The organism is Providencia burhodogranariea DSM 19968 (assembly GCF_000314855.2).
Taxonomy (GTDB): domain Bacteria; phylum Pseudomonadota; class Gammaproteobacteria; order Enterobacterales; family Enterobacteriaceae; genus Providencia; species Providencia burhodogranariea.
This window is the reverse complement of the sequence record NZ_KB233222.1, coordinates 2,440,530-2,492,932: the sequence shown is the minus strand read 5'-3', so window position 1 is coordinate 2,492,932 and position 52,403 is coordinate 2,440,530. Positions and strand designations below refer to the sequence as shown.

48 protein-coding genes and 1 pseudogene are annotated in these 52,403 nt (G+C 39.5%); 11 read left to right on the top strand and 38 right to left on the bottom strand.

The window, feature by feature from the left end; translation table 11 throughout:
- A partial coding sequence (locus OOA_RS10650; protein WP_008910447.1) for an IS3 family transposase occupies positions 1–190 on the bottom strand: 190 nt, incomplete at its 3' end.
- 144 nt (positions 191–334) lie between these two features.
- Entirely contained in the window at positions 335–871 is a 537-nt protein-coding gene (locus tag OOA_RS10645; RefSeq protein ID WP_008912158.1) for an HPP family protein, read from the bottom strand.
- Between the two features lie 83 nt (positions 872–954).
- Here OOA_RS10645 and OOA_RS10640 point away from each other — a divergent pair, with 83 nt between their 5' ends.
- Positions 955–1,497 carry a TetR/AcrR family transcriptional regulator gene (locus OOA_RS10640; RefSeq protein ID WP_008912157.1) on the top strand — a complete coding sequence of 181 codons (543 nt, stop codon included), beginning with the start codon at positions 955–957 and terminating at the stop codon, positions 1,495–1,497.
- Positions 1,498–1,688: 191 nt separating this feature from the next.
- Here OOA_RS10640 and emrB read toward each other — a convergent pair whose 3' ends face one another.
- The 11 genes from emrB to nrdH form a co-directional block, all read right to left on the bottom strand.
- The gene (gene emrB / locus OOA_RS10635) at positions 1,689–3,227 is read right to left on the bottom strand and encodes a multidrug efflux MFS transporter permease subunit EmrB (RefSeq protein ID WP_008912156.1); all 1,539 of its coding nucleotides are present in this window, start codon (positions 3,225–3,227) and stop codon (positions 1,689–1,691) included.
- Positions 3,228–3,241: 14 nt separating this feature from the next.
- Positions 3,242–4,423, bottom strand: a complete 1,182-nt coding sequence (gene emrA / locus OOA_RS10630; protein ID WP_008912155.1) for a multidrug efflux MFS transporter periplasmic adaptor subunit EmrA — start codon at positions 4,421–4,423, stop codon at positions 3,242–3,244.
- 220 nt (positions 4,424–4,643) lie between these two features.
- Positions 4,644–5,168, bottom strand: coding sequence for a transcriptional repressor MprA (gene mprA / locus OOA_RS10625; RefSeq protein ID WP_008912154.1), 525 nt, complete (start codon positions 5,166–5,168; stop codon positions 4,644–4,646).
- Positions 5,169–5,785: 617 nt separating this feature from the next.
- Positions 5,786–6,985, bottom strand: a complete 1,200-nt coding sequence (locus OOA_RS10620; protein WP_008912153.1) for an MFS transporter — start codon at positions 6,983–6,985, stop codon at positions 5,786–5,788.
- Between the two features lie 959 nt (positions 6,986–7,944).
- On the bottom strand, positions 7,945–8,943 hold the full coding sequence (proX, locus tag OOA_RS10615) for a glycine betaine/L-proline ABC transporter substrate-binding protein ProX (RefSeq protein ID WP_008912152.1): 999 nt from the start codon (positions 8,941–8,943) through the stop codon (positions 7,945–7,947).
- Between the two features lie 432 nt (positions 8,944–9,375).
- Positions 9,376–10,554, bottom strand: coding sequence for a glycine betaine/L-proline ABC transporter permease ProW (proW, locus tag OOA_RS10610; protein ID WP_008912151.1), 1,179 nt, complete (start codon positions 10,552–10,554; stop codon positions 9,376–9,378).
- Entirely contained in the window at positions 10,544–11,746 is a 1,203-nt protein-coding gene (gene proV / locus OOA_RS10605; RefSeq protein ID WP_008912150.1) for a glycine betaine/L-proline ABC transporter ATP-binding protein ProV, read from the bottom strand. The genes proW and proV overlap by 11 nt, the downstream gene beginning before the upstream one ends.
- A gap of 715 nt (positions 11,747–12,461) precedes the next feature.
- A complete protein-coding gene (gene nrdF, locus OOA_RS10600) occupies positions 12,462–13,433 on the bottom strand; it encodes a class 1b ribonucleoside-diphosphate reductase subunit beta (protein ID WP_008912149.1) in 972 nt (323 codons plus the stop codon).
- Positions 13,434–13,446: 13 nt separating this feature from the next.
- On the bottom strand, positions 13,447–15,579 hold the full coding sequence (gene nrdE / locus OOA_RS10595) for a class 1b ribonucleoside-diphosphate reductase subunit alpha (RefSeq protein WP_071524221.1): 2,133 nt from the start codon (positions 15,577–15,579) through the stop codon (positions 13,447–13,449).
- A gap of 10 nt (positions 15,580–15,589) precedes the next feature.
- Complete coding sequence (gene nrdI / locus OOA_RS10590) at positions 15,590–16,003, bottom strand: class Ib ribonucleoside-diphosphate reductase assembly flavoprotein NrdI (protein WP_008912147.1); 414 nt, start codon at positions 16,001–16,003, stop codon at positions 15,590–15,592.
- Between the two features lie 9 nt (positions 16,004–16,012).
- On the bottom strand, positions 16,013–16,240 hold the full coding sequence (gene nrdH / locus OOA_RS10585; protein WP_008912146.1) for a glutaredoxin-like protein NrdH: 228 nt from the start codon (positions 16,238–16,240) through the stop codon (positions 16,013–16,015).
- Between the two features lie 291 nt (positions 16,241–16,531).
- Here nrdH and OOA_RS10580 point away from each other — a divergent pair, with 291 nt between their 5' ends.
- Positions 16,532–16,990, top strand: coding sequence for a methylated-DNA--[protein]-cysteine S-methyltransferase (locus OOA_RS10580; RefSeq protein WP_008912145.1), 459 nt, complete (start codon positions 16,532–16,534; stop codon positions 16,988–16,990).
- Between the two features lie 216 nt (positions 16,991–17,206).
- On the top strand, positions 17,207–17,416 hold the full coding sequence (gene cspE, locus OOA_RS10575) for a transcription antiterminator/RNA stability regulator CspE (RefSeq protein WP_008912144.1): 210 nt from the start codon (positions 17,207–17,209) through the stop codon (positions 17,414–17,416).
- Between the two features lie 220 nt (positions 17,417–17,636).
- Here cspE and lipA read toward each other — a convergent pair whose 3' ends face one another.
- The 10 genes from lipA to rsfS all read right to left on the bottom strand — a co-directional run bounded on the left by lipA (position 17,637) and on the right by rsfS (position 27,080).
- Entirely contained in the window at positions 17,637–18,602 is a 966-nt protein-coding gene (gene lipA / locus OOA_RS10570; RefSeq protein ID WP_008912143.1) for a lipoyl synthase, read from the bottom strand.
- Between the two features lie 124 nt (positions 18,603–18,726).
- Positions 18,727–19,356, bottom strand: a complete 630-nt coding sequence (gene lipB / locus OOA_RS10565; protein ID WP_236611184.1) for a lipoyl(octanoyl) transferase LipB — start codon at positions 19,354–19,356, stop codon at positions 18,727–18,729.
- Between the two features lie 210 nt (positions 19,357–19,566).
- Positions 19,567–19,803: a hypothetical protein gene (locus tag OOA_RS10560; RefSeq protein WP_008912141.1), complete on the bottom strand. Its 237-nt coding sequence runs from the start codon at positions 19,801–19,803 to the stop codon at positions 19,567–19,569.
- Positions 19,804–20,542: 739 nt separating this feature from the next.
- Complete coding sequence (gene ybeD, locus OOA_RS10555; RefSeq protein WP_008912140.1) at positions 20,543–20,806, bottom strand: DUF493 family protein YbeD; 264 nt, start codon at positions 20,804–20,806, stop codon at positions 20,543–20,545.
- Positions 20,807–20,909: 103 nt separating this feature from the next.
- Positions 20,910–22,121, bottom strand: coding sequence for a D-alanyl-D-alanine carboxypeptidase DacA (dacA, locus tag OOA_RS10550; RefSeq protein ID WP_008912139.1), 1,212 nt, complete (start codon positions 22,119–22,121; stop codon positions 20,910–20,912).
- A 124-nt stretch (positions 22,122–22,245) separates the two neighbouring features.
- Positions 22,246–23,229 carry an endolytic peptidoglycan transglycosylase RlpA gene (gene rlpA, locus OOA_RS10545; protein ID WP_008912138.1) on the bottom strand — a complete coding sequence of 328 codons (984 nt, stop codon included), beginning with the start codon at positions 23,227–23,229 and terminating at the stop codon, positions 22,246–22,248.
- Between the two features lie 12 nt (positions 23,230–23,241).
- The gene (mrdB, locus tag OOA_RS10540; RefSeq protein WP_008912137.1) at positions 23,242–24,354 is read right to left on the bottom strand and encodes a peptidoglycan glycosyltransferase MrdB; all 1,113 of its coding nucleotides are present in this window, start codon (positions 24,352–24,354) and stop codon (positions 23,242–23,244) included.
- 4 nt (positions 24,355–24,358) lie between these two features.
- Entirely contained in the window at positions 24,359–26,248 is a 1,890-nt protein-coding gene (gene mrdA, locus OOA_RS10535) for a peptidoglycan DD-transpeptidase MrdA (protein ID WP_008912136.1), read from the bottom strand.
- 32 nt (positions 26,249–26,280) lie between these two features.
- Entirely contained in the window at positions 26,281–26,751 is a 471-nt protein-coding gene (gene rlmH, locus OOA_RS10530) for a 23S rRNA (pseudouridine(1915)-N(3))-methyltransferase RlmH (RefSeq protein WP_008912135.1), read from the bottom strand.
- Positions 26,752–26,753: 2 nt separating this feature from the next.
- Positions 26,754–27,080 carry a ribosome silencing factor gene (rsfS, locus tag OOA_RS10525; protein WP_083880274.1) on the bottom strand — a complete coding sequence of 109 codons (327 nt, stop codon included), beginning with the start codon at positions 27,078–27,080 and terminating at the stop codon, positions 26,754–26,756.
- A gap of 378 nt (positions 27,081–27,458) precedes the next feature.
- Between rsfS and OOA_RS10520 the strand changes: the two genes are divergently transcribed.
- Positions 27,459–28,175, top strand: coding sequence for a YbgA family protein (locus tag OOA_RS10520; protein WP_008912133.1), 717 nt, complete (start codon positions 27,459–27,461; stop codon positions 28,173–28,175).
- Here the strand turns inward: OOA_RS10520 and nadD are convergent.
- From nadD to OOA_RS10480, 8 genes are all read right to left on the bottom strand, one after another.
- On the bottom strand, positions 28,172–28,828 hold the full coding sequence (gene nadD, locus OOA_RS10515; protein ID WP_008912132.1) for a nicotinate-nucleotide adenylyltransferase: 657 nt from the start codon (positions 28,826–28,828) through the stop codon (positions 28,172–28,174). The genes OOA_RS10520 and nadD overlap by 4 nt on opposite strands.
- A complete protein-coding gene (gene holA, locus OOA_RS10510) occupies positions 28,818–29,852 on the bottom strand; it encodes a DNA polymerase III subunit delta (protein ID WP_008912131.1) in 1,035 nt (344 codons plus the stop codon). The genes nadD and holA overlap by 11 nt, the downstream gene beginning before the upstream one ends.
- Positions 29,852–30,391: an LPS assembly lipoprotein LptE gene (gene lptE, locus OOA_RS10505; protein WP_008912130.1), complete on the bottom strand. Its 540-nt coding sequence runs from the start codon at positions 30,389–30,391 to the stop codon at positions 29,852–29,854. Before lptE ends, holA begins: the two co-directional genes overlap by 1 nt.
- Before the next feature lie 12 nt (positions 30,392–30,403).
- The gene (gene leuS, locus OOA_RS10500) at positions 30,404–32,986 is read right to left on the bottom strand and encodes a leucine--tRNA ligase (protein ID WP_008912129.1); all 2,583 of its coding nucleotides are present in this window, start codon (positions 32,984–32,986) and stop codon (positions 30,404–30,406) included.
- 557 nt (positions 32,987–33,543) lie between these two features.
- Positions 33,544–34,269 (bottom strand): amino acid ABC transporter ATP-binding protein, encoded by a 726-nt coding sequence (locus tag OOA_RS10495; protein WP_008912128.1) that lies wholly within the window; start codon positions 34,267–34,269, stop codon positions 33,544–33,546.
- On the bottom strand, positions 34,266–34,946 hold the full coding sequence (gene gltK, locus OOA_RS10490; protein ID WP_008912127.1) for a glutamate/aspartate ABC transporter permease GltK: 681 nt from the start codon (positions 34,944–34,946) through the stop codon (positions 34,266–34,268). The genes OOA_RS10495 and gltK overlap by 4 nt, the downstream gene beginning before the upstream one ends.
- Position 34,947: 1 nt before the next feature.
- Positions 34,948–35,688 carry an amino acid ABC transporter permease gene (locus OOA_RS10485; protein ID WP_008912126.1) on the bottom strand — a complete coding sequence of 247 codons (741 nt, stop codon included), beginning with the start codon at positions 35,686–35,688 and terminating at the stop codon, positions 34,948–34,950.
- Between the two features lie 113 nt (positions 35,689–35,801).
- Positions 35,802–36,695, bottom strand: coding sequence for an amino acid ABC transporter substrate-binding protein (locus OOA_RS10480; protein WP_008912125.1), 894 nt, complete (start codon positions 36,693–36,695; stop codon positions 35,802–35,804).
- A gap of 487 nt (positions 36,696–37,182) precedes the next feature.
- Here OOA_RS10480 and OOA_RS10475 point away from each other — a divergent pair, with 487 nt between their 5' ends.
- From OOA_RS10475 to OOA_RS10460, 4 genes are read left to right on the top strand one after another with little or no spacing between them, the layout of a single operon-like run.
- Entirely contained in the window at positions 37,183–37,578 is a 396-nt protein-coding gene (locus OOA_RS10475; RefSeq protein ID WP_040690947.1) for a hypothetical protein, read from the top strand.
- Between the two features lie 47 nt (positions 37,579–37,625).
- The gene (locus OOA_RS10470) at positions 37,626–39,683 is read left to right on the top strand and encodes a protein-disulfide reductase DsbD family protein (RefSeq protein WP_008912123.1); all 2,058 of its coding nucleotides are present in this window, start codon (positions 37,626–37,628) and stop codon (positions 39,681–39,683) included.
- Positions 39,680–40,408 (top strand): DsbA family protein, encoded by a 729-nt coding sequence (locus OOA_RS10465; protein WP_008912122.1) that lies wholly within the window; start codon positions 39,680–39,682, stop codon positions 40,406–40,408. The genes OOA_RS10470 and OOA_RS10465 overlap by 4 nt, the downstream gene beginning before the upstream one ends.
- Positions 40,409–40,415: 7 nt before the next feature.
- Positions 40,416–40,916 carry a protein disulfide oxidoreductase gene (locus OOA_RS10460; RefSeq protein ID WP_008912121.1) on the top strand — a complete coding sequence of 167 codons (501 nt, stop codon included), beginning with the start codon at positions 40,416–40,418 and terminating at the stop codon, positions 40,914–40,916.
- Positions 40,917–40,988: 72 nt separating this feature from the next.
- Here the strand turns inward: OOA_RS10460 and OOA_RS10455 are convergent, their stop codons facing one another.
- On the bottom strand, positions 40,989–41,702 hold the full coding sequence (locus OOA_RS10455; protein WP_040691284.1) for an NUDIX hydrolase: 714 nt from the start codon (positions 41,700–41,702) through the stop codon (positions 40,989–40,991).
- 150 nt (positions 41,703–41,852) lie between these two features.
- Between OOA_RS10455 and OOA_RS10450 the strand changes: the two genes are divergently transcribed.
- Both OOA_RS10450 and OOA_RS10445 read left to right on the top strand, forming a co-directional pair.
- Positions 41,853–42,875 (top strand): SPFH domain-containing protein, encoded by a 1,023-nt coding sequence (locus OOA_RS10450; protein ID WP_008912119.1) that lies wholly within the window; start codon positions 41,853–41,855, stop codon positions 42,873–42,875.
- The gene (locus OOA_RS10445; RefSeq protein ID WP_008912118.1) at positions 42,872–43,798 is read left to right on the top strand and encodes a diacylglycerol kinase catalytic domain-containing protein; all 927 of its coding nucleotides are present in this window, start codon (positions 42,872–42,874) and stop codon (positions 43,796–43,798) included. Before OOA_RS10450 ends, OOA_RS10445 begins: the two co-directional genes overlap by 4 nt.
- A 95-nt stretch (positions 43,799–43,893) precedes the next feature.
- Here the strand turns inward: OOA_RS10445 and OOA_RS10440 are convergent.
- The 6 genes and pseudogenes from OOA_RS10440 to miaB form a co-directional block, all read right to left on the bottom strand.
- Positions 43,894–44,658 (bottom strand): annotated as a pseudogene (locus tag OOA_RS10440) (IS5 family transposase).
- 588 nt (positions 44,659–45,246) lie between these two features.
- Complete coding sequence (lnt, locus tag OOA_RS10435; RefSeq protein WP_008912115.1) at positions 45,247–46,788, bottom strand: apolipoprotein N-acyltransferase; 1,542 nt, start codon at positions 46,786–46,788, stop codon at positions 45,247–45,249.
- Entirely contained in the window at positions 46,788–47,672 is an 885-nt protein-coding gene (corC, locus tag OOA_RS10430) for a CNNM family magnesium/cobalt transport protein CorC (RefSeq protein WP_008912114.1), read from the bottom strand. The genes lnt and corC overlap by 1 nt, the downstream gene beginning before the upstream one ends.
- A 70-nt stretch (positions 47,673–47,742) precedes the next feature.
- Entirely contained in the window at positions 47,743–48,210 is a 468-nt protein-coding gene (gene ybeY, locus OOA_RS10425; RefSeq protein ID WP_008912113.1) for an rRNA maturation RNase YbeY, read from the bottom strand.
- Entirely contained in the window at positions 48,211–49,263 is a 1,053-nt protein-coding gene (locus OOA_RS10420) for a PhoH family protein (protein WP_008912112.1), read from the bottom strand.
- A gap of 32 nt (positions 49,264–49,295) precedes the next feature.
- Positions 49,296–50,726 carry a tRNA (N6-isopentenyl adenosine(37)-C2)-methylthiotransferase MiaB gene (miaB, locus tag OOA_RS10415; RefSeq protein ID WP_008912111.1) on the bottom strand — a complete coding sequence of 477 codons (1,431 nt, stop codon included), beginning with the start codon at positions 50,724–50,726 and terminating at the stop codon, positions 49,296–49,298.
- A gap of 392 nt (positions 50,727–51,118) precedes the next feature.
- Between miaB and ubiF the strand changes: the two genes are divergently transcribed.
- Positions 51,119–52,306 (top strand): 3-demethoxyubiquinol 3-hydroxylase, encoded by a 1,188-nt coding sequence (gene ubiF / locus OOA_RS10410; RefSeq protein WP_008912110.1) that lies wholly within the window; start codon positions 51,119–51,121, stop codon positions 52,304–52,306.
- Positions 52,307–52,403 lie beyond the last annotated feature (97 nt).

Below are 52,403 nucleotides of genomic sequence, written 5' to 3'. Positions count from 1 at the left end.
CATTTTCTTCTTCAAGCTCTTTTAATCGTTTAACATCATTGGCTTCCATGCCACCGTACTTTGATTTCCAGTTATAATAAGTCGCACTACTGATCCCATTTTGCCGACAAATATCATCGACTTTCATACCTGAATCAGTGAGTTTTAAAATATTGACGATTTGAGTCTCAGTAAAACGTACTTTTTTCATCACGACCTCTGCAACTTTTAGGGCAGAAAATCTAATTATAGCGGTCTCATTTTAGGGAAGTGGACAATTAACACCGCGGAGGCAATATTTACAATCGTAGGGAAGGGAGAATGATGATAGCTAAAACGCCTATCGGTAGTTTTGTTATTTGTCTTTTTTATTAAATGTAACACCATGCCAATAAACAGGCCAATGGCTTTTTTTCCCTAGGTTATTCATAATAAAGGCAATCATAACTAATAGCACGCTCCCGCTGAGTATTGGATTAAGCAAATAATCCCAATTCACTAAACTTTGTTGCCCTGTCAGCATAATAACTAAAGGATTTGCCCCAGCTGGTGGATGAGTCACTCTGAAATATTGCATTAAAGATAACGCAATGCCTACACCTAAGGCGACAGAAACTAAGTTGTTACCAAATAAATAAAGCATTACTAGCCCAATGAATCCTGATAGAACATGGCCTCCGATCACATTCCTTGGCTGCGCAAAAGGCGCTTTAGAGGCAGCGTACAGGATGACACAACTTGCTCCAAAAGGTGCCATTAGCCATTCACTGTTGGAAATTTGGGTAAGATAGCCTAATAAAAGTATGCTAATGCTACCCCCAATAAAGCCTTTGATAATTTGTAACGAATGTTCTTTGGGAGGAAGGGATCCTCCTCCTTTTAAATATTTCATGTTACACTCCAGTGTGAACAGATCTGTACTAACTAATAATATGGTACAGATCTGTTCCATTTGCAAAGGGAAAGGTGAAATAAATGAGTGTCAAAGAACATATTATTGATATTTCAGAAAATTTATTTAATCGATATGGTTATGGTGCTGTAGGTGTTGACCAGATTAGAGATGAGGCTTGCATATCAAAGACATCGCTATATCGGTCTTTTGGTTCAAAAAACGGATTAATAAAAGCGATTCTGCAACAGCGGCACCTCAATTTTATTGAGTCACTTAGCGCATATATTCTGGAAAGAGAAACCCAAGAAAATAGAATAAAGGCTCTTCTAGATTGGCATTTTGCGTGGTTTAAATCTGATGATTTTAATGGATGTATGTTTATGCATGCATTATCGGAATTTAAATACAGTGATGATGAAATAATAGCAATCGCAATTGAGCATAAAACAGAAATTAAGCAGATTATTTTATCTAATATTTCTAAGGATGATCCTGAGCGTCTTGCCAAGTCGGAAAAGATATTCACGCTATTGGAAGGCATGATCGTTCGCGCGGAGTTTCAACAAACTATTGACTCAAAATGGTATGAAGAAATTGTTCAAACAATCATGAATAATCAATAAGTTATTTATGCTAAGTATGCGTATAAACTGAAAAATAGCAGTCTACACCATTAGGCTTTAAGTCATATGGGAATTTACTTCGATCAGCAACCCGAATCACAGTACTCCTTTCTGCTCATCGGGATAGCTTCATTTGTTACTTACATGAATCTCTATTTATTTTGGGGCATATGCAGAGCTTGAATATTATACTAATGAGCACCTCCGCTACTTTTTGATCCTGGGCTAAATGGGGGTTTTGCAAACCAAATAATGACTATCAATAGGATAAACACGCCACCCGATAACCAGAAAATTTCATTGGCAGAGATGATTAATCCTTGATCGGTAATACTTTTTGCAAGGTAAGCTGCACTTTGAATATCATTCATACCCATTCGAGCCAATTCACTGTACATGTGTTGTGAGTTGACGTTAAAAGGATTCACAAATTCGCTTAAATTGTCATGATGCATGGCTTCTCTTTGTGTCCACATTGTCGTGGTGATTGATGTACCAATCGCCCCAGCTAATGTTCGCGTAAAATTCGATAGACTTGACGCGGATGCCATTCTCTCTGGAGGTAAGCCAGACAATGTAATGGTAGTGAGAGGCATAAAGAAGCAGGCAATTGCCAAGCCTTGAACAAACTGAGGCCAAGCAGCAGCAGCGAAGCTCATACCAGGCTCGAAAGTATAGGCACGCCAGTAATAACAAGCAGCATAAACTATAAAGCTAAAGGTGACCAGATAGCGCATATCAATGCGATTACCAAATCGGCCAATAATCGGTGTGATCAATAATGGCAGTAACCCTACTGGGGCTGAGGCGAGTCCTGCCCAAGTTGCGGTGTAGCCATAAACTGTTTGTAGTAATTGGGGTATTAGAACAATGGTACCGAAATAGAGCATGTAAGCTAGGCTTAATGCAAGGCAGCCAATGGTGAAATTGCGTTCTTTAAATAGTGAAAGATCAACCACGGGGTGGTCATCAGTCAGCTCCCAAACAATCAAGAAAACAATAGCTACGACAGCAACTACAGTCAAGACGATGATCTCTGTCGAATTAAACCAATCCAGCTCTTTACCTTGGTCAAGCATGATCTGCAATGCCCCGATACCCACGACAAGCAGCACTAACCCAACAGTATCAATTGGATTAATTGATATCTTAGTTTCTCTGCCTTTAAGTGTGCGCATAATGGCAAAAATAATGGCGATACTGAGTGGTACGTTGATAAAGAATATCCACCCCCAATGGTAGTTATCACTAATATAACCACCAAGAATTGGCCCACAAATGGGGGCAACCACGATAGTCATCGACCATAGCGCCAAAGCCATATTCCGTTTTAGCGGCGGATAGTTATTCAATAATAAGCTTTGAGATAACGGGATCAGTGGCCCGGCAACCAGACCTTGTAAAACTCGAAAGAGGATCAGCATTTCCAAGCTGCCTGAAATACCGCATAACCATGATGTTAGTGCAAATAAACCGGTAGACCATAAAAATAACTTAACTTCACCAATTCGGCGGGCAAGCCACCCTGTGACAGGGATGGATATTGCATTGGCAACACCAAATGAAGTAATTACCCATATGCCTTGGGTGTTGGACGCTCCCAAGTTACCGGATATGGTTGGTATGGCAACGTTTGCGATTGTCGAGTCCAAAACTTGCATAAATGTCGCGAGTGAAAGGGCGATCGTCATCCATGCAAGTTTAGAGCCTGTTAATGGAGCATTTGTCACAGTTACGCCTCGGTTTATTTGTTGCCTGAGTTATTATTAATGATATCAGTAACTATTTTGTCCGCAGGTGTTAAATCAATCGCAAGTGCAGATGTGTGATAAGCGGGAGCATCACGTAAACCCTTTGAGAGTACTTTACCGTCTTTATTCGACGTATCGACTACGACTTCAGTGGATAAGCCAATACGTAAAGGATGCTCTTCAAGCTGATGAGTATTAAGCGCAATGCGGACAGGCAAACGCTGGACAACCTTAATCCAATTACCTGTGGCATTTTGTGCTGGGAGTAGTGAAAATGCGCTGCCTGTACCCATATCGAAACCGACAACAGTACCATCAAAAATAAGGTCTTTACCGTAGAAATCTGTTGTTACTTTTGTTGGTTGTCCAATGCGCATATCCACTAGCTGAGTTTCTTTAAAGTTTGCATCTACCCACATTCCTTCAGAAGGAACAATTGCCATCAGAGGCGTTGCTGTAGTGATTTGAGAGCCTACTTGCACACTACGACGTGAGACGTAGCCATCAACAGGACTAACAATTTTTGTTCTTTGCAAGGCTAACCATGTATTTCTGACCTCTGTCGCAGCTTCTTCAACGGCCGGTTGTTTATCGAGAGGAGTATCGAGAATGATGGCATTATTTGCATTTAATTGTTCTATGGCAACAGCAAGAGATGCTTTGGCGCTAACAACAGCTTCTCTTGCATGTTGAAGCTCTTCTTTACCAATAAGGTTACTACTTCCAAGAACTTCACGGCGTTTTAAGTCATTTTGTAAGCTGATTAATTCAGAGCGTTTCATATCAATATTTGCTTGATATTGACGGCTATTAACAATCTGCTGGTGGGACTGGCGAACGCTATTTGCCAAAGCTGTTTTTGCTTTATCTAACGCCAATTGAGCATCTTTGGGATCGAGTTCAACAAGAACGGTACCACTTTTCACAAAGTCAGTATTATCAACATTGACTGTCATGACACTGCCTGAGATTTGAGATTGAATTTGAACTTGGTTACCCGCTACATAGGCATTATCAGTAGATTCATAATGGCGTAAAACGAAAAACCAGTAAATTGCCCAACCAATGCCAATAGCAATAAAAAGGAATGTGAGAAACATCAATATATTTCTACGTTGTCTTTTTTTATCAGGTTGTGGTTTAGGTGTAGATTGCATTTCCTCATGGGAACTCATACTGGTGTTTCTCCGCTCATTTGCGCTTGGATCACGAATGTTTCCAGTAGTTAAAGTTAACCACTGGAAACAGAGACGATAATTAATATTTTTGCTCGATGAATATCGTAAGCATAAGTAGAAAGGATAACGAAATCGTGCAGACAGAAAAGTCTTTTTTCGTTTTTTAGCTTATAGATGGCTCAAATACATTATCCACAACATTATAATGGTCAATTATTTATTTACTACAATCTTTAATAGAATCAAGCTTTATTAATAATTTACGCATTAATTTATTCAATTGCTGTTGCTCGTCGGCGTCTAATACTGACCAAATATCTATCAAGGCATCATGTTGAGGTGGAAGTAACCCACTTAAAAATTCAGAGCCTTTTTCTGTGATATGGAGATGCAAACAACGGCGATCATTGTGGCTTTCTTTGCGTTCAATCCAACCATTCTTTTCAAGCTCATCGGCAATACGTGTTGCATTTGTACGTGAAGAACCCAGCGCAGCACTTAATTCTGAAGGTTGAATACTACGAGAATCTTTTGTATCTAAGATCATTAGCGCCATGAAAAGTGTTTCATTAATTCCTTGCGCTTTTAGCATATTGTTACGAGATTCAAGTAACTTGCCATGAACATGCATACACAGGCGTGTTAAGAGAATCTCCTGATAAGGGATAGGATTGTTATGCGAATCTTGTTGCGCGACACGAGCATTTAGCAGCTCTTCTGTCGGGGTAAATGAACTTTCCATTATTTGGATACCTTATTAGTTTCAGTTGGTAAGATTACAACTGTCATCAACCATCTAAATGGCATATCAAAAGCTAAAATTAGCAATTGTAGTTAATTGATGCTAACAAATTTATTTTGATAACGACATATAATTCATAAATTTTATGAATGTAATTTACTCGACTCAGTATAGCGGAATTATATTTTTCTGCCTTTTTAATTACTTTATGCTTGAAATATCATCATATTATTTTGTTTTTAATACTGACAATAACAAAGTAAATAAAATAAAATCATGTAATTATAGCCATTGACCACTCTTGTTATCATTGCATGGGAATATTTATAAATTTTTAATCTAAAAATAAGTGCAGGTAAATTTAAGTCAAACTATGATTTATCATGTACTACAGTAATAATTACTGATGTAAATTATATTATAATTTTTGCTTAAGGTATATTTTTTATTTAACTATGCCATGTGATGACTTTTGCTAGAGTAATTATTACATTATAAAATCATTAGTAAAAACTTGTGATTATTATATCCGTCATCTTTCTCACGGTAGCGTTACCGCATCGTTATCTTACAATGCGCAGAATGCCTACAGATTATTTTCTCACTAACGTAGCTGTTTATTCATCAGATGGGGATATCGATGGATCAAATCGAATACCTATTATCCAGACTATTAGGCTGATAACACACAATATGCCTCCAGAGATAGCAACACCTTCCCAACCAGCCTTTTCAAAGGCATAACCAGATAATAAAGACCCTAAAGCACCGCCAATAAAATAACTTGTCATATAGCCAGCAGTGAGGCGGTTACGAGCCTCAGGAAGGATACGATATAGAGTGCTTTGGTTGGTAACGTGGACAGCTTGGACAGCAATATCGAGGATTAATACACCAATAATAAATGCAATAAGTGAATCCTTTGCGAAACCAATTGGTATCCATGACATCAGCAGTAAAATCAATCCTAGCGTTGTGATTCTCTTACCTTTACCTTTATCAACTAAGTTGCCAGCTTGGGAAGCCATGAGTGCTCCGGCTGCACCGACTAACCCAAAAAGGCCAATGGTTCCTTCTGAATAATTAAAGGGAGGATTGGCGAGTAAAAAAGCCATTGCTGTCCAAAGTAAGGCAAAGTTAGCGAAAGTTAGCGCACCGAGTAATGCACGAATAGTGAAGACGGGGGTTGTATAAAATAAGCGACCAATCGAAAAAAGCAGCTGAAAATAGTTAAGGTTAGCTTTTTGATGATACCTTGGTAGCTTACGCGCCATTACAATAATGAGTAAGATCAGTATTCCAAAAGCCACCCAATAGATAGCACGCCATCCACCAATCATTGCGACTGCACCAGAAACCGTTCTGGCAAGTAGGATCCCAAGCAGCAGGCCACTCATGATAATGCCGACAGATTTACCTCGTTGACTTGGTTTAGCAAGTGATGCAGCCATCGGAATAAGTACTTGAGCGACCACTGAAAATAGTCCCGTTAGCGCGGTTCCAAGGAGAATTTGCCAAACATGGCTAGAGAGTGCAGTGATAAGCAAACCAACCGCTGATAATGATGTCATGACTAAAATAAGGCGCTTACGCTCAAATAGATCACCAAGTGGAACTAAGAATAGCAATCCTGCTGCATAACTTAATTGAGCGGAAGTGACAATAAAGCCAGCCATATTCGTCGTTAAATTGAATTGAGTTGCGATTGTATCAAGAAGGGGTTGAGCATAATAATTGCTAGCAACAATGAGTCCTGTTGCGACGGCCATTAAGATGACTAAACCTGTGGTGAGTTCTGTTTGAGGAGCTTTGTTCATTAATCATTCGCCAATAATAAGTATGGTGACTACTATATACTCTTCATATTTAAAATTGCATAGTAGATGTTGCCAATATGTATGATTAGAATGACCAATTATCTGTATTATTTACGTCTATTTTTTTTTTATCAAATTAGCATGTAATATCTCGCCTAATTGAGTGGGGAGTCGTCAAATGGGCGAAATTCTATTGTTGAGAGGCAATATCTAGTCACTAAGCTGAATATTCAATAAAAAAATTAATAATTAACATCAATGCTAAGATCTATTGTTCAAGAATGATTTATCACAATCAAATTGGTCATATACATCAAGTGAATAAATTATATGATTAATTAATTTTGTTATTCATTGAATAATTGAAATTATAATGATGTTATAATTATTTAATGGTGTTGCTCATTGTGTAAGAACTATGAATAAAGAATAACTCATTGAATTAATAGAGTTAATCTGACATTTTTTATAGTTAAAATAGCCATTTCTTGTTATGAAACGTGACATGTCACACTGTTCATGTATTTATAAAATTACGTTTTTATCATCATAATTCTAATACAAATAAGGATGATCTAAGTTAAAATTCAATTTGTTTCCTCTAGAATAAATTGACCTTTGCTATCTATTTTTACTGTACTAATTGATTGAAATAATAGCAATATAATGATGTGACATATTTTGACGGTTAAAAAATATTGCCGGAAATTCAAAATGCGAATAAAAAATAATCTTCGAGTTGATTAAAAGTAAATTTTCACTGTATTGCTAGGCTCTGACTTAATCGACTAAGTAGTTAACCATGTGCCTTACTTCTTTTTACCTCACTCAAGGACATTTTAATGCGAATAAAAATAGACCTTCAAAGATCAACAGCCCCTAAGAATGGAGAATATTAGCTTAAACAAAAAAAGCCACCTTACTTAAGGTGGCAATTGATTATAAAAAATAGAAAAATATTATTTATCGGCAGCTTTACGTGCTTGCTCAACCCAGCCATCGAAGGTTGATTGGTGAGCTTTAATCCAGGCATCAGTATGGCGACGAATATCAGCTTGTGAAGCTTCACCATTATGCATTCTCAAATTTTGCGCATTAATATCTGAAATAGGTAATTTCATGATTTCAAATAATTTTGCTGCTGCTGGATTATCTGCAGCCCATTTTTTATTGGCGGCAATGTGCATGGTATTTGGCGGGAAACCATAATTTTTACCATTAGGTAACTTAGTATCAGTTTTTTCACCGTTTGGCATTGAAGAGAAGGGGACTTCTAACCAAACAACATCTCGGCCGGGTTTTAATACATCACTGATCCAATAAGGTGTCCATGTGTAATAGAGAATTGGCTTACCTTCTTTGTATCGTGTCATGGTATCCGCCATCATTGCGGCATAGTTACCTTGATTATGGTCAACGGTTTTTTCTAATTCATAAGCTTTTAAATGGTTATTGATAGCCGCTTCGCAACCCCAACCTGGATTACAACCGGTTAAATCAGCTTTACCGTTACCATTAGCATCGAATAACTTGGCAATTTTAGGGTCTTTTAACTGCTCAATATTGGTTATATTATATTTTTCCGCAGTTTTCTTATCGATCAAGTAACCTTGTGCTGCATTGACAACATAGTTACCTTGGCGATAAAACGCTTTATCTCCTCCAGCGGCATCATATTGTGCATTATGTAGCGGTACCCAGCTAGTTGCTAAGTAAGTCGCATCTCCATTGGCAATAGAAGCATAGGCAACGTTATAGTCGACCTCTTGAATTGGAGCAACTTCATAGCCAAGTTTTTCTAACGCTTTTGCAACTAACAACGTTTGGAAAGTTTCCTCGCTGATAGTGCTTTGAACTGGGCTGACCTTTATTCCTTTGCCGGGGAGATCTTCGGCATTAGCGAATGGAACGGCAAGAAGGGTGGTCAGTGCTGTTGCCAAGATTATAGGCTTTTTCATTGTTGATACCTCTGTTTGTCGTTTTCCCGTCATACTTCGAATTGTCTCGTTGTTGGCTGCACTCAGCTACCCGAGTCACATACTTATGTATGCTCCCCGTGATAGCTTCATTTGCCGCCTAGATACAATTCGAATTATTTAGGGTATCTGTCCCGCCATACTTCGAATTGTCTCGTTGTTGGCTGCACTCAGCTACCCGAATCACATACTTATGTATGCTCCCCGTGATAGCTTCATTTGCCGCCTAGATACAATTCGAATTATTTAGGGTATCTGTCCCGCCATACTTCGAATTGTCTCGTTGTTGGCTGCACTCAGCTACCCGAGTCACATACTTATGTATGCTTCCCGTGATAGCTTCATTTGCCGCCTAGATGCAATTCGAATTATTTAGGGTATCTGTCCCGCCATACTTAGAATTATTTAGGGGGATTAATCTGTTTTTTTACTAAATGGGCGAGTGATAAGCCCAATAGGACCTTTGTGATACCAGCGACCAAGCGTTTTACCACGACTATTTTTACCCAGAGATTGAGTTAAACGGTCAAGTACAATCGCAAGTATTACTATTCCAACACCACCAACGGATGCGAGGCCCATATCAAGACGGCCAATACCTCGTAATACCATTTGGCCTAAACCACCAACCGCAATCATTGATGCGATAACAACCATGGAAAGTGCGAGCATTAAGGTTTGGTTAACCCCAGCCATGATCGTTGGCATTGCTAAAGGTAGTTGTACTTTAAACAATAATTGACGAGGGCTTGCCCCAAATGATTCTGCGGCTTCGATCAAATCAGCTGGAACTTGTTTGATCCCTAAAATGGTCAAACGAATAATCGGAGGTAAGGCGAATATAATTGTTACCACAACTCCAGGTACGTTACCGATACCAAATAGCATCACTATTGGTACTAAATAAACAAAAGCAGGTGTTGTTTGCATGGCATCTAGTAATGGCCGAATAATGCTGGCGGCTTTGTCACTACGCGCAAGCCATATACCAAGAGGTAGCCCGATAATGAGACAAAAGAGCAAGGAAGTGAGCACTAATGAAAGTGTAACCATTGCTTCAGACCAAGCACCGATAGCACCAATTGCAATCATTGAGACAAAAGTTGCGATACCCATAACTCGACCAGCAAGTTGCCATGCGATTAAAGCAAATAAAACAATCGCGACAAGTGATGGCATTGAGGTTAAAAATTGTTCAAACCCACTAAGGATAAAGTCAATTGGGACTCGGATCCCCTGAAAAACAGGACGAAAATGCAATACTATCCAGTCAATCGCATGAGCAACCCAAGAATCGAGCGGTATAAGAGTATGCTGGAACGGATCCATAATATTAAAGTGTTCAGGCACAATGCTGTCCGTTGGTGCCGCATCTAGCCAATCACTTCCACCTGTATCTGTTGTACTTCCTGTATCAGGAGTACTTCCCCAAGGGTCACTCTCGGTTGAATGACTACTTTCAGAGCTCATTCCCCACGGGTCATCGTCAACTGATGTGCTAGTTGTATTATTTTGTTGAGGAGTTTCTGTAACCGAGGCATCTGCCCACGGATCTTGAGTATCTGTCTTATGTTCGGTCGCGTTATTGCTCATTTGGAGTCTCCTTATCCAGTGCTTGTAGCAGCATTCCTTTTGATATCACGCCAAGATAGCGGCTATTTTCATTGATAACAGGAACGGCACAAGGAGCTTGTGCAATTGTCGAAATCACTTCATTGAGAGGTGTCTCACCTTGGATTGGCTCCAAACTGGAAATAACTGCAGCTTCAATGCCTTGTTTTTCATGTAAGGCTTTTTCAAGTGATTCAACAGAAACTACGCCCGCAAAAGTGTGGCCGCGAGAAATCAAATAACCATAATTTCGGTCTTCATCATTAAGCACCTTAAGTGCTGAACGAGGACCAAAGCCAGGGGCGATATGGAGTAGAGCATCAGGTCTTCTGCGCGCAATATCTTTGGCATTAAAAACTTGGCTAATATCAACGCCACGAAAGAAGGTCTTAACATAATCATTAGCGGGATTATTAAGAATTTCATCGGGTGTGCCCGTTTGTACCACAATTCCACCTTGCATAATCGCAATTCGATCGCCAATACGCATAGCTTCATCCAGATCATGAGAAATGAAGATAATCGTACGTTGCTTATCACCTTGTAGTGACAATAATTCATCTTGCATTTCGGTACGGATAAGTGGGTCAAGGGCAGAGAATGCTTCATCCATTAACAATATATCGGGATCATTTGCGAGTGCTCGGGCAAGACCAATGCGTTGTCGCATTCCGCCGGATAATTCATCTGGGTAAGATTGAGCCCATTTATCGAGATTGACCTGACGTAGGGCATCCATGGCTTTTTGATGGCGTTCTTCTTTAGACATTCCCGATAATTCCATACCAAAAGCGGTATTATCGATCACGTTCATATGAGGCATCAGTGCAAAGGATTGAAATACCATACTAATTTTTGTTCTTCTGATTTGCCGTAACGCTTTATCAGAGATATTAGAGATATCTTCCCCATCAATAAGGACCTGACCGCTCGTAGGATCAATTAGCCGATTGAGAAGGCGCACCAAGGTTGATTTTCCTGAACCCGAAAGTCCCATAACAACAAAGATTTCGCCTTCTTCAATGGCTAAATTGGCATCTTGAACCCCAACGGTTAGACCTGTTTTTTCAAAAATATCATCTTTATTCATTCCTGATTCTAAAAGTTTAAAAGCTTGATCAGGATGTTCCCCAAATATTTTATATAAATTTTTAACTTCTAATTTTATTGCCATACAGTAATTACCCATCTTTCAATTAATTAAATTGGTTGCTGCAGTTATCGAATTAACTCAATGCGTTACATATTATCGCTAGGAATTCGAATGCTAGCTTTTAACTATTTGTTGAACATGCTCAGGGTAGATATTCCTATTATTTTAAAAACTGATTTAATAATTATGATTTAAATTTAATAGCTCCATTTTAGTTATTAGTAAAATTCGCAAGTACTATAACCTAGCATAATAAATGAGACTGACAACCCTCGGTTAAGGACATTTAATCAAAAAAATAGCTTAATTACCTTATGATTATTGAGAAGATAGTGATTTTTACGAGTTTCATTATGATAATTAATTAAAGTTATTATTAGGTATTAACTTTATGTTGTTACTAAATTTATTATAAATATTTAGGTTAATTGAACATGGAATATGATAGTGGAAAAGTACTTATTATAGACGTTAGGGAAAATTCAAAATGAATACAAAATTAATTTTGAAATAAACCTAAATACATAAATTTATCTTTATGATTTTGTTTTTTAACAATGAGTGTCAACAATGAATTGCCTGATTAGGCTATTAAAATTGAATTATTTAACAATAAAACATGTAAATTCCGAGCTTATTAGTGCAATAAACAAACAATAAAAAATCCCGAAAAATAAATGCAATATTATTCAGCGGGATAGGTGTTTTTTGATGATTAGTTAGGTAAATTGATTAATTAAAAGTTCCAATCGTCATCTTCAGTACTGACTGCTTTACCTATTACATATGAAGAACCTGAGCCAGAAAAGAAATCATGATTTTCATTAGCATCTGGTGATAATGCTGATAATATAGCAGGACTAACATCTGTCACAACATCTGGAAATAATGCCTCATAACCTAAGTTCATTAAGGCTTTATTGGCATTATAATGAAGAAACTTTTTGACATCTTCACTCCAACCAACAGTGTCATATAATTCTTGCGTATATTTAACTTCATTTTCATATAAATCGAAAAGCAACGAAAATGTAAAATCTTTAATTTCGCCTTGTGTTTTTTCATCATATTTCAATAATGACTTTTGGAATTTGTAACCAATATAATATCCATGTATTGCTTCATCACGAATAATTAATCGGATCAAATCGGCAGTATTCGTTAACTTACCACGACTAGACCAATACATAGGCAAGTAAAAGCCAGAATAAAAAAGAAATGATTCTAAAAACACACTCGCAACTTTCTTTTTAAGTGGGTGAGAATCACAATAATAAGACAAAATAATATTGGCTTTATTTTGTAAAGCTTTGTTCTCTTCACTCCAACGGTAGGCATCATCTACATCTGCTGTAGAGCAGAGTGTTGAAAATATAGAGCTATAGGAGCGTGCGTGCACTGCTTCCATAAAACTAATATTCGATAATACCGCTTCTTCATGAGGGGTAAGTGCGTCAGGCATCAAGCATGGTGCACCAATCGTGTTTTGAATGGTATCAAGCAGGGTCAGCCCCGTGAAGACGCGAATGGTTAATTGCTGCTCAGCTGCTGTTAGCGTATTCCATGATGGGGTATCATTCGATAAAGGAATTTTTTCAGGCAACCAAAAATTTGAGGTCAAACGATTCCAAACCTCAAGATCTTTATCATCTTCGATACGGTTCCAGTTAATCGCTTTAACTAGCTGTGGTGAAGTGTGAGTGGTCATACAGATTTTCCTTTTAAAGCGTACATGAAACACAGCCTTCGACTTCGGTACCTTCTAGTGCGGTTTGGCGTAATCGGATGTAATACAATGTTTTTATACCTTTACGCCATGCATAAATTTGAGCCCGATTGATATCACGTGTCGTTGCATCGTCTTTAAAAAACAGAGTTAATGATAGCCCTTGATCAACGTGCTGTGTGGCTGCCGCATAGGTATCGATGATTTTCTCTGGCCCGATTTGGTAAGCATCTTGGTAATATTCCAGATTATCATTGTTCATAAATGGCGCTGGGTAGTAAACACGACCAATTTTGCCTTCTTTGCGGATCTCAATTCGAGCAACAATAGGATGAATGCTGGAGGTAGAATTATTAATATAAGATATCGACCCCGTTGGTGGAATAGCTTGCAGGTTTTGATTATAAATACCGTGCTCCATCACTGAGTGTTTTAGTGATTGCCAATCTGCTTGTGTTGGAATTTCGATACCCGAACGTCGGAATAATTCCTGAACGCTTTGTGTCTTTGGTAGCCAAGTTTGGTCTATATATTTATCAAAATAGCGCCCATTGGCATAATCTGAATCCTCAAAACCTTTAAATGTCACATTACGCTCAATAGCGATTTGATTCGATGTTTTTAGAGCATGAAAGGCCACAGTATAAAAATAGATATTGGTAAAATCTAACGCCTCTTCTGAACCATAATGAATATGTTCTCGAGCAAGATAGCCATGAAGATTCATTTGCCCTAGGCCAATCGCATGGGATTGATGATTACCCTGTTCAATTGATGGTACAGAATGAATGTGGCTCATATCGGAAACGGCAGTTAAGGTTCTCACTGCAATTTCAATAGATTGAGCGAAATTAGGCGAATCCATGGTTTTCGCAATATTCATTGAACCTAAATTACAGCTAATATCTTTACCGACTTCTCGATAATTTAAATCATCTTCATAAAGACTTGGGCTATTAACTTGCAAAATTTCTGAGCATAAATTGCTCATATTGATACGACCAGCAATTGGATTTGCGCGATTAGCAGTATCTTCGAATAGAATATAGGGATAGCCCGACTCAAATTGAATTTCAGCTAATGTTTGAAAAAACTCACGTGCATTAATTTTGTATTTTTTGATGGCTTTGTTGTTAACCATCTCATGATATTTTTCTGTGACACTAATTTCTGACATTGGAACACCATACTCGCGTTCAATATCATAAGGTGAGAACAGATACATATCCTGATTCTCTTTGGCCAGCTGAAAAGTGATATCGGGGATTACAACACCAAGTGATAAGGTTTTGATGCGAATTTTTTCATCTGCATTTTCGCGTTTAGTATCGAGAAAACGCATAATATCAGGGTGATGAGCATGTAAATAAACCGCGCCAGCACCTTGTCTTGCGCCGAGTTGGTTTGCGTAGGAAAAGGCATCTTCTAACATTTTCATGACAGGAACCACACCCGAAGATTGATTCTCAATAAACTTGATTGGCGCACCTTGCTCTCGCAAATTTGTCATTAAAAATGCAACACCACCACCTCGTTTGGATAATTGTAGTGCTGAGTTAACTGAGCGGCCGATTGATTCCATGTTGTCTTCAATGCGCAGTAAGAAACAGGAAACCAGTTCCCCACGCTGTTTCTTTCCACAGTTTAAAAAAGTCGGCGTTGCAGGTTGAAAACGTCCGCTAATAATTTCATCAACCAAGCGACAAGCAAGAGATTGGTTACCTTGTGCAAGTGCAAGTGCAACCATACAAACACGGTCTTCATAACGCTCAAGATAACGTTTGCCATCAAAGGTTTTAAGTGTATAGCTAGTGTAATACTTGAATGCACCTAAAAAAGTTTGAAAACGAAATTTATGGGCATAGGCTTGCTTAAACAGGTTTTTGATAAAGGAGAAATCATATTGTTCGAGTACTTGGGGTTCGTAATAGTTTTCGTTGACTAAAAAGTCTAACTTTTCTTTCAGGTCATGAAAGAAAACAGTGTTTTGGTTAACATGTTGACGAAAATAGTGATGAGCAGCTTCTTTGTCTTTTTCAAATTGAATACCACCTTCACTGTTATATAAATTCAACATGGCATTAAGCGCATGATAATCAACAGTGGTTTTGTTTTTCATGTTTTCCATTGGAATAACTCTAATTATGTTTTTTTTGCCAGAACGTATTTAACCCATCACGAACACGTTGGACATCTCGTTCTGTACCCAGTAGTTCAAAACGATACAAATAGGGGACTTGGCATTTACTAGCAATAATATCTCCTGCGATGGCATAAGCCTCACCGAAGTTGGTATTACCTGCCGCGATGACACCACGAATAAGTAACCGATTTGATTCGATATTAAGAAAACGGATCACTTCCTTTGGTACAGCTCCAAGCGTTCCGCCTCCACCATAGGTTGGAAGCAATAGAACGAAAGGTGCTGTCGCAATAATATTGCTTTGTTCATCACCGATTGGTAAGCGCGTCGCGGGAAGCCCTACTTTTTCGACGAAGCGATGGCAATTGCCAGAACGACTCGAAAAATAAATCAGTGATTCCGTTTGCATAACCCTCTCCTAAACTGAAAGGCGACTTATCATATCAGGACGAAAACCAGACCAATGTTCTTGATCTGCAACAACAACAGGAACTTGCTGATAACCTAATTCACGGACAAATTTTAGAGCCTCATGATCTTGTGTTAAGTCGATTACTTGATATGGAATACTTTTGCGTTCTAAGGCTTGGTAGGTGGCATTACATTGAACGCAGTCTGGTTTACTGTAAATGGTGATAACGGCCATATTGGATACCTTTGAGTATTCTGAATACTATCAGTAGTGTGATAACTTGCTATCAAATACTATATGTAGATCTTAAATTTTTCAACCATACAATATCTAGTGGAATTGAAATATTGAATGATAACTATTCTAATTATTATCTAGGTTGTTATTTATGTTGAAGAATTAAATTTTGAGAAAAAGAAGAATTCAATTTGTGGGTCTAAGAAAAATTATTATTGCAATGTGGAAATAATACAGTCTATAACTGTATATACGATCAGATAATTGGACTCTACTTGAGGGGATATTATGTATCATCAATATTTAGCGGCACCGGAAAAATTTCCTAAACCGTGGGTACAGATTTCAGCTGATGATGACGGGGTAACCAGTATCTACTTTGTTGAGCAGCGGAGTCAGCCAGAGCATAAAAACGAACATTCGGAGTTGTGTGCTAAAGAATTAGACGAATATTTTAATCTTAAACGAAAAACGTTTACTGTTAAGTTAAATCCGCAAGGCACTGAATTCCAAAAAAAGGTATGGTCACACTTATGTAGCATTCCTTTCGGTGAACGCTGGAGCTATAAAGACCTTGCGCTGAAATTAGGGTCAGTGAATTACTGTCGTGCGGTTGGAATGGCAAATTCACGGAATCCAATCTCTTTAATTGTTCCCTGTCATCGCGTTTTGGGTCATGATGGTAAACTTGTCGGTTATACAGGCGGATTAGACATTAAAGATTGGCTATTGGCACATGAAAGATAAAATTCCAAATAGTTAATAAATACTGGTGTTATAGTTTGGATTGATAGTTTTTTAAACGAATAATTTATGACTGATAAAAATTTATCCAAATAATTAATGATTTTTTGTATTTTTTTTCAATTTTGTGATCTAGGTTATAGACAAGCCACTTATATATCTGATGTACTGAACACGACACTGATGGTGTGTCTATTTTATATTTTAAAGGTAATATTGATGTCTAAAGTTAAAGGTAGCGTTAAGTGGTTCAACGAATCTAAAGGTTTCGGTTTTATCACTCCAGAAGATGGTAGCAAAGATGTATTCGTTCACTTTTCAGCTATTACAAGCGATGGTTTTAAAACCTTAGCTGAAGGCCAGAGAGTCGAATTCGAAATTACTGATGGCGCTAAAGGCCCATCAGCTGTGAACGTTGTCTCTCTGTAATTTATACAAATAGAAACGAACAGCTTCTAAACTCGCTCCAGTGTACTGGAGCGAGTTTTATTTTATAGGTAATACTTTGGTAGTAGATGGCAGAAAGAATGCAGCTAGAGTGATTTAAATGAGTAGGATTTGTATCATAGGATATGAATAAAAGATCGTATATGCATAGCTACAAAAAAGCCCCGTTAAACGAGGCTTAAGAATAATTTAGTTGAGTGAGCTATTTAACTTCTTCGCCTTTTGCTTGAAGATCTGCATGATAAGAAGAACGAACAAACGGCCCACAAGCTGCATGAGTAAAGCCCATCGCAAGTGCTTCTTCTTTCATCTCATCAAACTCTACAGGGCTCACATAGCGCTTAACAGGAAGATGATGACGGCTTGGTTGTAGATATTGCCCAAGAGTCAGCATTGTTACACCATGGCGGCGTAAATCACGCATAACTTCAACAATCTCTGCGTTAGTTTCACCTAACCCGACCATCAAACCAGATTTTGTTGGAATATCTGGATGAGCCTCTTTAAACCTTTCGAGTAATTTCAATGACCACTCATAGTTAGCACCCGGACGAACCTGACGGTAAACTCGGGGAACGTTTTCAAGGTTATGATTGAAAACATCTGGAGGCGTTGCTGTTAGAATATCTAATGCACGATCCATTCTGCCCCTAAAATCAGGAACAAGAGTTTCAATTTTTATGGTTGGGCTTTTTTCGCGGATAGCACTAATACAATCAGCAAAGTGCTGGGCACCACCATCACGTAAGTCATCACGATCAACTGAAGTGATGACAACATAGCGCAGTGCCATATCTTTAATAGTCTGAGCAAGTTTGAGTGGCTCATTAGCATCTGGCGCATTTGGGCGACCATGAGCAACATCACAGAAAGGACAGCGACGAGTACAAATCGCACCAAGGATCATAAAGGTTGCGGTACCATGGTTGAAACATTCAGATAAGTTAGGACAAGATGCTTCTTCACAAACAGAATGAAGGCCATTTTTACGCATCGCCGCTTTGATCCCTTGGATCCGAGTAGAATCAGCGGGTAATCTAATTTTCATCCAGTCGGGTTTGCGGAGTATTTCTTCACGTTCAGTGACGACATTTTTGACAGGGATCAGGGCCATTTTATCGGCGTCACGGTATTTAATTCCGCGTTCTATCTGAATTGGTTTACTCATAATTATGCCGGTTCCAGTTATCTTTTGAGTCGATGGATAAGTCGATTACTGTGAATAATAAGTGTGGGAGCCGTTACTTATCCATTAAAATTTTTTTTAAAAATGTTAAAAAATTATAGCATTATTATTGAACAATATGAAATCCCAGTGTGTCACAGAACTGTTTAATTAGCACGGGTTGAACATCGGCTAAGGTAATTTGTGGGATGGAATCACACATTTGTGTCATTTTTAACTGCGCGTAGCCGCAAGGATTGATACGATTAAAAGGCTCTAAATCCATATTGATATTCAGTGCTAGTCCATGAAAAGAGCAGCCTTTCCGGATTCGTAATCCTAACGAGCAAATTTTATCACCATTTACATAAACACCAGGTGCATCAGGGCGAGGGTAAGCTTCAATTTGATAGTATGCGAGTGTTTTTACCACCGTATTTTCAAGCGCAGTAACTAAATCGCGAACACCAATTTTATTGCGTTTTAGGTCTAGCATCACATACATCACTTGCTGGCCTGGGCCGTGGTAAGTGACCTGACCACCGCGATCACTTTGAATTACGGGTATATCACCGGGGGCAAGGACATGCTCTGCCTTGCCTGCTTGCCCTTGAGTAAACACGCGGGGGTGTTCTACTAGCCATAGCTCATCAGGAGTATTTTGAACTCGATTTTCAGTGAACTGGTGCATTGCATCAGAAGTTACTTGATAAGGTGCAAGCCCTAATTGACGTATAATAATGGTTCGTGCTGACAATGTTTTAACATCCACATTAAAAATGTGCGAGTAGTATAACGCCGCAATGGGGATATCGCTAGTTTTACGCAATAGCAAGTTAAATGATGAGTTATCCAAATAATGGTTTGATAACTTATTTAAACTAACGAGAGTGATTACTGTAGTTAAGCGACTAGAAACAAAATCGTTTTCCAATCGCTTTTTTAATCAAAGTAAATAAAAAAATTGTTATCTTAATCCTGCTCTCATACCACCATGGCTATAGCCATGGTTTGCTTTCTCAAATGCCCTATTTGACGCCTCTATTTGTGCTTTTCTAGCTGCCTCTGCTTCTTTGTGCTTTGGCGAAGCAATTTTATAATCATGACGGTCCGATTTTTCTTGCGAGTTAATATTTGAGCTGGATTGCTTCAAAGATGTTTGAATCCCCTTGAGTTGATTTTCAAGTGAATTCAAGGCTTTCATTTTGGATGGATTATGTTTGTAAGACGAAGTGTCTAGCTTGCTTTTGAAACTGTCAATTTCTTTTAGAAGTACTTTAACCTTTGCATCTGATTTCTTTACCTTTTCTATTTTTTTTCCCAGAGGTTCAAAAACTGAACTATTTTTTAAATTACTGCGAGAGCACTGGTTACTTATGTTTTTATTTACATTATGAACTGATGTGCATTTTTTTTAGATTTTTAATATCGCTATTATGGACTGTTTTTTCATTTGTCGTTATAGCGGAAACATTTGCTTGTTGTAAGCTCGATGGTGATGAACCTGATATTAGCATTTATATATCCTAATTATTTTTTTGTAAATGGGGAGAAATTATAATAATAATAATTGGCAGGAAACAACAAATGAGTAATTTTGAAAATATTACTTTTTTATGAATAAGATTGAATTAACAAGAACAGGATCTAAAATAATAAACAATTGTCCTATTGATTTTATGTGTATTTTTATCTTACATCTGTTTAGTTTATTTTATATAAAAGACGTGTAGAAAAATGACTACTTATATAAGTAATATCACGAATTCCAAAGAAATCATAAATTATGATTTTTAATCATAATGAATTTGTTTTTTTCGTATTAAATGTAAAAACTGTACCTTAATCAGTTGTCATTTAACCTTTAGGGTACAGTTCATTTTGGTCTAGAGTAGAGTAGGATAATAGAATTTATAATGCAATAATTCTATTTTTTGTAATGACTAAAGAACCATTTTAACTCGTTCTAATGCACCCAATTCTTCATATAAAGTTTCAACTTGTTCGATATGAGTTGCGTTAATGGTAATTGAGACCGAGTGATAATTACCTTTACTGCTTGGTTTCACATCTGGAGAATAGTCGCCCGGCGCATGGCGCTGAACTACTTCAACAACTTGATCTAGCAGCTCAGGTTCTGCTACGCCCATCACTTTGTAAGTGAATGAGCATGGAAACTCAAGCAGTTCATTTAATTTCGTTTTCATGGGCGCTCCTAATTGCATAAATAGTGACTTATGGGCTTTCATCTGCTCACCCATAAGTTTTTGATATATATTATATGGGGATTGTGTATATCGGTTTCAAGGGTTAACTAAACCAGCGATGAAATAGTAATTTGATATAGTCAATCAAACGACTGAAAATGCCACCTTCCTCGACATTTTTCAATACCACTAATGGGCGCTGCTCGATGGTTTTACCATCGAGTTGGAAGTTGATTATGCCGACTTGCTGACCTTTAGCTAGTGGTGCTTGAAGCTCTTTGTTAGCAATATCATAGCTGGCTTTGAGATCTTGAAGACGTCCGCGAGGTATCGTTAGGAACAAGTCTTCTGTTACACCGAGCTTAACGTTATTTTCATCACCGAACCAAACGGGTTCCGATGCGAACTCAACACCAGCTTGTAATGGTTTCACTGTTTCATAAAAACGGAAGCCATAGGTGAGTAATTTTTTACTTTCAGCGTCACGGCCTTTCATGCTCTTTCCGCCCATAACAACAGAAATTAGGCGCATGTCACCATCTTTTGCTGAAGCGACTAAGTTATAGCCAGCCGCATTAGTATGGCCTGTTTTAATACCATCAACTGCAAGGCTTTTATCCCACAGTAATCCATTGCGGTTAGTTTGACGAATATTATTAAATGTAAACTCTTTTTCTTTGTAGATAGCGTATTCTTCAGGAACATCTCTGACTAACGCTTGACCAATTAGAGCCATGTCACGTGCTGAGCTATATTGACCATCAGCGTCTAAACCGTGAACTGTTTTAAATTGTGTATTTTGTAATCCGAGTTTGCTGACGTAGCCATTCATCAGCTGCACGAAATTATTTTGATCACCAGCAACATAGTCAGCCATAGCAACACAAGCATCATTGCCTGATTGCAAATTAATACCGCGTGTTAATTGAGAAACACTCACACGGTCACCCGGTTTTAGGAACATCAGGGATGAACCTTTAAATATAGGGTTACCTGTAGCCCATGCATCTTCGTTAACAGTCACCATATCTTCAGGGCCAATTTTTCCTGACTTGATAGCTTGGCCAATAACATAGCTCGTCATCATTTTTGTCAAGCTTGCAGGATCACGACGTTGATCGGCATTTTTCTCGGCGAGTACTTTACCTGAATTATAGTCAATCAGAATAAATGCTTCTGCATCAATATCTGGCGCTGCTGGAATAGGGCTATTTGGGAATGATTCATTTGCATGTGCAATATTGGTAATCGTCAAAAGTAGAGCAGTACCCAATATGGTATGACGCACAATGCGTGATGGGACAAAATTTTTCATGTTTGTATTGTTACATCCGGAATTCGGTTAAAACAAGAAGGCGCAGTGTAGCAAAAGTGCAAAGGTTGATAAAAGATGCACTCGCACGCTGCGCCAATATTATTACAATAGTTTACTGCTTACTTTAGGGAGCGACTACCATGGATGATTGATTTAATTCAGACTGAATACGACCTTGTAAATCAACTGCCTGTTGTCTGTTACTAAATGGCCCTAATTGAACTCGGTAAATATTGTTGTATGGCTGTAAGCGACCGGGCACTCCAAGCTTGTTTTTGAGGTTATCGAGCATCACTTTCGCATTATTTTGATTACCAATAGCCCCAACTTGCACTAAATAGCCTTTTTCAGGAACAGCTGTAGAGGCTGGTGGTGCAGCTTCAGTAACCTCTTGTGCAGGCGCTTTCAAACTACTTTCTGGCACAATTGGTTCCATCGGTGCACTAGGTTGTTTTACCGGCAATATATTTTCTGGTACAGGAAGGTTCTCCATTACAGGAGTTCCCATCGGACCTGAACCTAGCTGAGGACGACCAGGAAGTGCATAGCTTTGTTTGATGAAATTAGAGCCGACTGTGCCCGGACCAGATAGAGAACCATCTGGTGCAACTTGAATCGCATCTATTTTGATACGAGTGGTTGGCATCAGGTTAAGCCGGTCCGCAGCTGCACGTGAAAGGGCGATACTTTTACCTTGTGTAAAAGGGCCTCTGTCATTCACACGGACGACCATCATTTTACCATTCATCATGTTAGTAATTCGAACATAGCTTGGAATAGGTAAGGTAGGGTGTGATGCTGTTAATTCAGCGGGGTTAATGCGCTCACCAATCGCGGTCATATTTCCTGCAGATTCAGTACCATAAATAGAGGCATAGCCGACCTGTGAAAATTGTGACGTGTCACGGACAATTTGGTATTGCTGCCCGTTGCGTTGGTAGTCGCTGTTTGCTGTTGGGTGATGAGGCTCATAATGAGGTTCAGCTCCGAGCACATCTTGAGCAGGTACAGCGGGTACATTAGTAGGTTGCTGCTTGATGTTCTCTTCAGTGACACAGCCACTTAATAAAGTGGCAGTAATGCCAAGCATAATCCATTGAAAACGCATACTAAACCTCTTTTATAAACTCTTTGAAAGAAATTTTCGGTGTGTATGAATAGACATGATAATACCGAATCCGGCCATTAAAACAATCAGTGCCGAACCACCATAACTGACGAGAGGAAGTGGTACACCAACTACGGGCAATATACCACTGACCATACCGATATTAACGAATATATACACAAAAAGAATGAGCATTAAGCCACCAACCATCACTCGACCAAAGGTGTTTTGGGCATTGGCTGCAATATAAAGGCCTCTAATAATCAGTAGCAAATATAACGCTAGTAAGACTAAGACGCCGATTAAACCGAGTTCCTCTGACAAAACTGCAAAAATAAAGTCAGTGTGCCTTTCTGGTAAAAATTCTAATTGCGATTGAGTACCGTGCAGCCAACCTTTGCCCATTAACCCACCAGAACCAATAGCAATTTTAGATTGGATGATGTGATATCCTTTACCTAATGGATCACTTTCTGGGTCAAGGAGCATCATTACGCGAGCTCTTTGATAGCCATGCATTAAGAAAAACCACAATAGTGGAATAAAAGCAGCGAGGGCGACCGCTGCAATTGTAATTAACCGCCAACTCATTCCAGCTAAAAAGAGAACAAATAGCCCCGAGGCAGCAACTAATATTGATGTGCCTAGATCGGGTTGTGCTGCAACCAGTAATGTTGGCAGAAAAATCAGAAGTAACGCAATCATGGTATTTTTTAGCGAGGGAGGGCAGACATCACGGTTCATAAACCTGGCGACCATTAATGGTACGGCAATTTTAGCAATTTCAGAAGGTTGAAAGCGAATAATGCCAAGATCGAGCCAACGCTGTGCACCTTTACTTATTTGCCCGAAAGCATCAACAAAGATCAGTAAAATGACACAAAAAATGTATAAATGAGGTGCTAAATTTTCATAAAGACGTGGTGGGACTTGAGCCATCACGAGCATGACAATAAAGCCAGTCGCAATTTGCCCCATTTTTCTTTCCATCATTTCGACATCTTGCCCACTAGCACTCCACATGATTAATGCACTGTATGCAAGCAAAGCAATAATGATCAATAGCATAGGCACATCAATGTGCAGACGTGTTGAGAGTGGTAATTTTTTCTTATCGTCTGTCATAGTGTTAACGGTCTTCCTCAGGGCTTGCTGCAGTGCTGTTTATTTGCGTTTTATTATCACCTAATAGAACGTGATCAAGTATTTGTCTGACGAGATCGCCAACGGCTGGACCAGCTCCACCATTCTCTAAAATAATCGCAACAGCAACAGTGGGCTTATCATAAGGTGCATAGGCAATCATTAATTTATGATCACGTAAATGCTCAGCCAATTTACTTGCATTATAGGTTTCATAGCTGAATACCTGTGCGGTACCCGATTTTGCAGCAGCTTTATAAGGGGTTCCTAGAAAACTGCGTCGCCCTGTTCCGTTTGGTGCATTGGCTACACCATACATCCCTTGTTTTGCTAATTCCCAGTATCCTGAGTGAATATCGCCAATTTGAGTAGTTTCTTTATCTTCATAAGGCACCATTGCATTGCCAAGTTTAGTACCATAAAGCAAATGTGGTGTTTTTATCTGCCCATCATTAATCAAGGTCATCAATGCTTTTGACATTTGAATTGGTGTTGCTGTCCAGTAACCTTGACCGATCCCAACAGGAATTGTATCTCCTTGATACCAAGGTTTTTTATAACGTTTTTGTTTCCATTCACGTGTTGGCATGATACCTGAACGTTCTTCAGCGAGATCAATGCCAGTATAGTCACCGAAGCCAAATTTTGACATCCATGCCGATAACCTATCAATGCCCATATCATAGGCGACCTGATAAAAGAAAGTATCCGCAGATTCTACGATTGATTTGACGACGTTCAACTTGCCGTGTCCCCAGCGTTTCCAATCTCGATAGCGCTTTTCGGAGCCGGGAAGCTGCCACCAGCCGGGATCAAAAATCGTGGTTGAAGGGGTAATGACTTTTTCACTTAACGCGGCAACAGAAATGAAAGGCTTCACTGTTGAAGCGGGAGGGTAAAGACCTTGAGTTGTTCTGTTAATTAATGGCCTATCAGGGTTATTTAATAGTGCTTGATAGTCTTTGTTAGATATTCCATTAACAAATAAATTGGAGTCATAACTAGGGTTAGACACTAATGCTAATATTTCACCATTTCGAGGGTCGGTGACAACCACGGCAGCACGGCTGGTGGTGAGTAGCTTTTCAATGTAAATTTGTAATTCAAGGTCAATGGTCAGATAGATATCACGACCCGCTTGTGGTGGTTGCTCATGCAATTGTCGAATGACACGACCACGGTTGTTGACCTCAACTTCTTCATAGCCTGTTTTTCCGTGTAATACATCTTCATAGTAGCGTTCAATACCAAGCTTACCGATATCATGACTCGCAGCATAATTAGGTAATAACCCATCTTTATCAAGGCGTTCGACATCTTTATCATTAATTTTTGCAACGTACCCGATAACATGTGTCAATGCGGAACCATAAGGATATGAGCGGCGTTGATAGTTTTTGACCTCAAGACCAGGAAAACGATATTGATTGACCGCAAATCGAGCTACTTGCACTTCGTTTAACTGAGTTTTGAGTGGGATAGATGTAAACCGGCGCGAGCGCTTACGCTCTTTTTCAAAATTTGCGATATCTTCATCAGTAAGACCAACAACATCGCGTAAATTATTTAGTGTGTTCTGAAGGTCTGCAACTTTCTCTGGCACAATTTCGAGTTGGTGAAAAGTGCTATTTAAGGCGAGTTGGGTTCCATTACGATCAAAAATGATACCGCGGCTTGGGGCAATGGGGACGAGTTTTATTCGATTATCATTTGACCTTGTCTGATAATCTTCGTGGCGAACAACTTGTAAATGATAGAGATTAGTTACAAGAATAGCAGTTAATAGCACTATGACGCCGAAGGCAATTAATGCACGGCGAAGAAATAACATTGATTCTGCTGTATGGTCGCGAAAAGGGGCGCGTTGATTTTTCATCCCACTGCCATATTGAACATATTAAAAACTGACTATTCCCGATGATAAGGGTGGTTAGTCGTAATACTCCAAGCCCGGTAAAGACTTTCGGCAACAAGTACTCTGACAAGAGGGTGAGGCAGTGTCAATGGAGATAGTGACCAACTTTGAATGGCTGCATCTTTACAAGCTGGTGCTAGCCCTTCAGGGCCACCAATGAGTAGACTAACGCTACGTCCATCTTGTTTCCAGCTTTCGAGTTGGTTAGCAAGTTTTGGGGTATCCCATCGCTCACCTGGTATATCTAATGTGACTATCCGATTACCTTTGCCGACAGCTGCCAGCATCAGCTCGCCTTCTTTTTCGAGAATACGTTTGATATCTGCATTTTTTCCACGTTTCCCCGCTGGAACTTCAATAAGCTCAAATGGCATATCTTTGGGGAAACGATGAAGGTAATCCATAAAGCCGGTCTGAACCCAGTCCGGCATTTTTGTACCTACAGCGATGAGTTGTAATTTCAAACTCAGCTCCAGAGTTTTTCGAGTTCATACATGCGACGACTCTCATCTTGCATGATATGAACAATCGCTTCACCAAGATCAACGACAATCCAGTCAGAAATTCCCTGGCCTTCAACACCGAGTGGCATCAAGCCATTTTTACGACATGCGTCGATTAATCTGTCTGCGACAGACATTAAATGGCGGCTTGATGTACCTGTGCAGATGATCATTTGGTCAGTAATACTAGATTTACCATGAACATCAATAGTGATGATATCTTCAGCTTTTGCGTCATCAAGCTGATTGATTATAAATTTTTGGAGTTCAGTTCCTTGCAAAAGGTTCACCTTTTATTCAAATTATACAGAGTATATACACAAAATAATTCGAGTTGCATCTAGGAGGCAAGCGAAGCTATTTTGATTAAAAAAGACCGAGAACCATAGATATCTACGTGGCTCGGGTAGCTAAGTGCCGTCAACAAATATGTCACTTGAAGTATGACGGGTATAACGTTAAATATTGTTTGTCATATACCTGTTAAGGCCGAGGCATTTTACCCTAGATTCTCAGAAAAATCGGCTAAATTATTTTATATTCCTCAAGGCTTGAGATTTATATGAATAACTGGCGCTGAGGGCAAGAAATTTGTACTAACTTTACAAATCGAAAGTGCATAATGGGCGATGTTTGATTTAAGTTAGGAAAAATACAAGGTGTAAGTGATGGAACAAGTAAAATTTAATATAGCGCTTATTGGTGATATCGAATTCCCATCAGATGATATTACGCATTTAACGACGCAGCATTGCGATTTCATTGAAGTAAAACAACCAACTAAAATAGATTTTGAATATAGTGGTGTGATTTGTGATGACACCTTACAAGAGCAATTGATTGAACAATTGCCTGAAAATACGCCAATATTAACTGTGAGTGAGTGGCGTGACATAGAACATCTCGATAGATTTTTTATTCAGCTTTATACAGGATATCGATTTGAACTATTAGCAGCAAATCTAACGCATCATCAAATTATTCAATTTCATAGCCACCATAAATATTTATTGATGGCTTATTCGCCTAAAGGTTATCAATTTACGGGCAAGTTGGTGGCGAGCATCAAAAAAAACAGTGAATTAGGTAATTTTTATTTGCAATATCGCACTAGCATATTGACGATTTTAGCTAAAACACCGCCACGAAAATTACAAGTCAATGCCATTCAACATATGCAGGGATATTTTAAAAATAAGGCGACGAAAGATGAAAAAATGCGTTTTGGTTGGTTAATAAATGATTATCAGCAGGGGAATTTATCGGTCAACTTCCCTTTATCGATGGTCAAGCAATTACTTTCTCAATATCCAGATCATTATTTAAGTGAACAATATTATCTATCACCTTACCCTGAATGCGAAAAAATCAGAGCATTGCCTTAATTCTGATAAAGATGTTGTTGCTTGATGTAGGTCATTACCGAGGTGGGGATGACTTCATCGCATAAACTTCCGGAGCTTAAGCCTTTACGGATCTCTGTTGCTGAGATATCGAGCAATGGTGTATCACCAAGAAAAATATAGCCATTTGGTGATTGACTCAATTTATAGGCATCATCTGTTTTATGCTTTTTTAACCACTCTTGCATCTGAGATTCTTTGAAATTAGCCGCATAACCAGGGCGTGAGCAGACCAATAAATGGCATTTATCTAACAATTGCTCCCAACCATACCAAGTATGAATCGATAAAAGCGAGTCTTGACCAATAATAAATGCCAATGGCTGGTCTGGGCCCATTTCTTGGCGTAATGAAGTTAAGGTTTCGATGGTGTAAGACGGGCTATTGCGTTCAAGTTCTCTGGTATCGACCGTAAACAGGGGATTATTTTCTATTGCTAAACTTACCATTTCCAATCTTTGAGACGGACTAGCTTCAGGTTGAGGGCGGTGAGGTGGAACATGGTTTGGTAGAAGAATAACTTTTTGTAAGCCAACCTGTTTTGCCAATGCTTCAACTGGACGTAAATGCCCATAATGAATAGGGTCAAATGTTCCCCCAAATAGTGCTTGAAGGCCTTTGTGTTTAAAGGTCATGAATAAAACTCTCAGGTAAAGCTTTACTGCATATTAACATAGACAAGGATTGTAAATCAGGCCATACGGAATGGCTAAAGTCTTGTTTAGCATGTAATTCTGCTTGTGTTAATAAACTAAGCGCTGACTGTAATTGATGTAAACTAAGGCGTTGTAAGGCTGTCGTTAGCAAAGGACGGCGATTTTGCCAGACTTTGTGTTGATCAAATAACGACTTCAATGGCGTTATAGCGGATTGACGTTTTAATGTCAGTAGTAACATCAGTTCACGTTGAATAACTCGTAATAAAATAACTGCTTCGGTATCTTCATGTTGGAGTTGTTCAAGAATATGCCATGCACGGTGTGATTTCCCTGCTAACATCGCATCTATCCAGTGATACGGCGTAAAATGAGCTGAGTCATTTACCGCATTTTCAACTCGTGGATGCGTTAATTTACCATCGGGGTAAAGCAGTGATAACCGTTCTAGTGCTTGAGATAAACCGAGCAAATTCCCTTCATAGCAGTAGCAAAGTAGCTGGTTCGCTTCTGTTTCTAAGGTTAAGTTCATACTACGAGCACGTTTGGCTACCCATTGTGGTAAGCGTTGATATTCGGGTGTTAAGCAACTGATATACACCGCATCGAGACTAATTGCTTTGAACCAAGCACTGTTTTCTTGCGCTTTAGTCAGCTTTTGTCCACGAAGCACAAGAAGTAAATCAGGATGAAGCAATTGAGATAATTGGAGCAATTTCTCTGCCATCGCTGCATTTGCACCGTTTTCAGGCAAAATCAGGGTGAGTGTTTGACGACTAGCAAATAAACTAAGCGCCTGACAGAGACTAAATATTTCATCCCAATCAGTATGTTGTTCAAGAGAAAAAGTAAAATGCTCTTCAAACCCTTGAGATTGGGCTGCTTTACGAATTGCATCTTGGCTTTCTTGAATTAATAGGGGCTCATTGCCCCATATTAGATAGCGGCCTCTCAAAGACTCTTGTAACTGAGAGGCCAGCTGTTCAGGATAGATACGGATCATTATGGCTCAACAGCAGTAGTAGCTGTTTCGGATTTGGCTTTTTCAAGCTCTGCAGTATGAACAATTAATAGCTTACGTATTAATATACGGGCTGCTTGCTCACGCATTTCTTGCTTAACCAACTCATTTTCTGCATCTTTTGCGAGCGCTTCCAATGGGTTATCAAAGAAAGTTCGTTCGACTTGGCTTTGTAACGGATACACTGAACCGTTTGGCATCAATACTTGAGCATTGAGAACAAAAGTCAGTTGTTTCTCTGCAGATTTACCATCTTGATAAATCGATACAGTTTCCGTCTTTTCTGATGACCCAGTAATTTTTAAGATAGGGATATCAGTTTTGCCATTTTCAATTAATTTAACATTATTTAGTTTGAGTTGCTCCCTAACGGCTCTGGTTAGAGAGCTGTAAGGTGCATTAGAACTTAACTGTAACGTTTTCAGTTCCTCAGGAATCTGTGTTGTTCCTTGAAGACGAAAGCCGCAACCTGCGGTGACTAGCACCGACAGGCTCAGTAATAAAGTTATCAGATAGCGCACCTAGCCTCCTTATCAGCCAACAACCAAGTTCAGTAATTTACCCGGTACATAAATTACTTTACGGATACTCACACCTTCAAGATATTTCGAAACGGTATGCTCCTGAGACGCCATATCCAGAACAAACTCTTGATCTACATCAGCGGGTACAGTAATACGGCCACGTACTTTACCATTAACTTGGATAACGATCAGCTTCGTATCATCAACCATTGCTTCTTCGTCAGCAACAGGCCAACTTGCAAAATCGATATCATCAGCATGACCCAACGCTTTCCACATCTCAAAACACGCATGTGGAATGATTGGAGACATCATCAACGTGATCGCTTCAAGTGATTCTTGAACTAATGCGCGATCTTGTTCTGTTTCTTGTGGCGCATGAACTAATTTGTTCATGAATTCCATAATTGCTGCGATAGCGGTGTTAAATGCATAGCGACGGCTAAAGTCATCAGAAACTTTGGCAATAGTTTTATGCAGGTCACGGCGCAAATCTTTTTGCTCAGCAGTTAATGCACTGATATCTAGACGTTGTGTTGCACCTTTCAATGAATGTTCGTGAACTAAACGCCAGATACGACGAACAAAGCGGTTTGCACCTTCAACACTGGATTCTTGCCACTCAAGGGTCAACTCTGGTGGTGCTGCAAACATCATAAATAGACGTACAGTATCGGCACCGTATTTTTCAACCATAACTTGTGGGTCGATACCATTATTTTTCGACTTAGACATTTTACTCATGCCAGTATAAACCAGCTCATGTCCTTCGGTATCAACAGCTTTAATGATGCGGCTCTTTTCATCACGTTCAACGATAGCATCTGCCGGTGAAACCCAAATGCGTTGGCCATCGCTACCTGTGTAGTAGAATGCATCTGCGAGTACCATACCTTGGCATAATAAACGTTTAGCTGGCTCATCTGAGTTAACTAATCCTGCATCGCGCATCAATTTGTGGAAGAAACGGAAATACATCAAGTGCATGATAGCGTGTTCGATACCACCAATATATTGGTCAACAGGCAGCCAGTAATTTGCTGCTTCAGGATCCAACATGCCGTCATCATATTGTGGACAAGTATAACGTGCATAATACCAAGATGATTCCATGAACGTATCGAAGGTATCCGTTTCACGCAATGCGGGTTGGCCATTGATAGTGGTTTTTGCCCACTCAGGATCTGCTTTAATTGGACTTGTGATGCCATCCATTTGAACATCTTCTGGTAAAATAACAGGGAGCTGATCATCAGGGACTGGAACAACTGTGCCATCTTCTAATGTTGCCATTGGAATTGGAGCACCCCAGTAACGTTGGCGTGAAACACCCCAATCACGTAAACGGTAATTGACCTTACGTTGGCCTGCACCAATTTCGACTAGTTTATCTGCGATAGCATTAAAGCCCGCTGCGTTATCCAACCCGCTAAATTCACCTGAATTGATTAGGGAAGATTTCTCTGTCATCGCTTTTTCTGAAATATCAGGTTCATTACCTTCAGCATCCGCAATAACAGCTTTTAAAGTCAGACCATATTTATGGGCAAATTCCCAGTCACGTTGATCGTGAGCAGGAACAGCCATGACAGCACCAGTGCCGTATTCCATCAAGACAAAGTTAGCAACCCAAATAGGTAATTTTTCTTGAGTTAATGGATGAATGGCATACAAACCTGTTGCCAGACCTTTTTTATCCATGGTTGCCATATCAGCTTCTGCTGTTTTGGTATTGCGGCATTCATCGATAAAATTAGCTAATTCTGGATTGTTAGTAGCCGCTTCTTGTGCAAGAGGATGACCAGCTGCAACAGCAACATATGTTGCACCCATAAAGGTATCTGGGCGAGTAGTATAAACAGTTAGTTTGTCAGCTCGGTCAGCGACATCAAAGGTGATTTCAACACCTTCAGAACGGCCAATCCAGTTACGCTGCATAGTTTTAACTTGCTCTGGCCATTCATCTAACTTATCGAGGTCGTTAAGCAATTCTTCAGCATAATCAGTGATTTTAATGAACCACTGTGGAATTTCTTTGCGCTCAACAGGAGTGTCACAACGCCAGCAGCAACCATCAATAACTTGTTCATTAGCCAGTACAGTTAAATCGTGCGGGCACCAGTTTACGGCTGAGGTTTTCTTATATGCTAAACCTTTTTCGAATAGCTTAGTAAAGAACCATTGCTCCCAGCGGTAATATTCTGGTGTACACGTGGTGACTTCGCGATCCCAGTCGTAACCAAAGCCCAGCATTTTTAACTGGCCTTTCATATAATCGATATTGGCATAGGTCCATGGTGCAGGGGCTGTGTTATTGTTAACAGCTGCACCTTCAGCCGGTAAACCAAACGCATCCCAACCGATAGGTTGTAGTACGTTTTTACCTAATAGACGCTGATAACGGGAGATAACATCACCCATAGTGTAGTTACGCACGTGGCCCATATGTAGTCGACCAGAAGGGTAAGGTAGCATGGACAGGCAGTAGTATTTTTCTTTGCTGTTGTCTTCTGTCACTTTGAACGTGGCTTTTTCATCCCAATGGTTTTGTACTTTGGGCTCTACATCTTCTGGACGATATTGTTCTTGCATGGCACCGATAATCCTATGGCGAATAAATGCTACTTTGTAGCGTTAATATCTTTATTTAATTTAGATCCGTATAGCATAGCGGATCATGCCCTAAAACAACAATAGTTGATTAGCTGAACCTTCGGGGGAAGCTGGGTATTGTTTTCGGGGGACGGAGTCAGAATGTTTTAATCTGATAGCTACACAACTTAACTAAAAATGGTGAGGATTGATAGCATTTTGCATGAAAAAATGGAGTAATTAATTATATTTTAGGGGAATGATGGCTATATTTTACGTTACAGAGACATTGACTAGAGGTTGTTGAATGTTACTGCTTATTTTTACTGCATATTACGATTGAAATAACAGCATAAAAGGTCAACCATTCTTGACTGCTCCCCTCCCTAAAGTGAAGTGACCCCATAAAGTTGGACTCTTTTAGTCTAAATTGAAGGGGTCACTTCAAAAGGACGGGTTTTATGGCGCTCACTGATAAGCTCAGCTACCCCAAATCACATACTTTGTATGTTTATTGGAATAGCTGAGCTTACATTTAAAAGATAGCTTAAAACAAATTAATGTAAGATCTTAGCGAGAAAATCTTTTGCTCTATCAGTTTGTGGATTTGCAAAGAAATCTTCTTTTTTACTATCTTCAACTATTTTGCCTTCATCCATAAAAATAACGCGATTCGCCACTTTTTTGGCAAAGCCCATCTCATGGGTGACAACCATCATCGTCATACCTTCATTCGCTAATTCGACCATTACATCAAGTACCTCATTGATCATTTCAGGATCAAGGGCTGATGTCGGTTCGTCAAATAGCATAGCAATAGGATCCATACAGAGTGCTCGTGCAATTGCAACGCGCTGCTGTTGCCCACCTGAAAGTTGAGACGGAAATTTATTCGCATGGTTAGATAGCCCAACACGTTCAAGCAATTTTAATGCTTTTTCTTGAGCTTCTTTTTTATTTCTATTTAGTACTTTTATTTGAGCGAGTGTTAAATTCTCAATAATAGAGAGGTGAGGGAATAATTCAAAATGTTGAAATACCATTCCGACTTTAGAGCGAAGTTTTGCCAAGTCTGTTTTTTTATCATTGACTTGGATTCCATTCACAAAGATTTCACCCTGTTGAACAGGCTCTAGGCCATTCACTGTTTTTATTAGTGTGGATTTACCAGAACCCGATGGCCCACAAACAACAACGACTTCGCCTTTTTTGACTTCAGTTGTGCAGTCAGTGAGTACCTGAAACTGGCCATACCATTTGGATATATTTTTCAGGGTAATCATGAAACAGTCCTTTTCTTAAGATAATTCACCAGCATTGAAGCGCCAAAACTGATAATAAAGTACACCAGACCTGCAAACAATATCATCTCCACCTGTGTGCCGTCACGTTCACCAATATTGGTAGCCGTTCGGAAGAAATCTGTCAGGCTTAGTACATAGACTAATGATGAATCCTGAAATAACACAATACCTTGTGTTAATAACAAGGGGGTCATTGCTTTAAAGGCTTGAGGTAATATAACTAGCCTCATTGATTGCATTTTTGTCATACCAAGAGCGAGAGCTGCGGATGACTGACCTCGTGAAATACTTTGAATACCAGCACGAATAATTTCGGAGTAATAGGCTGCTTCAAAAAGGGAGAAGGCTACCATCGCTGAAATCAAACGAATATCATTTTTAGGTGATATGCCTAAAACATTTTGGACTAAGTTAGGCACAATTAAATAGAACCACAGCAATACCATGACCAATGGTATGGAGCGGAAGGTATTGACGTATAACGCAGCAAACCAGCTGATAGGTTTGAAGGTCGATAGACGCATCATTGCAAGAACTGTTCCCCACAATATACCAACGATAATCGCCGTAATGGTAATTTTTGCAGTAACGACTAAGCCATCAACAAGAAATGGCCAGCTTGGAACGATGGAACTCCAGTCAAAATCATAGAACATATTATCGCCCTCCTAATGTGCCGGGTAAGCGAACTTTACGTTCAAGAATCGTCATCAAGACCATAATGACTAAGTTGATACCAACATACGCTAAGGTAATTGCAGTGAACGATTCCCATGCATGGGCGGAATAATCAAGTAATTTTCCTGCTTGTGCAGCCATATCCACGAGACCTATCGTTGAGGCGATAGCCGAGTTTTTAACAAGGTTAAGCATCTCAGAGGTCATTGGCGGTAAAATAACTCTGTAGGCATTAGGTAACAGAACATAACGATAAGTTTGTGGAAGTGTTAACCCCATGGCAAGGCCAGCATTTTTTTGCCCTCTAGGGAGAGATTCGATAGCTGCCCTAACTTGCTCAGTCATTCGAGCTGCTGTGAATAAACCAAGGCACAGAGTAGATGAAATAAAGAACTGATAGTTAGGATCTAAATCCATTTTAAACCAGTCACCAAGAGATTTTGGTAACAGCTCTGGAACGACTAAATACCAAGTAAAGAACTGAACAATTAAAGGTACATTACGAAATAGTTCAACGTAAACAGTTCCGATCATTGCTAAAAAACGATTAGGAACTGTGCGTAAAATCCCAAAGAATGAGCCAACAAGAAAAGCGATGATCCACGCACAAATAGATAGTGCGATAGTGACTTCTAAGCCAGATATTAGCCACCCTAAATAGGTGGTATTCCCAAACGGGGCTTCCTGCAGGAAAATCCCCCAATTCCAATCAATTGACATAATTACTTCCTGTGGGCAATTAGATTGTCCCTACTACTGATTAAAGAGGATGCAAGGCGGGAACGACCGCCTTGCAATTCTCACTTCAGTAACACCCTGTTTGTTTTTTTTATTTAGTTAAGCGCTTTGTCATTAGGTGATTTGAACAATGTTTTCATTTCATCTGATAACGAGAACTTCAAGTTAAGATTTTTTGGTGGGATAGGTTGGTTGAACCAACGATCAAATGATTTCTCTGCTGTACCTGAAGTTTGTGCTTTTGCAATAGTGTCGTCGACTAATGCTTTAAATTGAGGATCATCTTTGCGCAGCATACAACCATAAGCTTCTTCACTTTGTGGTTTGCCGACAATTTCCCACGCATCTGGTTTTTTAGCTTTAGCACGCTCACCTGCAAGCAATGCATCATCCATCATAAAGGCAACAGCACGGCCAGATTCAAGTGTCCTGAATGAATCGCCATGATCTTTTGCACTGATGATGCGCATTTTCATATTTTTTTCTTCATTCAGCTTATTTAGTAAAACCTCAGAGGTAGTACCTGAGGTGACAACCACGTTTTTACCAGCAAGGTCAGCAAAATCTTTCACACCAGAGTCGTTTTTAGTGAGTAGACGAGTACCTACAACGAAAATAGTATTTGAAAATGCAGCTTGTTTTTGTCTTTCTAAATTATTGGTTGTTGAGCCACATTCAAAGTCGTAAGTGCCATTTTGCAATAATGGGATACGGTTTTGTGATGTGATAGGGATCAGTTTGACATCAAGATCTGGTTTATTGAGCTTCTTTTTGACCGCATCAATAATTTCGTTGGAGTAGTCTTGTGAGTAGCCAACAACTTTTTGGCTGTTGTCATAATAAGAAAATGGAACTGAAGATTCACGGTGCCCGACAACAATAACACCATTGTCATTAATTTTTTTCAGGGTTCCTGTTAACTCCTCGGCTTGAACAGCACAGGTAGCACCTAAAATCATCATAGATAATACAATCTTGCTTATACGCATATTTACAGCTCCTTTCTGAGATCGGGGGTCTTTCTCATTTTTGTTGTGCTTGCTGATGTCTCGTGGATTTATTCAAGGCCGCGATCATCGGCTATATGTTTTAATAATGTTAAAATCTAAATAAAATTGTTACATAATGAAAATGAATTGTTTCAATATCGGGAGCTGACTCGCATATTATTTGGGCAGTTCCTAATTTGTTGCACTAATAAGGTGAAACTATTGCCTAAAAAAGGTAACTACGCACCGTTAGAGTGAAAAACATTCTTATTTTCATTTGTCTAATGGAATAATGCATTTTCCATGCCGATGTTTATCAAAAGTTGCATAAATGCATTTAGGTTTTGTAAAGTTAGATGATGCTGCTTGTGTCAAAGAGTTTGCTGTGTAAGATGTAGCCTCTAATTAAGTTAGCTAAATCACTATATTTTGTTGACCAATCATTTTTTTTCAGTGTAAGTTTCAGGAAAAATAAACAGAGACACGCATGAACAGGCAATTCAAATTAGGCAAAGGATTAGTATTACTCGCCTGTCTGATGGTTTTACTTTGTATGAATCAAAGAGCCGTTGGAGAGCGCCTTTTCGCCCAATTTGTTACTCAAGCTCCTATCATGCAAGTTCAGCTAAATGCTCAATCTGTTATGCTTCAAGCCGACAAAATGAGTGATAGTGACTCACATTTATCAACCTGCGAACTTAGTGCAAAATCATTAATTACATTAAGCCCCACCGCTATCGAGCCATTCTTTTTTTTATTCCTCTTTATTGCGGCGTTAAGTGTTTTTTGTACCCACCTATTCTCATATCGAGTAAATCGTGAAGAGAAACATCCCCCACCAAAAGTTAGACTACACTTACAATTCTGTAATCTTCGAGATTAGAACACCATTCTGTTTAGTTTATTGGTGTCTTTTATTCTGGAGGAATTATGCGTTTTTTAATTAATGCGTTAATTATTTTATCTGCTTTATTCTCAAGTACTCTGCAAGCAGCAGATACTGGTTGGTTGACGGATAAACATAATGATCACGCACAAGTACGTTTTTTAAGCTCTTCTCAAAAAGATGGGAAGATCGCTTTATTATTGGATGTTCAACTGCAAGATGGTTGGAAAACTTATTGGCGTTCTCCAGGAGAAGGCGGAATTACGCCGGAAATCAATTGGATATCCCCAGTAGATAATATGGATTGGCAATGGCCAGCGCCAGGTCGTTTTGATGTTGCGGGTATTTCAACTCAAGGCTATATGGGCGATGTAGTCTTTCCTATCGTTGTCAATACCGAGAAAAAACTCGATAAATTATCAGGTGTTTTAACATTATCAACCTGTAGTAATGTCTGTATTTTAACTGATTACCCCTTTGAATTAGATTTAACAGCGCCTGAGCCAGCAAATTTTGAATGGTCATTTAATCAGGCAATGGGAAAAGTACCTCCATTAACCGGATTAGCTCAAAGCTATGATGTAGGCTATACCGGGAATAAGCTCTTTATTGAATTACAAAAGAATGAAGGGGAACCGTGGGGTAAAAAAGCTGCCATCTTTACGGATACGCCTGAAGGTACTACGTTAGGCGTACCTAAAATTAGCACTACGGATAATAAGCTAACAGCGACAATAGACGTGAGTGATGATTGGGGCGATAAAGCACCGGATTTAACGGGGAAAACATTTTCTTTTGTTGTTAGTGATGGCGAGCTTTCACAGCAAGTGAGTACCCAAATTTCGTCTTTTACTGGAACTATCGCTCATGGTAATACTGGACTTAGTATTCCGCTTTGGCAGATTCTGGCATTCGCATTACTGGGTGGATTGATTTTAAATTTGATGCCTTGTGTGCTACCTGTTCTAGCAATGAAACTAGGTTCAGTACTTATGGTTCCCCAAGGGGAACAAAAAACCATTCGGCGCCAATTTTTATTATCATCGTCGGGAATTTTAGTTTCATTTTGGCTACTTGCCTTATTAATGACGTTCCTTCGTATTGGGCAACAAGCAGTTGGCTGGGGCATTCAATTCCAAAACCCATGGTTCATTGGGTTTATGGTTGTGATTACAGCTGTATTTACAGCAAACCTATTTGGTTTGTTTGAAATTCAATTAGGCAGTAAAACTAATACTCGTTTAGCCACAACAGGCGGGCAAGGAAATAGCGGCCATTTCTGGCAAGGAGTATTTGCAACGCTGCTAGCAACACCATGTTCCGCACCATTTTTGGGCACCGCAGTTGCATTTGCGCTTGCCGCACCAATCGAAGAGTTGTGGTTAATCTTTACAGCACTTGGGCTAGGTATGAGTTTGCCTTGGTTATTGATTGCCGCTTTCCCTGCAATTTCTCGATTACTACCTAGGCCGGGTGCTTGGATGAGTAAGCTACGTGCAGTGTTGGGGATGATGATGTTGTTGTCATGCTTGTGGCTGATTAGTCTGCTTATTCCTCATTTTGGCGAGGTTTATGCTCTTGTGATAACGATTATCTTTTTACTTTTATTGGTCGTGTTTATTGCAAAAAAGAATAGTTTACGTACGGCAGCTATCTCTTTTGTTTTATTCACACTACTTGCCGCAGGTTTTGCTTGGATGACCATGGGTCAAACTACTGGAAGCCGCGCAATCGTCAAAGATAGTGTGAGCTGGCAACCTTTAAGTGAAGAAGCAATAACACAAGCTTTATCAGAGAATAAGCGAGTCTTTATTGATGTGACTGCCGATTGGTGTGTTACCTGTAAGGCAAATAAATATAATGTATTGTTGAGAGATGATGTTCAACAAGCATTAAGTGAGCCGGATGTCGTAGCATTAAGAGGTGATTGGACTAAGCCATCACCTGAGATCACTGCGTTTTTACAAAAACGTGGGCAGGTTGCTGTACCATTTAACCAAATTTATGGCCCTAGGTTGGCAGAGGGTGAAATATTGTCAACAATACTTGATCGTGAAGTTTTATTATCAATTATGAATCAGGCCAAAGGAGCCGAAAAATGAAAAAAACGATTCTAGCTGTTCTGTTCTCGTCGCTAATGCTAGGTGCAACTGCTCATGCGGCTCCATTAACGGCTGACCAAGAAGCACAAGTGCGTAAATTAGTCCGTGATACTTTGATCCAAAACCCTGAAATTTTAGAAGAAGCTATTGTTGCCTTACAGGCCAAGCAAGGTGAAAAACAGCAAGCACAAGTGAAATCTACGATTAAGGCTGAGCACGATAAGTTATTTAATGACCCAGCAAGCCCACGCCTCGGTGCGAAGGATGCCAAATTAGTCTTAGTTAACTTTACGGACTATAACTGTCCTTTCTGTAAGCGTTTCGATCCTCAACTTGAAGAGATCGTTAAGAAATATCCAGAAGTTGCCGTCGTGATCAAACCTCTGCCATTTAAAGGTCAAACTTCACTGGAATCATCACAACTGGTTCTGACTCTATGGGAAAAAGATCCAAAAGCTTTCCAAGCTCTCCATCAGAAATTTATGCAAAAACAAAGCATGCTGACGGATGAAAATATCAAGCAAGCACTGAAAGCGACAGGTAATGAAAAGTTAGTTGCTAACGAAAAAAGTGGTGAGACTATTCGTACTAACATGATGTTAGCTGAGAAACTAGGCGTTAATGGAACACCAGCAACACTTATTGGTGATGAGATAATCCCTGGTGCAGTTGATGCTCAACAGTTAGAAGCGATTGTTAAAGAGCAATTAGCTAAAGTTAAATAAGGGAAACATGGCTAGACTGAAAAAGTGGTCAAAAGAACTTATTGGTTTGATAGTGATTTTATTCATTGTCTTTACCGTGATGGATCTTTGGCGAAAACCTGAAAGCCTAGCGCCTATATTGCTTGAGCCACAAGTTCTTGCAACGGGTGAAAGTATCTCTTTAGCGGCATTAAGTGAAAAACAACCTGTTTTAGTTTATTTTTGGGCGACATGGTGTGGGGTCTGTAAAATTACTTCACCGACAGTTGCTGAATTAGCAAAATCAGGTGTTCCTGTTATTTCTGTTGCATTGCGTTCCGGTGATAGTGAACGTTTGCTGGCAGGTATGGCGAAAAAAGATCTTAATTTCCCAGTGATCAATGATATCAATGGCCAGTTAGCTAGTGCAGTTGGCATTAGTGCAACACCGACATTTATGATTATTGATAACGGAAAAATGGTTAGCTTTACTAGCGGCTGGACGAGTTACTGGGGAATCAAAGCGCGTCTTTGGATAGCTTCTTTCTAGATTTAGCTCGCTAGTTATTGATTAAAGCTCTCTTTGAATTATTACTCAAAGAGAGCTTTTTATTGAGTAAAATTAAAACTCTAAGTTACGAATAAAACGATAATCAGCAGATTCAGGTTTGAGTCGATATAAATTTGCTGGTCTGCCTCTTTCTTGACGTTTTTCGCCTGTATCAATTAATAAATCTGCTTGTTCTAAACGACGCCTGAATGATTTTTTTTGTAGTGTTTTACCGATTAATACTTCATGTACATGCTGTAACTCTGTTAGCGTAAATATTTCTGGTAAAGCAAAGCCCGGCACAATTGAGTAGAGTGATTTTTGTTTTAATCGATCACGTGCTTGTAGATACAGATCTGCGTGATCAAAAGCTAACGGCATCTTTTCAATTTCGTCTATAGATACCCATTTGACTGAATCAACAGTATCGATATGATGCTCACATGCTTGGTGGGTGATTAGTGCCGTATAACAAACGGTAACTGACCAACCTCGTTTATCTCGAAGGTTATTACCAACTGTGCATAGTTGCTCAATATAAGGGGGGATCACACCCGTCTTCTCTTTCAGTTTTCGTAGAATAGCGTCTTCAAGCGTGTTGTCTTGTTCTTCATTAATAAACCCCCCAGGAAATCCCCACATCCCGTTATCCGGATGATTAGCGCGTTCGACAATCAGAACTTTTAAGGTTTCATCATGGTAGGTAAATAGCACTGCATCGACACTCAGGAGCGGTGAAAGATATTCTTGTCGATTATAGTGAGCTAAATATTCTTGTTCATTCATCATGTTAGGGCTGCTGGATCATTTTGTAATTAATGGTGGTAATCATACATTAAAAAACATTTTTTGTCATTAAGACACTTAATGCTTGACAGGTTAGTGTCCATAGGACAATATTCAATTATTGTCAAAAAGACACTAATTGAGGCGACTATGTTTAACATTAATTATTTTAAAGCAGATTCATCGACTTTTATTATTAAATCGGTCAATGGTAAGGTTATTAAACAAGGTAAAGGGATCAGTTTTTGGTTCAATTCAGCCACAACATCTATTGCTGCTTTACCGTTGAATGCGCTTGAAGCTCCCTTTATTTTTAATTTGCAAACAGCTGATTTTCAAAGTTTAAGAATTCAAGGTCAGATCTCATTTCACATTAAAAATCCGCAAAAAACGGCAGATGTATTAAATTATAATCTGACTAAAGATGGCAAATCCTATGCTTCTGAAGATCCGTTAAAATTGAGTGATAGAGTGGTGCGTAGTGCACAAACACTAATTCAAGCTAAAGTACAAAGCACTTCAATGCGTGAGGCATTATTAATGAGCCAAGCTTTAGTAACTCAAGTGAGCAAACAATTAGCTACACATTCAGCACTTGAAGCATTAGGGATTGATATTCTTGACGTTTCAATTGCAGCGATCACACCATCTCCTGAAACATTAAAAGCGCTTGAGGCTGAAGCAAGGGAATCAATTTTAAAAGAAGCCGATGATGCTATATACGCAAGAAGAAAGTTTTCTGTTGAGCAAGAACGAACGATTAAGGAAGCTGAATTAGAAACAGATTTATCGGTTCAAAATAAGCAGCAACAAATTGAAGAGGCACGTTTGGAAAATGAACGAACTTTATTACGGGAAAGAGCTGAAATTGAGCAAGAAAAGTTAGTTGCACAAGTCAATGCTGAAGCAAAACGTAATGAACTTGTTAGGTTAAGTGTTGAAAATCAACGAACACAGTCTGATGCGGATGCTTACGCGATTGAAGCCAAAATGAAAGCCTATCGTGAGTTACCTGTCGAAAATTTAAAAGCGATGGCACTGGCTAAAATGAACCCTGAACAGTTAATGGCAATAGCATTTGAATCTTTGGCACAGAATGCAGGAAAAATTGGTGAACTGAATATTTCACCTGATTTGTTTGGCCAAATGATGAAAAAAGGAGCTAAGGCATGAATGGATTAGAAGATGCACGCTTTATATTAGTCATCCGAAAAACGCGCTTACAGGAGCTAATTGAACGTTTTAATACTTGGCCACAGGCGAAGTTTTATTTGGAGCATAATCAGGTCGAGGTAAATGATTATCTTGATGAACATGATCAATATCAGAAGCAGTTAGTACAAGCGGAATCTGTCCTTAAATCGCTGGGACGATTCCAGCTATTGGAACGTGCGTTATTACCGAGCTATCAATTCTCTGCTCGCGATATCGTGATTGTGATTGGACAGGATGGATTGGTCGCAAATACACTAAAATATTTAAATGGCCAACCTGTTATTGCAATAAATCCAGATCCTTCTCGTTGGGACGGTAAGTTGCTACCTTTTGAAATCGGACAGCTTAATGATGTTGTGATGAAGACATTAAAGGGGAAAATGCCACAGAAATCTGTCACTTTTGCTCAAGCGACGACCAATGATGGGCAAACCCTATTAGCAGTGAATGATTTATTTATCGGTCCTAAGAGTCATACTTCAGCCCGTTATATTATAAAATGGCGTAATGAACAGGAGTTTCAATCATCATCTGGGATTATTGTTTCAACAGGATTAGGATCAACAGGATGGTTTCAATCGATTTTAGCCGGAGCTAGAGCAATAATGGAAGCCGATGAGCATCCGTTATCGAAAGGATTTGATTGGGAAGAGAGAAAACTTCAATTCAGTGTCAGGGAACCTTTTCCCAGTAAAACTACGGGCATACAGCTGATATTTGGAACAATTGAAGACAACTCACCGCTGCAATTGGAATCGTTGATGCCTGAAAATGGGATAATTTTTTCTGATGGTATTGAAGATGATTATTTGCGTTTTAATGCAGGCAGTATAGTTACGGTAGGCATTGCAAGCATACAGGGACAATTGATATATCCGTGATAGTTCGCGCGGCAGCGTCATTGATTTTGGTCATTCGCACTAGTCACATACTTATATATGCCCCTCGGTGCTGTTGATATTTATATAATAATTGTTCATCGATATTTTGGTATCCACATATTGATTAATGATAGGGCAACCATCGATGAGTCATTTCTTGTTAATTTATCATATCGACTTGATATCGTTCTAAAATGCTTTATTCTCGCAAACGCATTTTCAATAAAATGTCTTACTTTATAAAGTTCCCAGTCCATATGATCATTGTTTAAAAGATTCACTTTCCTTCTTGGGATCATTGGCGTCTAGCCTTTTACATTCGTTAAATAAGCCCGAAATTTCTCACTATCATAACCTTTATCTGCTACTGTGAAATCACATGAGGGACTATTTGCAATCAATTTCTTCAGCAAAAAACAATATCGTATCTCTGTCCACCGGATAGCTCAAAATTAACAGGGTAACCATCACTATCAACTGCTAAATGGATCTTCGTGGAATGACCTCCACGGCTCTTTCCTTTCTCTTCATTTTCTTCTGTTGCCGCGCCCGTAGCATGTTGATGAACCCGTACAATTGTTCCGTCAATAAAGAGATATTTGCTATCAGAAAAGCTAGATAACTTGATGAATATTAATCTTATAATACCCTTTCTAGCCCAAAGATTAAGCCATCTAAAAATAGTGCTCCATTCCTCCAAACTCCTTGGAAACATCTCGCCATAGGCAACCGGTTCTCATTCGATATAATATGATTTCAAAGGTCATTCTATGTTCGAATTTATTGTAAGCCCGACCGGTATCTCTCATAAGTTTGCATAGCGTAACCCGCTGTTTTTCTGTGAGTATTGCTCTCGGCATGGTGATTTCTGTTGTGTTTTTTTTGCGAAATCATTATACAACATCACCATGCCGTTCAATAAACACACAAAGATCAACAGCCCCTAGGGCTTCGCTCGTTTGTCGCCTAGCTGCAACTCGAATTATTTAGGGTATATCTTGGTTATATTTCAAGTTGCCGAGAAATAACTTAAATTATTTGAATATATCGGTCATGTTCTTAGTTTAATTTTACAAATAAAAAATGCGCAAAGTGCCACTTTTGCTATAGTTAAATCATCATTTCAAGTCTCTCATTCTCTTGTCGTTTCACTACAACTCATATGATTTCGGGTATATCCGTTATGTTTTTAGTTTAATTTTATAAATAAAAAGTGCAAAAAGTGCCAAAATGGCACTTTTGATGTAGTTAAATCATAATTTCGAGTCTCTCATTCTCTTGTCGCCTAGCTGCAACTCGAATTATTTAGGGGAAATGTACGGATTATTTAAAGGTAATTTAAGGATAGTTATGGCGAGTATAGCACTACGTTTAGTGACTCAGCTCAATTTGTTATATCCTTAGCTGGCACCTCAATCGAGTGGTTTATACACAATTGAGGTTTTTAATTATGAGTTAGCTGTTTTTTTGCGTCGACCAAGCAATAGAGCAATTACGACAAATACCACTACCATTGCCCACATTGGCCAATTACTCCAGCGTGCATAAGGCGTTAGTCCTGTAGTTGGAGTAATTTCGGCAGAAAGTACGGCAGCCTTAAATTGTGGTAATTCAGCTTGAATGGATCCATCCGCACGAATAATAGCAGTTACACCATTGTTAGTTGCGCGAAGCAATGGACGGCCAAGTTCAAGTGCTCGCATCCTCGCCATCTGGAAATGTTGCCATGGACCAATAGATTTTCCAAACCAAGCATCATTCGAAACCGTTAATAGATAATCACTATCAGGTTTGAAGTTATCTCGGACCTGAGTTCCAAGAATAATTTCATAACAAATAGCTGCTGTAAGGTGCATGTTGCCAACGGCTAGTTGTGCTTGCTGATAATCACCTCTACTAAACCCAGACATAGGTAGATTAAAGAATGGTGCGATAGGGCGCAAAATATCTTCTAACGGTACATATTCACCAAAAGGTACAAGATGGTGCTTGTTATAGCGATTCTTAGAAGGATAGAGGTAGGGTTTTTCATCACCTAAGACAATCATCGTATTATAGAACTGATAGTCACCATTAGCTGGGCGAGCATCAACAATACCTGTAATCAACTTGGTATTTGATTCACGTAATAAATTATCCAGTGATTTTAACCAAGCTTGATTATCCAATTCGACAGAAGGAACGGCGGACTCAGGCCAGATTATCAAAGATGCTTTGCCTATATAAGGCTGTGAAAGTGCCATATAGGTATCTTTGGTATGCTGTAAATAGCTCGCTTCCCATTTCATAGATTGAGCAATATTACCCTGAATAAGCGCGACTTCAGTTTTTTTCGATTCTAAAGGTGTATACCACTGAACGTTCTTAAGAGCTAAAGGTGCAAACAATAAAACAACGGCAACGGCTAATGCGCTATAACTCCGACGAACTAGAGCTAAAGCCAATAAACCACTAATACTAAAGAGTATCAGTGTCATCATTTCGACACCAAATATCGGTGCTAGCCCTTTCATTGGCCCATCAATCTGACTATAACCGAACTGTAACCATGGAAAACCGGTAAGCACCCAGCCACGTAAAAATTCAGTAAGTTGCCATAAAGCTGGCGCGGCAAAGACGAATCGCCATACCGTTGGGGCAGAAAATAATTTTGAGAGGAGATAACCAAATAGCCCAGGATAAAGAGCGAGATAGGCTGCTAGTAAGATAACAATAAAAATGTTAACAACTTCAGGCATCCCACCAAAATCAGCAATACTAACGTATACCCAGTTTACACCCGCGCCAAATAGACCAAAACCCCATGCAAAAGCAATCGTGAAAGATTGTTTTGGGCTACGGTGTAGTGTCAATAATTGGAGAAATAAAAGTGATAGGAGTGCGGCAGGCCAGAGGTCGAAAGGCGAAAAAGCCAGTGTACCACTGGCTCCAAAGATTAAAGCCAGTAGCAGCCGTAGCCACTGACTTTGATAATATGACGTTAAGTTCATTAAGTCTTTTCTTCATCCAGAGTTGGCAATGGCGCATCGTCAGGAATTTTCACATGGAGTAAGATAATCCTACGGCTATCTGCCATGGCAACTTTAAATTGATAGTCATCAATTGTAATAGTTTCACCACGAGAAGGTAAATGACCGAAAGCTTGCATCACAAGGCCACCAACAGTATCAACTTCATCGTCGCTAAAGTGTGTATTAAAGGCCTCATTGAAGTCTTCAATCTGGGTTAAGGCTCTTACTGAGTAAGAGTGCTGACTTAGCTGGCGAATATCAACATTATCTTCGTCATCGTACTCATCTTCAATTTCACCAACAATAAGCTCTAAGATATCTTCAATGGTAACAAGCCCTGATACACCACCGAACTCATCGATCACAATTGCCATGTGATAGCGCAGTGAACGGAACTCTTTTAGTAACCGATCGACACGTTTACTTTCTGGAACGACAACGGCTTGACGTAATACTTTATCAATACTGAATGGTTCTGCATCAGTTCGCATAAATGGCAATAAATCTTTTGCCATTAATAGCCCTTCTATATGATCCTTATCTTCACTGATAACAGGAAAACGAGAGTGGGCGGAGTCGATGATGACATCAAGGCACTCATCTAAAGTTTGATTGCGTTTTAGGGTCACAATCTGAGAGCGCGGGATCATAATGTCACGAACCCTTTGGTCGGCAATATCCATGACGCCTTCTAGCATGTCACGAGTATCGGGATCGATAAGGTCGTTCTGTTCAGAATCACGGATCAGTTCGACTAAGTCACCACGGTTTTTAGGTTCACCGTGGAACAAGTGGTTTAAAAGTGCAAAAAACCCTTTCTTAGGACCAGGGTTGTCATTACTCGAAGAGTTATCGTCGCTCATGGCGTTTTATTTCTTATTCCCCAATTGATGGTTTATTAAATTAATATTTAGCATAAAAATAGGTGCTAGGTCATTCTTTTTCTACAAGATAAGGATCAGCATAGCCTAATTCAGCTAAAATTTCTGTTTCTAAGCCTTCCATTTCTTCAGCTTCCTCATCTTCGATATGATCATATCCAAGCAGATGCAGGCAGCCATGAACAACCATATGTGCCCAATGTTCTTCTGCGCTTTTTTGTTGTTCAATAGCTTCTTGCTCTACAACTTGGCGACAAATGATTAAATCACCAAGTAGTGATAATTCAACTTCGGGTGGAGCTTCAAAAGGAAAAGATAGCACATTGGTTGGCTTGTCTTTTCCTCGATAAGTTAGGTTTAAATGCTGGCTTTCTTCTTCATCAACAATACGAATAGTGACTTCGCTTTGTGGTTGAAATTGAGATAAAACCGCTTCTAACCAACGTTGAAATAGAGCTTCACTTGGAAGATCAGTTGTTTCTTCACAAGCAACTTGTAAATCAAGAATGACTTCACTCATTTAATTATTTTCCTGCTTTTCTAATTCTCTTTGTTGCTCTTTTTCTTCTCTTAGTTGCTGGCGGCGTTTATTGTCTTGCTCTTCCCATTTTTCATAGGCGATAACAACTTTAGCAACGACAGGGTGGCGCACAACATCTTCACTATGGAAGAAATTAAAACTAAGGTCATCAACATCAGAAAGTACTTCAATTGCATGACGCAAGCCAGATTTATTACCGCGTGGCAAATCAACTTGTGTAATATCACCGGTAATAACAGCTTTTGAATTAAACCCGATACGAGTTAAGAACATCTTCATTTGTTCAAGAGTGGTGTTTTGGCTTTCATCTAAAATAATAAATGCATCATTGAGTGTACGACCACGCATATAAGCTAATGGTGCAACTTCAATAACATTACGTTCAATCAATTTTTCGACTTTTTCAAAACCTAGCATCTCGAATAGCGCATCATAAAGTGGGCGCAGATAAGGGTCGACTTTCTGACTTAAATCACCAGGCAGGAACCCTAATTTTTCACCAGCCTCTACCGCTGGGCGTGTTAGCAAAATACGACGAACTTCTTGACGCTCTAAAGCATCAACAGCAGCGGCTACTGCAAGATAAGTTTTACCTGTACCTGCTGGGCCAATCCCAAACGTAATGTCATGATCTAAAATATTGGCAATATATTGCGCTTGATTCGGTGTACGAGGTTTGATGACACCGCGTTTGGTCTTGATATTTACTGCTTTGCCATAATCCGGCACGCTATCGTTAGCTTGCTCTAACACGCGGCTTTCAGAGATCGCGAGATGAATTTGCTCTGGATCGATATCAGGGATAATGCCACGTACTTGAGCTGTTTCAACGTAAAGCTGGCGTAAAATTTTACTTGCAGCTTGAATGTTAAGTGCCTTACCCGATAACTTGAAACGGTTATCACGACGATTAATTTCGATCGCAAGGCGACGTTCAAGCTGTTTGATATTGTCATCAAATGGCCCGCAAAGGCTCATTAAGCGTTGGTTATCTGCGGGCTCTAAAAAGATTTCTTGTGTTGCGATTTGCAACGGTTTTTTATCAGTCACTGAGTATCCTATCGTTAGGGTTGGTAGTTACCAACACCAAGCTCATCTTCTTTACGAGTACGTGCGATGACGGAAGCTGGGGATTCCTTAACACGTAAATCCATTTGGTCTTCGGTACGAATGGCTTTTCCACGTAGAGAGTTCGCATAAACATCAACGATTTCTACGTCAACAAAGTTACCAATCATATCAGGTGAACCTTCAAAGTTCACGACGCGGTTGTGATCAGTACGGCCGGAAATTTCCATTATATTTTTACGCGAAGTTCCTTCCACTAAAACACGTTGTACCGTGCCTACCATAGCACGACTGAATCTCATTGCTTGCTGGTTGATGCGCTGCTGAAGAATTGCCAAGCGCTGTTTTTTCTCTTCTTCTGATACATCATCAGGTAAATCTGCAGCAGGGGTACCTGGACGAGCAGAATAAACAAAACTAAAACTCAGGTCGAAATCAACATCTGCGATGAGTTTCATTGTTTTTTCGAAATCATCATTGTCTTCACCGGGGAAACCAACAATAAAGTCAGAGCTAATGAGAATATTTGGGCGCGCTTTACGTAATTTACGAATAATCGCTTTATATTCTAGTGCTGTATGCGCACGTTTCATTAAAGTTAAAATGCGGTCAGAACCACTTTGAACGGGTAAGTGCAAATAACTCACTAGCTCAGGGGTATCTTCATAGACCTCGATAATGTCATCGGTAAATTCAATTGGATGACTTGTCGTAAAGCGTACACGGTCGATACCATCAATTGCAGCGACAAGACGAATTAACTCTGCAAATGTACAAATGTCACCATCAAAGGTTGCGCCGCGATAGGCATTAACGTTCTGACCTAATAGGTTAACTTCGCGTACACCCTGCGCTGCTAATTGTGCGATCTCAAACAGAATGTCATCACATGGACGACTAACTTCTTCTCCGCGAGTATAAGGAACTACACAGAATGTACAGTATTTATTACAGCCTTCCATGATGGATACAAATGCAGTTGGTCCCTCGGCTCTTGGCTCCGGTAGGCGGTCAAACTTTTCAATTTCTGGGAAGCTGATATCGATAACAGGGCTACGTGTACCTTTAACCTGATTAATCATTTCCGGTAAGCGATGAAGAGTTTGTGGGCCGAAGACGATGTCGACACTCGGCGCACGCTGTCGGATAAATTCACCTTCTTGAGATGCAACGCAGCCACCCACACCAATAATGATATCGGGATTGCGGTCTTTGAAAAATTTCCAACGCCCTAGTTGATGGAAAACTTTTTCCTGTGCTTTTTCACGGATTGAACAGGTGTTTAGTAACAACACGTCAGCTTCTTCAGGAATTTCAGTAATTTTATAACCGTGAGTACTTTCTAATAGTGAGGCCATTTTTGATGAGTCGTACTCATTCATTTGGCAGCCCCAAGTTTTAATATATAACTTTTTATTCGTCGACATGTCTATATCCAGTGTTTTCGAAGCGGCTAGTATAATGGACTCCGAAACGCATTGTATACACGTGATACTTCAAGGCGTCGCTTTGTTCGCTACGACTCGAACTATTTAGTGTAAAAATCCAAAGTCCCGTCCAGTTTTGGGAAGGCGCACGCATTTTTGATCATAGACATCATTCTATGATAGAAAAAATGCAAAGATAGCCTGAATCTATGCTCTAAAGCTAAGTTATGCGATGCCTCAAAGACTGGCTATTGCCTATTGTTTTAAAAATTAACTCGTATTGTATTCATTTGAAGCATCAGTGACCAGCGTCTCGGGTAGAGATATTCCCAGCCAGCTTAACAATTTTTCGGTACACTACGTAAATCAAACAGTTAATAGTAGCTAATGTGATGAATAAACTAACAGAATATTATGATGTTGTCGTGGTTGGTGCAGGTATGACTGGCACTGCTGCGGCTTTAGGGTTTGCTCAAGAAGGTATGCGTGTTGCATTACTTGAGAAGATTGAGCCGGCTGCTTTTGATATCAAGAGTATACCTGATGTTCGTATTTCTGCGATTAGTCGTTCATCGGTAGATTTACTCAAGCAATTAGGTGCTTGGCAGCATGTTGAAGCAATGCGCTGTGTTCCTTATCGCCAACTTGAAACTTGGGAAGAACAAGGTAGTAATGTTGTCTTCGATGCTAAGGATTTAGGTTTATCAGAGCTTGGTTTTATGGTGGAAAACCGTGTGTTACAGCTAGCGCTTTGGCGTGAATGTGAAAAACATTCCAACCTTGAGCGCATTTGTCCTGTACAACTAACTCATCTTTATCAATCTAATGAGCATAAAGATTGGGTAATTTCTCTTGATGATGGGCGTGAGTTACAAGCTAAGCTGGTGGTTGGTGCTGATGGTGCTAATTCACAAGTACGCAAACTCGCGGGTATTGGTAGTAGAGGCTGGCAATATCGTCAATCATGTATGCTGATAACTGTTCAAACTGCCGAATCACAGCAAGAAAAAACGTGGCAGCAATTTTTCCCATCGGGTCCTAGAGCTTTCTTACCTTTATATGATAATTGGGCATCTCTGGTCTGGTACGACAGTCCAGCGAAAATTCGACGCTTACAGTCGATGTCGATGGATCAATTGACTAGTGCCGTTATAGAGGCATTTCCTAAGCGTTTAGGTAAAGTAACTGCATTTGCATCAGGTGCATTTCCATTAAACCGTCATCATGCGAACCGTTATGTGATTGAAGGACTCGCCTTAGTCGGGGATGCTGCACATACTATCAACCCATTGGCAGGGCAGGGTGTGAATCTGGGTTATCGCGATGTAGAAACTTTGCTTAAAGTCGTTACTCAGGCGAAAGAGTATCTTGAACCGTGGCATTCCTTAGAGGTACTGAAACGTTATCAGCGCCGGCGCTTACCGGATAACCTAATGATGCAAACGGGAATGGATATATTTTATATGGCATTTAGTGAGAATCTGCCAGGTTTAAAAATGATGCGTAATCTTGGTTTAATGGCCGCTCAGCGAGCTGGAGAAGCAAAAAAGCTTGCGCTCAAGTATGCATTAGGTCTTTGATTTGTTATGACTAGCCCTGATATAGGTTGACAACTTTTCAGGCATAAAACGCTCGATGAACCTCATTGGGTGTTTTATAATTTAATGATAAATGCAG

Excerpts from the sequence above, each read along its gene's own strand:
- OOA_RS10645 (WP_008912158.1), bottom strand. The coding sequence starts at position 871 with ATGAAATATTTAAAAGGAGGAGGATCCCTTCCTCCCAAAGAACATTCG.
- OOA_RS10640 (WP_008912157.1), top strand. The coding sequence starts at position 955 with ATGAGTGTCAAAGAACATATTATTGATATTTCAGAAAATTTATTTAAT.
- emrA (WP_008912155.1), bottom strand. The coding sequence starts at position 4,423 with ATGAGTTCCCATGAGGAAATGCAATCTACACCTAAACCACAACCTGAT.
- mprA (WP_008912154.1), bottom strand. The coding sequence starts at position 5,168 with ATGGAAAGTTCATTTACCCCGACAGAAGAGCTGCTAAATGCTCGTGTC.
- OOA_RS10620 (WP_008912153.1), bottom strand. The coding sequence starts at position 6,985 with ATGAACAAAGCTCCTCAAACAGAACTCACCACAGGTTTAGTCATCTTA.
- proX (WP_008912152.1), bottom strand. The coding sequence starts at position 8,943 with ATGAAAAAGCCTATAATCTTGGCAACAGCACTGACCACCCTTCTTGCC.
- proW (WP_008912151.1), bottom strand. The coding sequence starts at position 10,554 with ATGAGCAATAACGCGACCGAACATAAGACAGATACTCAAGATCCGTGG.
- proV (WP_008912150.1), bottom strand. The coding sequence starts at position 11,746 with ATGGCAATAAAATTAGAAGTTAAAAATTTATATAAAATATTTGGGGAA.
- nrdF (WP_008912149.1), bottom strand. The coding sequence starts at position 13,433 with ATGACCACTCACACTTCACCACAGCTAGTTAAAGCGATTAACTGGAAC.
- nrdE (WP_071524221.1), bottom strand. The coding sequence starts at position 15,579 with ATGGAAAACATGAAAAACAAAACCACTGTTGATTATCATGCGCTTAAT.
- nrdI (WP_008912147.1), bottom strand. The coding sequence starts at position 16,003 with ATGCAAACGGAATCACTGATTTATTTTTCGAGTCGTTCTGGCAATTGC.
- nrdH (WP_008912146.1), bottom strand. The coding sequence starts at position 16,240 with ATGGCCGTTATCACCATTTACAGTAAACCAGACTGCGTTCAATGTAAT.
- OOA_RS10580 (WP_008912145.1), top strand. The coding sequence starts at position 16,532 with ATGTATCATCAATATTTAGCGGCACCGGAAAAATTTCCTAAACCGTGG.
- cspE (WP_008912144.1), top strand. The coding sequence starts at position 17,207 with ATGTCTAAAGTTAAAGGTAGCGTTAAGTGGTTCAACGAATCTAAAGGT.
- lipA (WP_008912143.1), bottom strand. The coding sequence starts at position 18,602 with ATGAGTAAACCAATTCAGATAGAACGCGGAATTAAATACCGTGACGCC.
- OOA_RS10560 (WP_008912141.1), bottom strand. The coding sequence starts at position 19,803 with ATGAAAGCCTTGAATTCACTTGAAAATCAACTCAAGGGGATTCAAACA.
- ybeD (WP_008912140.1), bottom strand. The coding sequence starts at position 20,806 with ATGAAAACGAAATTAAATGAACTGCTTGAGTTTCCATGCTCATTCACT.
- dacA (WP_008912139.1), bottom strand. The coding sequence starts at position 22,121 with ATGAAAAATTTTGTCCCATCACGCATTGTGCGTCATACCATATTGGGT.
- rlpA (WP_008912138.1), bottom strand. The coding sequence starts at position 23,229 with ATGCGTTTTCAATGGATTATGCTTGGCATTACTGCCACTTTATTAAGT.
- mrdB (WP_008912137.1), bottom strand. The coding sequence starts at position 24,354 with ATGACAGACGATAAGAAAAAATTACCACTCTCAACACGTCTGCACATT.
- mrdA (WP_008912136.1), bottom strand. The coding sequence starts at position 26,248 with ATGAAAAATCAACGCGCCCCTTTTCGCGACCATACAGCAGAATCAATG.
- OOA_RS10520 (WP_008912133.1), top strand. The coding sequence starts at position 27,459 with ATGGAACAAGTAAAATTTAATATAGCGCTTATTGGTGATATCGAATTC.
- nadD (WP_008912132.1), bottom strand. The coding sequence starts at position 28,828 with ATGACCTTTAAACACAAAGGCCTTCAAGCACTATTTGGGGGAACATTT.
- holA (WP_008912131.1), bottom strand. The coding sequence starts at position 29,852 with ATGATCCGTATCTATCCTGAACAGCTGGCCTCTCAGTTACAAGAGTCT.
- leuS (WP_008912129.1), bottom strand. The coding sequence starts at position 32,986 with ATGCAAGAACAATATCGTCCAGAAGATGTAGAGCCCAAAGTACAAAAC.
- OOA_RS10495 (WP_008912128.1), bottom strand. The coding sequence starts at position 34,269 with ATGATTACCCTGAAAAATATATCCAAATGGTATGGCCAGTTTCAGGTA.
- gltK (WP_008912127.1), bottom strand. The coding sequence starts at position 34,946 with ATGTTCTATGATTTTGACTGGAGTTCCATCGTTCCAAGCTGGCCATTT.
- OOA_RS10485 (WP_008912126.1), bottom strand. The coding sequence starts at position 35,688 with ATGTCAATTGATTGGAATTGGGGGATTTTCCTGCAGGAAGCCCCGTTT.
- OOA_RS10480 (WP_008912125.1), bottom strand. The coding sequence starts at position 36,695 with ATGCGTATAAGCAAGATTGTATTATCTATGATGATTTTAGGTGCTACC.
- OOA_RS10475 (WP_040690947.1), top strand. The coding sequence starts at position 37,183 with ATGAACAGGCAATTCAAATTAGGCAAAGGATTAGTATTACTCGCCTGT.
- OOA_RS10470 (WP_008912123.1), top strand. The coding sequence starts at position 37,626 with ATGCGTTTTTTAATTAATGCGTTAATTATTTTATCTGCTTTATTCTCA.
- OOA_RS10465 (WP_008912122.1), top strand. The coding sequence starts at position 39,680 with ATGAAAAAAACGATTCTAGCTGTTCTGTTCTCGTCGCTAATGCTAGGT.
- OOA_RS10460 (WP_008912121.1), top strand. The coding sequence starts at position 40,416 with ATGGCTAGACTGAAAAAGTGGTCAAAAGAACTTATTGGTTTGATAGTG.
- OOA_RS10455 (WP_040691284.1), bottom strand. The coding sequence starts at position 41,702 with ATGAATGAACAAGAATATTTAGCTCACTATAATCGACAAGAATATCTT.
- OOA_RS10450 (WP_008912119.1), top strand. The coding sequence starts at position 41,853 with ATGTTTAACATTAATTATTTTAAAGCAGATTCATCGACTTTTATTATT.
- OOA_RS10445 (WP_008912118.1), top strand. The coding sequence starts at position 42,872 with ATGAATGGATTAGAAGATGCACGCTTTATATTAGTCATCCGAAAAACG.
- lnt (WP_008912115.1), bottom strand. The coding sequence starts at position 46,788 with ATGAACTTAACGTCATATTATCAAAGTCAGTGGCTACGGCTGCTACTG.
- corC (WP_008912114.1), bottom strand. The coding sequence starts at position 47,672 with ATGAGCGACGATAACTCTTCGAGTAATGACAACCCTGGTCCTAAGAAA.
- ybeY (WP_008912113.1), bottom strand. The coding sequence starts at position 48,210 with ATGAGTGAAGTCATTCTTGATTTACAAGTTGCTTGTGAAGAAACAACT.
- miaB (WP_008912111.1), bottom strand. The coding sequence starts at position 50,726 with ATGTCGACGAATAAAAAGTTATATATTAAAACTTGGGGCTGCCAAATG.
- ubiF (WP_008912110.1), top strand. The coding sequence starts at position 51,119 with ATGAATAAACTAACAGAATATTATGATGTTGTCGTGGTTGGTGCAGGT.